General features: G+C 59.2%; 52 protein-coding genes and 1 other RNA gene (1 of these 53 cut by a window edge). 25 read left to right on the plus strand and 28 right to left on the minus strand.

Annotated features, from left to right (window positions below; all coding sequences use genetic code 11):
- Window positions 1-57: 57 nt before the first annotated feature.
- Window positions 58-477: an arsenate reductase ArsC gene (locus tag DBAC_RS09575; RefSeq protein WP_015774093.1), complete on the plus strand. Its 420-nt coding sequence runs from the start codon at window positions 58-60 to the stop codon at window positions 475-477.
- Window positions 478-543: 66 nt separating this feature from the next.
- Here DBAC_RS09575 and DBAC_RS09580 read toward each other — a convergent pair whose 3' ends face one another.
- Complete coding sequence (locus tag DBAC_RS09580) at window positions 544-993, minus strand: DUF2325 domain-containing protein (RefSeq protein WP_015774094.1); 450 nt, start codon at window positions 991-993, stop codon at window positions 544-546.
- A gap of 423 nt (window positions 994-1,416) precedes the next feature.
- On the opposite strand from DBAC_RS09580, the gene DBAC_RS19435 reads away from it, so the two are divergent.
- Window positions 1,417-1,671 (plus strand): RpnC/YadD family protein, encoded by a 255-nt coding sequence (locus DBAC_RS19435; protein ID WP_043810796.1) that lies wholly within the window; start codon window positions 1,417-1,419, stop codon window positions 1,669-1,671.
- Window positions 1,672-1,774: 103 nt separating this feature from the next.
- On the opposite strand, the gene DBAC_RS09590 is transcribed toward DBAC_RS19435, so the two are convergent.
- The 3 genes from DBAC_RS09590 to DBAC_RS09600 are packed head-to-tail and all read right to left on the minus strand — an operon-like array spanning window position 1,775 to window position 7,722.
- Window positions 1,775-3,370, minus strand: coding sequence for an efflux transporter outer membrane subunit (locus DBAC_RS09590; RefSeq protein ID WP_015774095.1), 1,596 nt, complete (start codon window positions 3,368-3,370; stop codon window positions 1,775-1,777).
- Window positions 3,371-3,374: 4 nt separating this feature from the next.
- On the minus strand, window positions 3,375-6,551 hold the full coding sequence (locus tag DBAC_RS19850) for an efflux RND transporter permease subunit (RefSeq protein ID WP_228644869.1): 3,177 nt from the start codon (window positions 6,549-6,551) through the stop codon (window positions 3,375-3,377).
- A 13-nt stretch (window positions 6,552-6,564) separates the two neighbouring features.
- Complete coding sequence (locus tag DBAC_RS09600) at window positions 6,565-7,722, minus strand: efflux RND transporter periplasmic adaptor subunit (protein WP_043810798.1); 1,158 nt, start codon at window positions 7,720-7,722, stop codon at window positions 6,565-6,567.
- A 613-nt stretch (window positions 7,723-8,335) separates the two neighbouring features.
- Between DBAC_RS09600 and DBAC_RS09605 the strand changes: the two genes are divergently transcribed.
- Window positions 8,336-10,369: a methyl-accepting chemotaxis protein gene (locus tag DBAC_RS09605; RefSeq protein ID WP_015774098.1), complete on the plus strand. Its 2,034-nt coding sequence runs from the start codon at window positions 8,336-8,338 to the stop codon at window positions 10,367-10,369.
- A 19-nt stretch (window positions 10,370-10,388) separates the two neighbouring features.
- The gene (locus DBAC_RS09610) at window positions 10,389-10,874 is read left to right on the plus strand and encodes a chemotaxis protein CheW (protein ID WP_015774099.1); all 486 of its coding nucleotides are present in this window, start codon (window positions 10,389-10,391) and stop codon (window positions 10,872-10,874) included.
- A gap of 105 nt (window positions 10,875-10,979) precedes the next feature.
- Here DBAC_RS09610 and hcp read toward each other — a convergent pair whose 3' ends face one another.
- The 8 genes from hcp to DBAC_RS09650 form a co-directional block, all read right to left on the minus strand.
- Window positions 10,980-12,641, minus strand: a complete 1,662-nt coding sequence (gene hcp / locus DBAC_RS09615) for a hydroxylamine reductase (RefSeq protein WP_015774100.1) — start codon at window positions 12,639-12,641, stop codon at window positions 10,980-10,982.
- Between the two features lie 58 nt (window positions 12,642-12,699).
- Entirely contained in the window at window positions 12,700-13,881 is a 1,182-nt protein-coding gene (locus DBAC_RS09620; RefSeq protein WP_015774101.1) for an FprA family A-type flavoprotein, read from the minus strand.
- Between the two features lie 72 nt (window positions 13,882-13,953).
- Entirely contained in the window at window positions 13,954-14,490 is a 537-nt protein-coding gene (locus tag DBAC_RS09625) for an HPP family protein (RefSeq protein ID WP_015774102.1), read from the minus strand.
- Between the two features lie 3 nt (window positions 14,491-14,493).
- A complete protein-coding gene (locus tag DBAC_RS09630) occupies window positions 14,494-15,084 on the minus strand; it encodes a CBS domain-containing protein (RefSeq protein ID WP_015774103.1) in 591 nt (196 codons plus the stop codon).
- A 17-nt stretch (window positions 15,085-15,101) separates the two neighbouring features.
- On the minus strand, window positions 15,102-15,809 hold the full coding sequence (locus DBAC_RS09635; RefSeq protein WP_043810799.1) for an ABC transporter ATP-binding protein: 708 nt from the start codon (window positions 15,807-15,809) through the stop codon (window positions 15,102-15,104).
- A complete protein-coding gene (locus tag DBAC_RS09640; RefSeq protein WP_015774105.1) occupies window positions 15,809-17,008 on the minus strand; it encodes an ABC transporter permease in 1,200 nt (399 codons plus the stop codon). Before DBAC_RS09640 ends, DBAC_RS09635 begins: the two co-directional genes overlap by 1 nt.
- Window positions 17,005-18,195: an efflux RND transporter periplasmic adaptor subunit gene (locus DBAC_RS09645; protein WP_015774106.1), complete on the minus strand. Its 1,191-nt coding sequence runs from the start codon at window positions 18,193-18,195 to the stop codon at window positions 17,005-17,007. Before DBAC_RS09645 ends, DBAC_RS09640 begins: the two co-directional genes overlap by 4 nt.
- On the minus strand, window positions 18,192-18,800 hold the full coding sequence (locus tag DBAC_RS09650; protein WP_015774107.1) for a TetR/AcrR family transcriptional regulator: 609 nt from the start codon (window positions 18,798-18,800) through the stop codon (window positions 18,192-18,194). Before DBAC_RS09650 ends, DBAC_RS09645 begins: the two co-directional genes overlap by 4 nt.
- A gap of 235 nt (window positions 18,801-19,035) precedes the next feature.
- Between DBAC_RS09650 and DBAC_RS09655 the strand changes: the two genes are divergently transcribed.
- The 3 genes from DBAC_RS09655 to DBAC_RS09665 all read left to right on the plus strand — a co-directional run bounded on the left by DBAC_RS09655 (window position 19,036) and on the right by DBAC_RS09665 (window position 22,066).
- The gene (locus DBAC_RS09655) at window positions 19,036-20,313 is read left to right on the plus strand and encodes a double-cubane-cluster-containing anaerobic reductase (RefSeq protein WP_015774108.1); all 1,278 of its coding nucleotides are present in this window, start codon (window positions 19,036-19,038) and stop codon (window positions 20,311-20,313) included.
- Window positions 20,310-21,086 (plus strand): acyl-CoA dehydratase activase, encoded by a 777-nt coding sequence (locus DBAC_RS09660; RefSeq protein WP_015774109.1) that lies wholly within the window; start codon window positions 20,310-20,312, stop codon window positions 21,084-21,086. Before DBAC_RS09655 ends, DBAC_RS09660 begins: the two co-directional genes overlap by 4 nt.
- Before the next feature lie 182 nt (window positions 21,087-21,268).
- Window positions 21,269-22,066 (plus strand): protein phosphatase 2C domain-containing protein, encoded by a 798-nt coding sequence (locus tag DBAC_RS09665; RefSeq protein WP_143890881.1) that lies wholly within the window; start codon window positions 21,269-21,271, stop codon window positions 22,064-22,066.
- A gap of 3 nt (window positions 22,067-22,069) precedes the next feature.
- Here DBAC_RS09665 and DBAC_RS09670 read toward each other — a convergent pair whose 3' ends face one another.
- Window positions 22,070-23,374, minus strand: a complete 1,305-nt coding sequence (locus tag DBAC_RS09670) for a sensor histidine kinase (RefSeq protein WP_015774111.1) — start codon at window positions 23,372-23,374, stop codon at window positions 22,070-22,072.
- Window positions 23,364-24,047 (minus strand): response regulator transcription factor, encoded by a 684-nt coding sequence (locus DBAC_RS09675; protein ID WP_015774112.1) that lies wholly within the window; start codon window positions 24,045-24,047, stop codon window positions 23,364-23,366. The genes DBAC_RS09670 and DBAC_RS09675 overlap by 11 nt, the downstream gene beginning before the upstream one ends.
- Window positions 24,048-24,152: 105 nt before the next feature.
- Between DBAC_RS09675 and DBAC_RS09680 the strand changes: the two genes are divergently transcribed.
- Together DBAC_RS09680 and DBAC_RS19045 are read left to right on the plus strand one after the other, a co-directional pair.
- Window positions 24,153-26,153, plus strand: a complete 2,001-nt coding sequence (locus tag DBAC_RS09680; RefSeq protein WP_015774113.1) for an LTA synthase family protein — start codon at window positions 24,153-24,155, stop codon at window positions 26,151-26,153.
- Complete coding sequence (locus DBAC_RS19045; protein ID WP_143890883.1) at window positions 26,086-26,718, plus strand: hypothetical protein; 633 nt, start codon at window positions 26,086-26,088, stop codon at window positions 26,716-26,718. Before DBAC_RS09680 ends, DBAC_RS19045 begins: the two co-directional genes overlap by 68 nt.
- Before the next feature lie 98 nt (window positions 26,719-26,816).
- On the opposite strand, the gene DBAC_RS09695 is transcribed toward DBAC_RS19045, so the two are convergent.
- Together DBAC_RS09695 and DBAC_RS09700 are read right to left on the minus strand one after the other, a co-directional pair.
- On the minus strand, window positions 26,817-28,043 hold the full coding sequence (locus tag DBAC_RS09695; RefSeq protein ID WP_015774114.1) for a glycosyltransferase family 4 protein: 1,227 nt from the start codon (window positions 28,041-28,043) through the stop codon (window positions 26,817-26,819).
- A gap of 274 nt (window positions 28,044-28,317) precedes the next feature.
- On the minus strand, window positions 28,318-28,503 hold the full coding sequence (locus DBAC_RS09700; protein WP_015774115.1) for a hypothetical protein: 186 nt from the start codon (window positions 28,501-28,503) through the stop codon (window positions 28,318-28,320).
- A 477-nt stretch (window positions 28,504-28,980) separates the two neighbouring features.
- Here DBAC_RS09700 and tsoR point away from each other — a divergent pair, with 477 nt between their 5' ends.
- The 7 genes from tsoR (at window position 28,981) to DBAC_RS09730 (ending at window position 34,196) form a co-directional block, all read left to right on the plus strand.
- Window positions 28,981-29,310 (plus strand): ArsR/SmtB-type metalloregulator TsoR, encoded by a 330-nt coding sequence (gene tsoR, locus DBAC_RS09705; RefSeq protein ID WP_015774116.1) that lies wholly within the window; start codon window positions 28,981-28,983, stop codon window positions 29,308-29,310.
- 18 nt (window positions 29,311-29,328) lie between these two features.
- Window positions 29,329-29,778: an LULAXC motif selenoprotein TsoA gene (gene tsoA, locus DBAC_RS19990; RefSeq protein ID WP_332113307.1), complete on the plus strand. Its 450-nt coding sequence runs from the start codon at window positions 29,329-29,331 to the stop codon at window positions 29,776-29,778.
- 153 nt (window positions 29,779-29,931) lie between these two features.
- Window positions 29,932-30,156, plus strand: coding sequence for an NEPxGxxU motif selenoprotein TsoC (gene tsoC, locus DBAC_RS09710; protein ID WP_337833178.1), 225 nt, complete (start codon window positions 29,932-29,934; stop codon window positions 30,154-30,156).
- A gap of 22 nt (window positions 30,157-30,178) precedes the next feature.
- On the plus strand, window positions 30,179-30,985 hold the full coding sequence (locus DBAC_RS09715) for a sterol desaturase family protein (RefSeq protein WP_015774121.1): 807 nt from the start codon (window positions 30,179-30,181) through the stop codon (window positions 30,983-30,985).
- 428 nt (window positions 30,986-31,413) lie between these two features.
- Window positions 31,414-32,691, plus strand: a complete 1,278-nt coding sequence (locus tag DBAC_RS09720; RefSeq protein WP_015774122.1) for an ammonia-forming cytochrome c nitrite reductase subunit c552 — start codon at window positions 31,414-31,416, stop codon at window positions 32,689-32,691.
- 18 nt (window positions 32,692-32,709) lie between these two features.
- Window positions 32,710-33,390 (plus strand): cytochrome c3 family protein, encoded by a 681-nt coding sequence (locus DBAC_RS09725; RefSeq protein ID WP_043810805.1) that lies wholly within the window; start codon window positions 32,710-32,712, stop codon window positions 33,388-33,390.
- Window positions 33,387-34,196 (plus strand): formate dehydrogenase subunit gamma, encoded by an 810-nt coding sequence (locus DBAC_RS09730; protein ID WP_043810806.1) that lies wholly within the window; start codon window positions 33,387-33,389, stop codon window positions 34,194-34,196. Before DBAC_RS09725 ends, DBAC_RS09730 begins: the two co-directional genes overlap by 4 nt.
- A 180-nt stretch (window positions 34,197-34,376) precedes the next feature.
- On the opposite strand, the gene DBAC_RS09735 is transcribed toward DBAC_RS09730, so the two are convergent.
- A complete protein-coding gene (locus DBAC_RS09735) occupies window positions 34,377-35,204 on the minus strand; it encodes a sulfite exporter TauE/SafE family protein (RefSeq protein ID WP_015774123.1) in 828 nt (275 codons plus the stop codon).
- Between the two features lie 289 nt (window positions 35,205-35,493).
- Between DBAC_RS09735 and DBAC_RS09740 the strand changes: the two genes are divergently transcribed.
- Together DBAC_RS09740 and DBAC_RS09745 are read left to right on the plus strand one after the other, a co-directional pair.
- On the plus strand, window positions 35,494-37,830 hold the full coding sequence (locus tag DBAC_RS09740; RefSeq protein ID WP_015774124.1) for an SLC13 family permease: 2,337 nt from the start codon (window positions 35,494-35,496) through the stop codon (window positions 37,828-37,830).
- A gap of 471 nt (window positions 37,831-38,301) precedes the next feature.
- Window positions 38,302-39,315 carry a TerC family protein gene (locus DBAC_RS09745; RefSeq protein ID WP_015774125.1) on the plus strand — a complete coding sequence of 338 codons (1,014 nt, stop codon included), beginning with the start codon at window positions 38,302-38,304 and terminating at the stop codon, window positions 39,313-39,315.
- 67 nt (window positions 39,316-39,382) lie between these two features.
- Here DBAC_RS09745 and DBAC_RS09750 read toward each other — a convergent pair whose 3' ends face one another.
- Window positions 39,383-39,739: a hypothetical protein gene (locus tag DBAC_RS09750; RefSeq protein ID WP_015774126.1), complete on the minus strand. Its 357-nt coding sequence runs from the start codon at window positions 39,737-39,739 to the stop codon at window positions 39,383-39,385.
- Window positions 39,740-40,231: 492 nt separating this feature from the next.
- On the opposite strand from DBAC_RS09750, the gene DBAC_RS09755 reads away from it, so the two are divergent.
- The 6 genes from DBAC_RS09755 (at window position 40,232) to cysS (ending at window position 46,459) form a co-directional block, all read left to right on the plus strand.
- Complete coding sequence (locus tag DBAC_RS09755) at window positions 40,232-41,191, plus strand: Nif3-like dinuclear metal center hexameric protein (protein WP_015774127.1); 960 nt, start codon at window positions 40,232-40,234, stop codon at window positions 41,189-41,191.
- Between the two features lie 54 nt (window positions 41,192-41,245).
- Window positions 41,246-41,977, plus strand: a complete 732-nt coding sequence (locus DBAC_RS09760; protein ID WP_015774128.1) for a zinc ribbon domain-containing protein — start codon at window positions 41,246-41,248, stop codon at window positions 41,975-41,977.
- An 8-nt stretch (window positions 41,978-41,985) separates the two neighbouring features.
- Window positions 41,986-42,342, plus strand: an RNA gene (rnpB, locus tag DBAC_RS18200) — RNase P RNA component class A.
- Between the two features lie 9 nt (window positions 42,343-42,351).
- On the plus strand, window positions 42,352-43,542 hold the full coding sequence (gene ispD / locus DBAC_RS09765; protein WP_015774129.1) for a 2-C-methyl-D-erythritol 4-phosphate cytidylyltransferase: 1,191 nt from the start codon (window positions 42,352-42,354) through the stop codon (window positions 43,540-43,542).
- Complete coding sequence (gene gltX, locus DBAC_RS09770; protein WP_015774130.1) at window positions 43,539-44,999, plus strand: glutamate--tRNA ligase; 1,461 nt, start codon at window positions 43,539-43,541, stop codon at window positions 44,997-44,999. Before ispD ends, gltX begins: the two co-directional genes overlap by 4 nt.
- Window positions 45,000-45,001: 2 nt before the next feature.
- On the plus strand, window positions 45,002-46,459 hold the full coding sequence (gene cysS, locus DBAC_RS09775; RefSeq protein WP_015774131.1) for a cysteine--tRNA ligase: 1,458 nt from the start codon (window positions 45,002-45,004) through the stop codon (window positions 46,457-46,459).
- 84 nt (window positions 46,460-46,543) lie between these two features.
- Here cysS and DBAC_RS09780 read toward each other — a convergent pair whose 3' ends face one another.
- The 9 genes from DBAC_RS09780 to DBAC_RS18405 all read right to left on the minus strand — a co-directional run bounded on the left by DBAC_RS09780 (window position 46,544) and on the right by DBAC_RS18405 (window position 55,644).
- Window positions 46,544-48,592 carry an AsmA family protein gene (locus tag DBAC_RS09780; protein ID WP_015774132.1) on the minus strand — a complete coding sequence of 683 codons (2,049 nt, stop codon included), beginning with the start codon at window positions 48,590-48,592 and terminating at the stop codon, window positions 46,544-46,546.
- 219 nt (window positions 48,593-48,811) lie between these two features.
- Entirely contained in the window at window positions 48,812-49,825 is a 1,014-nt protein-coding gene (locus DBAC_RS09785) for an FAD:protein FMN transferase (protein WP_015774133.1), read from the minus strand.
- 27 nt (window positions 49,826-49,852) lie between these two features.
- The gene (gene rnfB, locus DBAC_RS09790) at window positions 49,853-50,734 is read right to left on the minus strand and encodes an RnfABCDGE type electron transport complex subunit B (protein WP_015774134.1); all 882 of its coding nucleotides are present in this window, start codon (window positions 50,732-50,734) and stop codon (window positions 49,853-49,855) included.
- Between the two features lie 15 nt (window positions 50,735-50,749).
- Window positions 50,750-51,325 carry an electron transport complex protein RnfA gene (locus tag DBAC_RS09795; RefSeq protein ID WP_015774135.1) on the minus strand — a complete coding sequence of 192 codons (576 nt, stop codon included), beginning with the start codon at window positions 51,323-51,325 and terminating at the stop codon, window positions 50,750-50,752.
- An 18-nt stretch (window positions 51,326-51,343) separates the two neighbouring features.
- Window positions 51,344-52,063, minus strand: a complete 720-nt coding sequence (gene rsxE / locus DBAC_RS09800; RefSeq protein ID WP_015774136.1) for an electron transport complex subunit RsxE — start codon at window positions 52,061-52,063, stop codon at window positions 51,344-51,346.
- A gap of 32 nt (window positions 52,064-52,095) precedes the next feature.
- Window positions 52,096-52,677 (minus strand): RnfABCDGE type electron transport complex subunit G, encoded by a 582-nt coding sequence (gene rnfG, locus DBAC_RS09805; protein WP_015774137.1) that lies wholly within the window; start codon window positions 52,675-52,677, stop codon window positions 52,096-52,098.
- A 6-nt stretch (window positions 52,678-52,683) separates the two neighbouring features.
- Entirely contained in the window at window positions 52,684-53,640 is a 957-nt protein-coding gene (locus DBAC_RS09810; RefSeq protein ID WP_015774138.1) for an RnfABCDGE type electron transport complex subunit D, read from the minus strand.
- 50 nt (window positions 53,641-53,690) lie between these two features.
- On the minus strand, window positions 53,691-54,887 hold the full coding sequence (locus DBAC_RS09815; protein WP_015774139.1) for a 4Fe-4S dicluster domain-containing protein: 1,197 nt from the start codon (window positions 54,885-54,887) through the stop codon (window positions 53,691-53,693).
- A gap of 7 nt (window positions 54,888-54,894) precedes the next feature.
- The gene (locus tag DBAC_RS18405; RefSeq protein WP_167320932.1) at window positions 54,895-55,644 is read right to left on the minus strand and encodes a cytochrome c3 family protein; all 750 of its coding nucleotides are present in this window, start codon (window positions 55,642-55,644) and stop codon (window positions 54,895-54,897) included.
- 378 nt (window positions 55,645-56,022) lie between these two features.
- Here DBAC_RS18405 and DBAC_RS09830 point away from each other — a divergent pair, with 378 nt between their 5' ends.
- The gene (locus tag DBAC_RS09830; RefSeq protein WP_015774141.1) at window positions 56,023-56,994 is read left to right on the plus strand and encodes a calcium/sodium antiporter; all 972 of its coding nucleotides are present in this window, start codon (window positions 56,023-56,025) and stop codon (window positions 56,992-56,994) included.
- Between the two features lie 60 nt (window positions 56,995-57,054).
- Here DBAC_RS09830 and DBAC_RS09835 read toward each other — a convergent pair whose 3' ends face one another.
- Window positions 57,055-57,104, minus strand: partial view of a hypothetical protein gene (locus tag DBAC_RS09835; RefSeq protein ID WP_015774142.1) — the 3' portion only. The gene runs 328 nt beyond the window's last position; 50 of the gene's 378 nt are visible here — the last part of the coding sequence; its start codon lies beyond the right edge, outside the window; the stop codon is at window positions 57,055-57,057.

Genomic DNA, 57,104 nt, shown 5'->3' on the forward strand with positions numbered 1-57,104 from the left:
CGGAATGGACTAAGGGCTTTGATCGTTAAAGCAGTATCGAAGCATCAGGAGATCATCATGAAAATACTCTTTCTCTGCACAGGAAATTCCTGCCGCAGCCAGATGGCTGAAGGCTGGGCCAGGCATCTGAAAAAAGGCGAAATCGAGGCAGCGTCCGCCGGCATCGTCCGGCACGGCATGAATCCTTACGCGGTCAAGGTCATGCAGGAGGCAGGGGTGGACATGAGTGCCCACGTCTCCAAGACTCTCGATGATCTGCCGAGCCTGGAATTTGACGCCGTGGTTACGCTGTGCGGACACGCCAGCGAAACCTGCCCGTTTTTTCCCGGGCCGGTTCGTAGAGTGCACCATGGCTTCGACGATCCGCCGAGCCTGTGCGCCGGGATGACGGATGAAGAAGAAATACTGGCCGTCTATCGCCGGGTCCGCGATGAAATCCTCACATTCATTGAAGGCTTGCCCAAAAATCTGGAATAATCCGCTCACCCGGCAGGGTCCGCACCAAGACCGCCGCTCGAATTCGCAACTCGCGCACCACGCATCTCAATTTGCGGCATGAAGCCGCTCCATGGTGCGGGCCACGGCGCTCAGGCTGAAGTTGCTGAGCATGTGCACGGGCTTCTTGAACTTCTTGCCCAGACTTTTGACCTTCAGGCACGCGCCGTGGCTGTTGCAGTTGACTGGGCAAAGGACCAGATCCGCCCGCTGCACGCTGTTTTCGAGGCCCTTGCCACCGGATTTCATGTGCCCGGCGTGGTACTCGAAAATTCCTCCGCGCTCTTCCACCAGCTTCCGATAAGCCTTTTCCATGCGCTCGATGCCGCCGACGATGAGCACCCGCTTCCTGCACAGGTCATAAGACGGACACTGCGCGCAATCGCCGCTGCGACATGGCACGTATGACGACTCATCCGCATTCGGTTGCGCTGAAAATCCTTTACGCGAATGCCGCCGGTGCTTTCCCAGGTCGTGCTGTTCAACAGATTTGTTCATCCTCGTCCTCCAGTCTGACCGATTGTGTTACCAACTCCATTTCAAACAATTTCCTTCAACTCGGGCATCGGCAACAAAATCCCAGTGCTTCATAAAATTTTATAATTCTAAAATTGAGAGAACTGAAAATTATTTTTTCTGATTTTATTCTGAGTATTTATTTAATTATTGAGAACACAATTATTAGTCACGCCTAATAAATAACCCGCATAAACGCCCCCTGTCAACACACTCCGTTCCTGATCGTTCAACGGCCAACATCCTGCGCCGTCTTTTCCGGGCGGATCACATACACAACACCGCGTATCCGGTTGGAACAACAAGGGGAGTTGTTACCCAGCAGCGGTTTGTCTTACTGCGTTTCCATAATTCAGGCGAACAATCGCCACCCTGCAACTGGATGCGAGCAAGGAGGAAACGATCATGACTCTGGCTGAACGACTCCGCAAGGAAGCCCGAATGGAAGGCAAACTGGAAGGCAAACTGGAAGGCAAGCTGGAAGGGGAAGTCCTGGGCCGCCACGCTGTTCTGAGGCGTCAGCTTGGCAAGCGCTTCGGAAAGGATATTCTTGACATCCGCATGCAGGAACGCCTGCGCTGCGCCACCGCCGAACAGCTGGACCTCTGGGCCGAGCGTATCCTCGACGCTCACACACTGGAGGATGTTTTCAGGGAATAACCCCCTTTTGCGGGCCCGTGCCGTCATTTCTCCCGGCTCGATGCCCCATGCACGGCATCGTTCACGTCATTCTTCGCCGCCAAGCCATCCCCGATAAACACTCTTATTCTCGCGAGCCGCCATCTGTCTCGCCTGAAACGGACGACTCCAGCAACGCGCCCCAGTCCGTGCGCCCGCTCATTTCCCGCAGGATCTCTTGCGGCAGAAAATCCTTGCCGAACCTGAATTCCCAGCCGCCGCCAAGGGCCTTGTACGTAGCGATCAGATTGGTAAGCACCGAGCCCTGCGTGGCGGTCAGCTGATCCTGAACCTGGACTTTGGAGCGCTGCGTGTCCAGGACGCGCTGAAAATCGGCCAGGCCCTCGCGGTACTGGATCATGGAAATTTCCACCGAGCGCGTGGCGGCGGCCACCCCCTGCTCCAGAAACGCCACTTCCTCACGGGAGCGCGAAAAGGCGGTCAAGGCGTCCTCGGTCTCGCGGGCCGCGGTCAGTACTATGTTCTTGTACTGTTCCACAAGCTGCTGGAAACGGGCATCCTGAACGCGCACATTGTTCGTGATGCGCCCATAATTGAAGATGTCCCAGCCAAAACCCAAGCCGCCTGAATACTGCAGGCTCTCACCGCTCCAAAGGTCGCCCAGGCTGCTCCCCCCCGGATACCCGGCAAAGGTCAGGGCCGCGTTGCTGGCCGAGAGGCCGATGGTGCCGAAAAGCGAAAAGCGCGGATAGAGGTCCGCTTGGGCCACCCCGATCAGGGCGCACTGGGCGGCCATCTGCGCCTCGGCGAGGCGAATGTCCGGCCGCCGCCGGAGCAGCTCGGCGGGAACCCCCACGGCCACCTCGGACGGCACTTGCGGAACAGGTCCCGGCCCGCCGAGAATCCGGTCCGCTTCGCCGGGCAGCATCCCGAGCAGGGCCGAGAGCCCGTTCTTGGACTGCCGCAGCTGCGCCTCAAGGCGCGGGATGGAGGCCTGCGTCCCAGCCAGCAGCGCTGCAGCCTGGGTCACATCCAGTTCGGTCACGTCCCCGCCCTGGTGCAGCACCCGGGCGATCTGCAGGGACCGCTCCTGCAACGCCACGTTTTCATGCGCAATGAAGAGCCTCTGCTCCAGGGTGCGCAGGGTCACGTAGACCCGCGCCACCTCCGCCGTGAGCGTGACCAGCAGGTCGTCGTATCCGGCCATGGCCGCGTCCACGCTCCACGCCCCGGATTCCACGGCCCGCCGGAACCTGCCCCAGAAATCCAGCTCCCAGGCCGCGTCCAGGGCCACGGAGGCCGTGGCGTAATACCTGTCGATGGCCGGCGTGGTGTTGGCGTTGTGCCTGCTCAGGCCCGTGTCGGAAACACTGCCTTGAAGCTGCTGCAACTGCGGGAACTGGTTCCCGGTGGCGATGCCGAGCCGGGCCCGCGACTCCAGGATACGCAAGGCCGCCACATGCAGGGACGGGTTGCGCTCGGCGGCCAGCGCGACCAGGCGGTCCAGAACGGGGTCATTCAGACGCTTCCACCAGGCCGCAAGCTCGGCCGGACCGTGCTTCAGCCCCGCGTCATCTTTTTCAAGCCACTCCTGCATCTGCGGAGCCTGGGGCCGCACGTAGTCCGGCCCCACGGCGCAACCGGCGATGACGGCCAAAGCAAGGCTGAAAATCGCGAGCCGAAACGCCCTGCCGCCCAACGTCCGTCGTATATCCTTCATGACGCTATTCCTCGCACTTCACGTTGAAAAAGATGGCATAGAGCACCGGCACGACAATCAGGGTCAGGACCGTGGCGAACCCGAGGCCGAACATGATGGTCACCGCCATGGACACGAAGAAGGCATCCTGGACCAGGGGGAGCATGCCAAGAATCGTGGTCAGGGCGGCCATGGACACGGGAATGAGGCGACTGACGCCGGAATCGAGGACTGCCTTGAAGGGAGGTTTGCCGCTCCCGGTTTCCACATCGATCTGATCGATCAGCACGATGGCGTTCTTGATGAGCATGCCCGAGAGGCTCATGAGACCAAGCAGGGACATGAACCCGAAAGGCTGGTTGAAGAGCAAGAGGCCCGCGGTCACGCCGATGACGGAGAGGGGCACGGTAAGCCAGATGACCAGGGTCTTCTTGATGGAGTTGAAGAGCACGATGACAATGAGCACCATGAGGCCGAAGAACACCGGGATGGTGCCCGCGAGGCGCGCATTGGCCTTGGCCGAGTCTTCGGACTCACCGCCCCAGGCCATGTAGTAGCCGGGCATATCCTTTATGGGCCATTTGTCTGAGTAACCGACCTTGAGCGTCGAGGCGTCATAGTCCTTTTGAAAGGGATCCTCTCCGGGCGGAAGGGTTTTTCCGAGCACCTGCGCCACATCCACGTTCAGAACCTGCTCGATCCTGGGCTTCACGCGCTGCATCAGCTCGCTCGGCAGGCCCTCGCTGGGATCGGCATGAATGCGCAGCATCTTGAAACGATCCCGCCGCCACAGATAGGCGTCCTCGAACTCCATGGTTATGCCGGAAAGCACCTGACCAATGGGAATCATGGATTGCGCGGCCGGACTCCAGATGGGCATGCCCTCCATGCTGTCCAGGTCGGCGCGCTCCTCTTCCGGAGCACGCGTGATGATCGGAAGCAGTTCGTCGCGCTCCTTGAACACGCCCACCCGGGTACCCTCGAAGACAGACTCGAAAGCCGTGGCGATCTGCGGCCTCTCGATGCCGGCCTTGAGCGCCGGAACTTCGGCCATCCGGGGCCGCATGACCTTGGCCTTCTGCCGCCACTCGTTGCGCACGGACTTGGCGTGCGGGTCATCCAGCAGCACCTGCTCCGCCTTGGCGGCGAGTTCCCTGAGGACCGTCGAATCGGGACCGTACAGCCGCAGCTGGAGCTTGCCGCCCACGGAGGGTCCAAGCACAAAGAGCCGCACGCTGACCAGAGCCTCAGGGAACAAGCGGTCGAGATCCCGCTGAATCTCCTTGGTCAGGCCCGGGATGCGCTTGTAATCGTCAACGTCGACAAGGATCTGGCCAAAGGCGTCGTAACTCTTCTCCGTCGGATAGGTCAGCAGGAAACGGACCTGCCCTCCCCCGATCATGGTCGTCATGTGGGTCACGCCTTCGCGCCTGCCGATATCCGCTTCGGCCCGCTCCAGTTGCCGCTGGGTTTCGCGGATGTCAGTGCCCTCGGCGAACCAGAAGTCCACGTAGAACTGTGCTCTGGTCGAGTCCGGGAAGAAGCTGTTCTTGAGGGTTCCAAAGCCGACCATGGACGCGATGAACAGGGCGACCACGACCGCCACAGTGACCCAGCGCCAGCGGATGCACCACGCCAGAAAGACGCGATATGCGCAGTAGAATCTCCCGCCATAAGGATCGGGGGAGGCGCTTGAGCCGTCCGCGTTTTGCGGCCTGACCTTCAGAAACGTCTTGCAAAAGAGCGGGGTGGTGTTCACGGCCGTGACCCAGCTCATGAGCAGGGAAATGAGAATGACATAAAAGAGGGAACGGCAATATTCTCCCGTGCTGTCCTGGGAAGTGCCGATGGCGGCAAAGGCGGCCACGGCCACGAAGGTCGCGCCCAGGAGCGGCACCCCGACCTGTCCCACGACATCACGGGCAGCGGTCAGAGCGTCGACGCCCCGGTTCATCTTCTCCTTCATCCCGTCCGTGACCACGATGGCATTGTCGACCAGCATGCCCAGCGCGATGACCAGCGCGCCGAGCGAGATCCTCTCCAGAGTGATGTCGCCCAGGTCCATGACGATAAAAGTCGCCATGATGGTGATCACAAGGACCGCCCCGATGATCAGCCCGCTGCGCAGCCCCATGAATATGAGCAGCACCACCACGACGATGGCCACGGCCTCCAGCAGGTTGATCAGAAAACCGTTGATGGCCTCGGTCACGGCCCGGCTCTGGTGCGAGATGACGTGCAGCTCCATGCCCACCGGACGCATGGATTCAAGCTCGCGGAAACGCTGATCCAGAGACTCGCCCATGTCGACCACGTTGCCGCCCAGAACGGTGGACACGGCCAGCCCGATGGCGGGCTTGCCGTCGTAACGCAGGATCGCATCCGGCGGAGCGATGTAGTCGCGCTTGATGTCGGCCACGTCACGCAGATAGACCGTGCTGTCCGACCCCATGCCCTTGATGAGCAGCCCGCCGATGTCCTGCTCGGATTTGAATTCGCCCGTGGGGCTGATGGGGATGTATTCGCCCCCCAGCGGCAGATGCCCACCGCTGGCCGGAATGTTCTTGGCCTTCAGGGCGCCTGCGATATCGGACGGAGCAACGCCGAATTGGGACATTTTTTCGCGGCGCATCTCGATGAAGATGGCCTCCTTCTGCACGCCGTAAAGCATGATCCGCTTCACGTCCTTGGCCTTCAAGAGCTCGCGCTGCAGAAACTTGGCGTACTCGTGAAGTTCGCGCGGCGTATAGCCCTCTCCGGTGATGGCCAGAAAGACGCCGTAAACATCGCCAAAATCGTCATTGACGATGGATGGCCCGGCGCCGGGCGGCAGACTGCGCTGCGCGTCGGAAACCTTGCGCCGCAGCTCGTCCCAGACCTGAGGCAAGGAGGACTTGTCAAAGTTGTCCTTCATCGTGACCTGCACGATGGACAAGTCCCGCGAGGATCTCGACTCCACCCGCTCCAATTGGCCCATCTCCTGGCAGGCCTTCTCGATCACGTTGGTGACCTCTTCCTCCACCTGCTCCGCCGAGGCCCCCGCATACGGGGTGATGATGACCGCCTCCTTGATGGTGAACTCCGGGTCTTCCAGCCTGCTCAGATTATTGAAGGAGTACCATCCGACCACCAGAAAAAGGATGGTCATGACCCAGCTGATGACGCTCTTGCGTATGCTCCACTCCGCGATATTCATCATCATTCTCCCGGCCGGATCAGAAGGTTCCATCAAACGGCTTGACCCGCATCCCGTCACGCAGCTGACTGGCTCCGCTCACCGCCACAATCTCTCCGGCCTGCAGGCCTTCGGTTATGCGGATGCCCGCATCCCCGGCCACCTCGCCGATGCCGACCTTGCGGCGCTGCACGGCCATGGATTTCGGCTCCACCACCCAGACATGGGAGACGCCCTGCTCGTCGCCGAAAACAGCCACTGCGGGAATGACGTACCGGCCGTCTCCGTTCACGCCTTGCTGCGCGGAGCCGACGATCATGGCGGTCATGCCCGGCAGGATGGCGACATCGTCCGGCTTTTCCATCTGGAAGACGACCTGGAAGGTCTGGGTTTTGGGGTCCGCCCTGGTGGAGAATTCCTTGACGATGAGAGAAAATTCCCGACCCGGCAGGGCCGCGAACTCCGCATGCACCGGAGCCTGCTTCCCTGTTCTTTCAGAAGGCTCGTTTATGCGCGCAACCACGCTCTCTGGCAGGTCGACCAGAATTTCAAGGGACGAGATGTCGTCCAGGCTGACGACGGGCTCCTTGGCCTGCACCTCCTGAAAATTTTCCACATGCCGCCTGGAGACGATGCCGGAAAAAGGAGCGTGCAGGCGGGTGTAGCCAAGCTTGTCCCTGGCCGCGTCCACCGCTGCCTGGACGGACTCCAGCTCGGCCGTGGCCCGGTCCATGGCTTCGCGCCTTTTCACGATCATGCTCTCGCTGGTCGCGCCGGGATCCTGTTTGCGGATCCGCAGAATCCGCTCGTACTCGCTTTTGGCGCTCTCCAAAGCGGCGCGGACATTGCCGTACTGCCCCTGGGCGCTGCGCAGACCGGTCTCGAAATCGCGTTGCTCCAGCTGTGCCAGAACGTCCCCTTCCCGCACCTCCTGCCCCTCCCCAACGGGAAGCCGGATGAGGGTGCCGGAAACCTGAAAGGCCAACTCCGCCCGCCTGGCCGCCCGCACCGTGCCCGGAAACGAGCGTTGCGTGGCTTGCGAAGCCTGTCCGACGGTCATCATCTTCACGGGCCGGGGCTCCGCGGACGCCTCCTGCACCTCCTTTTGACCCTCGCACGAGGCCAGAAGGGTCAGACAGACAACCACAACGGCCGCGCCGGGAAAGAAAAACCCGAGACTGCGAGAATTTCCGTTCATCCTGCTCATGCGGACACCATATCCTTGTTTTGCTACTGCGAGTGGACAATCCCGGACGGACTGCCGGCTTCTAGTTCCGGCATGCCTGCCCAGGCTAAATTTTCCGTACTGACCTTGGCACCGTCTTTCAGACGACACACCTGTAGCAGATTCCGCACCCACAGTTCCAGTCATGATTTACCGATAATCACCCCGCGCCCCTGGCTCTACCCCACGCCACGACCATGTTCTCCAAGCACTTCGTTACAATCCCAAGAATAAACTCCTGATCGAATATTCTACCTTCTATATTATTCCAATAAATAAATTATTGAAGCATATAATACAACAAATTTTTAATTTATTCATTTTTGCACTCATTATCATCATAACAATAAAATAGTTATAATTTAATTTTATACTATTTTATTGTTATGATTTAAGAAAAATAAATTAATTATTATTTTAAATTTATATTTTTAAATTCTTGTACTACAAAAACTAGTAACACAAGTAAAAAAATGTTTACTTTTAGACAAAACGATCAATCTGTATGACATATTGCACTTTCAACACCCTTGTGACAAAAGGCGCAAAATTAGCACTATTGACACCTCACCTTGCGGAGATTCTCATGAAAAATATCAAACTCGGCACCAAGCTCATTGGCGGGTTCACTCTTACCGCTCTCATCGCCCTTGTCATCGGACTGGTCAGCATTCTGACCATGCGCGACCTGTCCGAAGACATTGAATCCATGGGCACCGAATCCCTGCCCTCGGTGGAGCTTCTGCTGCGCGTCAAGGGCGGCATCGCGGACCTGACCACAAGCCTGCGCGGCCTGCTCAGCACGGAACTGACCGTCCAGGATCGCAAGGAAATCCCGACGCAGATCAGCTCCATCCGCGATGCGTACCGCAAATCGGCGGACGCCTATGCCGCTTTGCCCCACGGCGAGGAAGAGGCGGCGTTGTGGCGGGACATCCAGACCGTTGTCACCAATATAGCCGGAACCAACAACAAGGTCCTGGGGCTTAACGAACGTCTCATCGAACTCGACATCATGAATCCCGACAACCTCATGGGCAGGTTGCAGCAGTTTCGCGGTGACCACTACAGCCTGATGACCAACGTCGGGCAGCTCTTGGCTACCGGCGAGAGTTTCGAAGGCGGAACGGATCACCACGCCTGCAATTACGGCAAGTGGTCAGGGGAGCTGACCACCACGAATTCCAAAATGAAGAGCATCCTGGATACCGTCTACCCCGTGCACCAGTCGTTCCACCAGACCATCGCCAAGATCAAGGAGCTGGCCGCCGCAGGACGAGGTGAAGAATCGCTGGAATTGTACAAACAACTCCTGCCCATCGCCACGGAAGTGTTCAAGCACTTCGGTGACATGCGCGGCCAGGCCCAGGAGGCGCAGGAATCTTTCCAGGAAATGGGTCGGCTGCTCATGGTCGAATCAAGGGTGGACCAGGAAAAACTCGACCAAACCATGCTTGAGGCCGTGGACCTGACCACCCGCAACAGCGCGCAGGCCGCCACCACCGCCGGGGAAGAAGCGACCCGCGCCATGACCGTGGCCAGCGTCGGCGTCGTGCTCGGTGTGATCATCGCCCTGGCCCTGGGCGTCATCCTGACCAGATCCATCACCGGGCCAGTGTACAAGGGCGTGGATTTCGCCAAGAAGATCGCCCAGGGAGACCTGACCGCCGAGGTGGACGTGCACCAGAAGGACGAACTGGGCATCCTGGCCCAGGCCTTGCGCGACATGGTCGCCAAGTTGCGCGAGATTGTCGGCGAGGTGCAGTCGGCCTCGGACAACGTGGCTTCCGGTTCCGAGGAACTGAGCGCCTCCTCCGAGCAGCTCTCGCAGGGCGCCACCGAGCAGGCCGCTTCCGTGGAAGAGGTCTCGTCGAGCATGGAAGAAATGGGTGCCAACATCCGTCAGAATTCCGAGAACGCCACCCAGACCGAGAAAATCGCGCTCAAGGCCGCCCAGGACGCCGAGGCCGGCGGCAAGGCCGTGGTCCAGGCCGTGAGCGCCATGAAAAACATCGCCGAGAAAATTTCCATCGTCGAGGAAATCGCACGGCAAACCAACCTGCTGGCCCTCAATGCCGCCATCGAAGCCGCGCGCGCCGGTGAACACGGCAAAGGCTTTGCCGTGGTCGCGGCCGAGGTGCGCAAGCTGGCCGAACGCAGCGGCACTGCCGCAGCCGAGATCAGCCAGCTGTCCTCCTCCACCGTCAGCGTGGCCGACCAGGCCGGGCAGATGCTGGTCAAGTTGGTCCCGGACATCCAGCGCACGGCCGAGCTGGTGCAGGAGATCTCCGCCGCATCGAACGAACAGAACGCCGGTGCCGAACAGATCAACAAGGCCCTGCAGCAGCTTGATCAGGTCATTCAGCAGAACGCCTCGGCCTCCGAGGAAATGGCCTCCACCTCCGAGGAACTGTCCAGCCAAGCCGAACAGCTGCAGTCGTCCATCTCCTTCTTCCATCTGGGCGCAACGGCGGCCCGCATCACCCGTCAGAGTGTCCACCGGGGCAGGCCGCAACAATCCAGAAAAGCCCCAAAGGCTCTGGCCGCCAAGGCTCCAATCGGCGGACTGGCCCTTGATATGGGACGCGATGATGAAGACGATGAATTCGAACGCTTCTAACCAAAGATCGAGATAACCCATGAGTGACATCACTACCCTGCAGTACCTGACCTTCGCCCTGGGCGAGGAGGTCTTTGCCCTGGAGACGGGCTGTGTGCGCGAGGTCATCGAACTCGTGCCCGTGACCCGCATCCCCAAGACGCCGCCTTTCATGCGCGGAGTCATCAACCTGCGCGGCCACGCCGTGCCGGTGGTCGACCTGCGCATCAAATTCGACATGCCCACCGCCCACGACACGGTGAACACCTGCATCATCATTGTGGACGTGGAAGTCGAGGGAGAAAACTGCTACATGGGCGCCATCGTCGACTCGGTGCGGGAAGTATTCGAGATGACCAGCGACCAGATCAACCCGCCGCCGCGCATGGGCACGTCCATAAGGGCGGACTTCATCCGGGGCATGGGCAAGCAGAACGAGGAGTTCATCATGATTCTCGACATCGGCAAGGTCTTCTCCCAGGAGGAACTGGCACTGGTGCTCGAAAAGGAAGGGACGGAAGCGTAACACTTCCTTTTTGCCCGGAAAGCCTGCTCCAGCAGCCTGCCGCACATACAAAAAGCCCCCGCTTGGAAGATTCCAGCAGGGGCTTTTTCAGTTCTACTATGAGTTCTAGTTTCCGGCCATCATGGCTGCGATGTCGTCCTGTACCGTTCCGATGGGCCTTATGTTGAAGTTCTCAACCAGCACCTTGGCCACATTCGGGGACAAAAAGCCCGGCAGCGTCGGCCCGAGGCGGATGCCCTTCACGCCGAGAGCCAGGAGGGCCAGGAGCACGGCCACGGCCTTCTGCTCGTACCAGGCGATGTCGTAGGACACGGGCAGGTCGTTGATGTCATCAAGGCCGAAGACCTCTTTGAGCTTCAGGGCGATGACGGCCAGGGAATAGGAATCGTTGCACTGCCCGGCGTCCAGCACGCGGGGAATGCCGCCAATGTCGCCGAGGTTCAGCTTGTTGTAGCGATACTTGGCGCATCCGGCCGTCAGGATAACCGTGTCCTTCGGCAGGGCCTCGGCCACCTGGGTGAAGTACTCGCGTGACTTCTGACGCCCGTCGCAGCCGGCCATGACCACAAAGCGCTTGATGGCGCCGGATTTGACCGCCTCCACCACCTTGTCGGCCAGGGCCATGACCTGATGGTGGGCGAATCCGCCGACGATGCTGCCGGTCTCGATCTCGACTGGCGGCGGACATTTCTTGGCCTGGGCGATCAGCGCCGAGAAATCCTTGGCTCCGCCCGCCGGACGGTCAGCGATGTGCGTGGCGCCCTCGTAACCGACCACGCCCGTGGTGTAGAGACGATCCAGATAGGTGTTGTCTTTTTTGAGCGGCACCAGACAGTTGGTGGTCAGCAGGATGGGGCCGTTGAAGGATTCGAATTCAGGATTCTGCTGCCACCAGGAGCCGCCGTAGTTACCCACGAAATGCGAATACTTTTTGAATGCCGGATAGTAGTTGGCCGGAAGCATCTCGCCGTGGGTGTAAACGTCCACGCCCGTGCCCTCGGTTTGTTTCAGCAGTTCGGCCATATCTTTGAGGTCATGGCCGCTGATGAGGATGCCGGGATTCTTGCCCACGCCGATGTTGACCGTGGTGATTTCCGGGTTGCCGTAAGTGGTCGTATTGGCCTCGTCCAAAAGGGCCATGGTCGTCACGGCCATGTTGCCCGCCTTCATGACCAGAGCGACCATTTCGTCCACGGACAGATTTTTGGTGGTGGAAGCCAGGGCTTCAAGCATGAAGTCATCGATCTCGGGCTTGCGGAAACCCAGCACCGCCGCATGGTCGGCATAGGCGGCAACGCCTTTGAGGCCGATGATCAAAAGTTCCCGCAGGGAGCGAACATCCTCGTTCTCCGTGGCCAGAATACCCACGCTTTTGGCCTTTTCGGCAAAGGCGGACGAGTTCCCGGTCCAGGTCGCGGCCTCGGGCAGCGGATCGGCGAAATCCTTGCCGTGCTTGGCCTTGTAGGCAGACAGGAAGGAATTTTTGAGTTTGTCGCGACGGGCAAGAGCTTCCTGGATCAGGGTCACAAAGCGACCGTCGTCCCAGTTGGCATTGGTGATGGTGGCGAAAAGCGCCTGCAGCACGAAATCGTCATTGGAGCGATCCGGATGCCCGAGTTCTTTGAGTCTTTCGCCATACACGGCGATGCCGCGCAGCACGAAAATGAGCAGATCCTGCAGGTTGGCGGTCTCTTCCGGCTTGCCGCACATGCCTTTGACCGTGCAGCCCGTATTCTTCGCCGTTTCCTGACACTGGAAGCAGAACATAGTGACCTCCTTTTTTTGTTGTTGATCGCGTGACAACGCACGCACCTCAAGTCAAAAACTACCCTTGAAAGCCGCTCTCCTTGTGCTTGGCGGCAATGGCATCCGCCAGACGATCCAGGGCGCCGTAGGTATCGTCCGTCGGCAAGCCCTTGCACAGCACAGGCTCCAGCACCTCGACCTTCAGATTGGGAATCATGCCAGCCAGGGTCTCCACCGTCTTGCCGCCCCATCCGTAGGAGCCGATGATGGACAGGTATTTGGCCTTGGGACGCAGGGCATTGGCCAAAAATGCCGCGTAGGCGGCCATGGGATGCGGACCGGCAAGCACTGTGGGGGTGCCGAGCACGATGGTGCCCGCATCCACCAGGGACATGGCCAGCTTGCCGATGTCGGTCACGGTGAGATTGAAAAGCTCCACCCGCACCTCGCGCTCGGACAGGGCCGCCGCCAGGTGATCGACCATGAGCCGGGTGCTGCCGTGCATGGAGACAAAGGGTAAGGCCACCAGATTGTGCGCCGTGCCCGAAACCCAATCCTTGTAGGCGTCCACGATCCAGCCGGGACTGTCGTAGATCTGGCCGTGGCTGGGGGCGATCATGGCGATGTCGTAGGGGCCGAGTTTTTCGAGGTTTTTGGCGATGATGGCCCGAAACGGCATCATGATCTCGCCGAAATAGCGCTTGGCGGCTTCATGCACCCGGCCCTGGTCGCGCACGAAAAGGTCGCTCGTGGCGATGTGCGAACCGAAAAAGTCGCAACTGAACAGGATCTTGTCCTCAGCAAGATAGGTGGACATGGTTTCCGGCCAGTGCACCCAGGGCGTGAGAATGAAGGTCAGCGTCTTGTCGCCAAGGGAGAGGGTTTCGCCGTCTGCGACAACGATGAATTTGTCATCGGGGATGAGCAAAAGATCCATGAGCATGGACTTGGCCTTGGCGTTGGTGACGACCTTGGCCTCGGGGTACAGGTCCAGTACCAGGGCTATTGTTCCGGAATGATCCTGCTCGGCATGCTGGCAAATGACATAGTCGAGTTTTTCCACTCCATCCAGGTGCCCAAGCAGGGTGTCGACCATGTCGGGGTCCACGGCGTCGATGAGCGCGGTCTTCTCGCTGCCTTCCACGAGGTAGGCGTTGTAGGTCGTCCCGTCGGGGAGCGGAACCAGGGAGTCGAACAGCCGCCTGTCCCAATCCACCGCACCCATCCAGAAGACGCCGTCTTTTATTTTCTTCGTATGCATCGCTGAGTCCTTGTTTTCGTGTTGCGGATGTCTTGTTTTACGCTTCAGCCAGTGCGGCAGGGCGCGTCCGAACTAGAGCCAAAACTCCGGATAACGCCTGCCTTTTGGAATGTTGTTGACCACCAGGGCAACCAGAAGCAGGATCACCGCCCCCAGTCCCGCCGGAACCAGGGCGTACATGTAGCCCAGGCTGTGCACCGAATCCCCGCCGATGACCGCGATCAAGGCCGTGGCCCCGCCCGGAGGGTGCAGTGTCTTGGTCAGATGCATGACCGCGATGGCCGTGGCCACGGCCACCGCAGCGGCCAGCCAGGGAGTCGCGCCAAGAATCTCTTGTGCGCATACACCAATTAAAGCGGAAAGAACATGCCCCCCGAGCACATTTCTTGGTTGGGCCAAGGGGCTGCGGATAGCGCCGTAGACAAGGACCGCCGTGGCCCCGAAGGAGCCGATGAGCAGGGCCTGACCGGCCTGGTCCACCATCCGCGCGTGCAGAAGCCCGACCAGGGCGATGCCGATCACAGCGCCGGTCCAGGACCAGAGCACCTCCGAAAGGGCTACCCGGGGCGGGCTTTGCGTCGTGCCGCGCATTTTCTTGAAATAGTCCACGGGCTACCTCCCGCACATGGAGCCGACAAGGTCGGTCCGGGTCACGATGCCGACAGGGCGGCCCTCTTCGTCGCAGATGGGCAGGCGGTTGATGGAATGCCTGGCCAGCATCTCCGAAAGCTCGGCCACCGGCGTTTCGCGGGAAGCGACCACGGGCGGGGAACTCATGATGTCGTCCACCAGCAGCTTGCGCACATCCGTGACCATGCACCCCGGGGTGCTCAGGCAGGTGGAGACCACGGTCATGAATGAGGCCGTACCGGGCAGGCCCATCTTGCGCAGATAGTCCTTTTCCGAGACCACCCCGCAGATCCGGCCCTCCACGTCGAGCACGGGCGCGCCGCTGATGCCGAGCCCGGCCATGAGCGCTGCGGCTTCCGAGGCGCTCATGCCCTTCTGCAGGCAGTGCACGGGCGCGGTCATGATGTCCTCGGCCGTGCCCAGGGAGCGCACGCGCTTCAGGGCCAGGTCATATGCCAGCGCATAAATCTCCCGAAACGTCCCCGGCGTTATGTCCACGTAGCCCTGCATGGAACGCATGGCGTCGAGGACATCCTCTTCAGTCAAATCCGTAAATCCGCATTGATCGTTCATCTCATCTCCTTTCCGGTTCACTCCACGGACCGCCCTTCACCGGCCTGTTCCTCGGTGCGCCCGTCCCGAATCTGGTACAGGCGCTTGAAGGTCGGAATGATTTTTTCATCATGGGTCACGACAATGATCGCGGTTTCATACTGGCTGGCCATCTGGTTCAGAATCCGGATCACGGCCATGGCCCTTTCGCTGTCCAGGGGCGCGGTCGGCTCGTCGGCCAGAATGACTGGCGGCCGATTGACGAGGGCGCGGGCAATGGACACACGCTGCTGCTCCCCTCCCGAAAGCTGGGCAGGCATAGCCCCCGCCCTGTGCCCGACGTCCAGAGCTTCGAGAAATTCCAGAGCCAAGGCCCTGGCCTTGGAATTCGGCATGCCGGACAGCATCGGCAGCAAGGCCACGTTGTCCGTAACGTCCAAAAAAGGAATGAGGTAGGGCGCTTGAAAGATAAACCCAATCTTGTCGCGCCGAAGCGCCCGCAAATCGGAAATCTTCCAGCCCTGATCGAAAATGATGTCATCCCCCAGCGTCATCCTCCCGCCGCTCGGCTCGATGACCGCTCCCAGGCACTTGAGCAGCGTGCTCTTGCCTGAACCTGACGGGCCGATGAGACCGACCACTTCTCCCGGCCCCACGACCATGTCCACCCCCTTCAGGGCGTCCACCGCCGTGTCGCCTTGGCCATAGCGCTTGCGCACGTCTTCGATGAGTATTCCAGGCATCATCACCCTCCAATGGCTTCGGCCGGATCGACCTTGAGGGCCGCACGGATTGCCATGACGCTGGCCAGTGCACAAATGACCATGACGGCCACCAACCCGCGCGCCGCGTCTTCGGGCAGCAGCAGGACGTATTTCGGGAAAATGGGAGCCCACAGCGTGGCCGCGATCTTGCCGACCACGAAGCCGATCAGCCCCAGCCCCAGGGCCTGTTGCAGGATCATGGCGGCAATGGTCCTGTTGCGCGTGCCGATGAGTTTCAGGACCGCGATCTCCCGGATCTTGCCCATGGTCAGCGTGTAAATGATGAAGGCGACGATGGCCGCGCTGACCACGGACAGAATGACCAGAAACATGCCGATCTGACGGGCCGACGTGGCCACGAGCTTTTCGATCAGGATTTCCTCCATCTGCGCCCGCGTATAGACCTGATACCTGCTCCAGCGCTGAATGGATTTCGCCACTTCGCCCGGCACATGGCCGGGAGCAAGGCGGACCAGCACGGCGTTGACGTTGGTGTTGGTGGACTGGGACGCGATGACGGCGTCCAGAAGACCCGGAATCGGACGGTTGAATGCCGGATTCTGCGCTGCCCGCTGGCGGGAACGGACGATGGCGTCGTTGTCTTTCAAAAACTGCGCCTCCTGGGCGTCCTTGAGCGGAATGAAGACCATGGGGTCACCGCCCGAGGAAACCGTTCGCCGAGTCAGCCCGACCACCGTGTAGACATTTCTGCGGATGACGATCTCTTGCCCCAGCCTGAAGCCGGTTTTGACATCGGCCACGGCCTCGTAATGGCTTCGGGTGATATGGCGTCCGGCCACCAGAAAAATGGGCTGTCCCGGCTCTCCGGGCCCACCCGGAACCACGCCGACGACCATGGCCCGCACGTCGCCGCCGTCGTGCCGGACCTGCATGGTCAGATAGGTCACGTTCGCAGCCCTCTCAACGCCCTCCATGCCGAGAATCGAGCGATAGACATCGTCGGGGATGGTCGAGGATTCGGCGTAAGGACCCAGGGTATCCTGCTGCACGACCCACAAGTCCGCCCCGCTGTTGTCCAGAAGCACCTTGGCGTCCTCGACCATGCCGCGATAGATCCCGGCCATGGACAGCGTCACCCCGATGAGCAGGCCAAGCCCCACCCCGGTAAAGACGAACTTTCCCCAGGAATGCAGGATATCGCGCCCGGCCAGGCTGATCATTTGGGCACCCCCGGAAGATGGTCCACAATCGTGATGCCGCTTCTGGCCGTCAGCGTGGACGCGCTGTGCGAGACGACGGTCTGTCCCGCACTCAGCCCCTTGCGGACCTGCACCAGCCCGTCCAGATCTCCCTGGCCAAGTTCGACGGGAACGAATTCGATGTTCCCGTCTTCAACAACCCAGACTCCAAGCGTGTCTTTGTCCCGCAGCACGCTGCTGCCGGGAATGGCCGGAGCAGGCGGCAGGGCAGGCAGATCCACGGTCACCTCGGCCAGTTCGCCCATGGCAGGCAGAGGGTCTGGCAGGGATTCGAAGGTCACCTTTGCCAGCAGTTCCTCAGTCACGGCGTCCGCAACCGGCTCGACACGGTACACGTGCGCGCGAAGGGATTCCGACGAACGGGAACGCAGCACGACTCGCGCCGGCAAGCCGGCCGCAAGCCCGGAAGCCCGGAGCTGATCGAAGCGGGCATTGACCCAGATATGATCCGGGTCGATGATCTCCACCACGGCCTGCCCGGCCACGGCAGTCGTGCCGGGCTCGATCAGCCGCCTGGTGACCAGCCCGGCAACAGGCGAAACCAGCCTGACGGTCTCCCGCTGGCGAGATATGCCGGCCCCTTCGGACGTGAGGCGGTCGTATTCGTGCTTGGCCGAAGCCACGGTGGCCAGGGCGGCCTCAAGCCCGCTCCGCGCGACCTGCAACTCCTGTCTGCTTGCCTCGAAGGTATCCCTGCTCACCGCTCCGCTCTGCACCAGGGTGTCAAAGCGGCGGGCCTGGGACTCGGCGTAGGTTGTTTTCGCCCGCAGTTCCGAAACCTGGGCTTCGGCGGCCCGCACCGTCGCAGCGGCGCGCATCATGGCGGCATCCTGGGCGTCGAGCCTGTCATCAAGGTCCACGGGGTCCATTTCACCAATGACCTGCCCCGGTTCGACCCGGTCCCCCACATCCACCAAAATCTCAAGAACCCGGCCGGAGCCTATCGGTCCAATGTTCTGCGTGTACCGTGCCTCCACCGTGCCGATGCCGAAAAGCGACGGCTCCACCGGCATCTCCCTGACCTCGAACACGACCACCGCAACGGGAGCCAACGGCCCGGAACGCAGCGCCACATACAGGAAGGCCCCTGCCAAGAGACCAAGGATGACCAGCATCAGAAATTTCTTGCGGGACATGAGACTCATCATAAGGATCTCCTTATGGCGCGACGAAACAGGGCAAACGTTTGCGCAGCACCGCGAGTCATGCACTCCATATCGCCAAGCAAGAGCGCCTTGATGACCAGTCCCTGGACTGCGCCCACAAAAAGGGAGACCGCGACATCCGTGGGAATCGTGCTGTCCACCTCGCCACAGGCTTTGCCCTGCGCAAGCGTCCCGGCCAGGAGCTTTCCGTACTGCTCGATCAGGGCAGCCACGACGATTTTAGCCGGAGTGGATTCGGTTTTCTGGAGCTCTCCGAAGAGCATACGCGGAATCCCGGGATATTCAACGGCAAAGGCGATGTGGGCCATGAACATGGCCTCAAGAGCGGCAAGCGGACTAGCGGCGGTTTGGGCCGCCGTTGAAACACGCGCATACAATTCCGTGGCAACCCACTCCATGACCGCGCGCCAGATTTCGTCTTTACTGGAAAAATGCCGGAAGATACCGCCCTGGGACAAGCCCATGCGCGCCGCAATGGCCGTGGTCGTTATGTCCGCCGGATTCTGGACGGCGGCCAATTCAAGCACCGCCTTGACGGCCATGCCCCGCCTTTCCTCCGCCGAGAGATATTTTGCTGCCTGATTCATGATGTCTCCAAAGAAAGCGATTGATAACTTTCTTTTGGTTCCTTGTTCGAAGTTGTCAAGGGTCCAATTTTTCCGTTTGACCCATTACGAAGCACGGCAAGCACTGTTTTCCCGTAACGACGGTGACCGCCAATAGAAACATCCGATCCATAATTCGCGAATCCATCAATTATCACGATTTGCATCCACTCCATGTTTCCAGCATATAAGGAAAAATTATTCTCCGGAGGTAATGATGACGCAGGAAGCTTATCGTGAAATGTGGGAAAATCTGAATCTGGACATCGCGGCCCATGACGGGCTCCTGGGCGTGCTCGGAAAATTTTACGGCGACATCTACATGAGCCAGCAGGGACGGCTCAAAGGAATGGAATACCTGGATTTCGTGCTTTCGGAAGTGCACGGCCTGCGCATCAAGGAACTGCAGGATGCCAAGGCCCAGGGACGCAAGATCATCGGCACTTTCTGCGTGTTCGTGCCCGAAGAGCTGGCCCTGGCCCTGGACGCCGTTCAGGTCGGCCTGTGCGCAGGAGCCGATGCGGGCAAGGAAGCGGCCGAAACCCTGGTACCGCGCAACACCTGCGCATTGATCAAGTCCTTCATCGGCTTCAAACTGGCCCGGCTGTGCCCCTACACCGAATCCTGCGACCTGATCGTCGGGGAAACCACCTGTGACGGCAAGAAAAAGGCCTATGAGGCCTTTGCCGAGCACGCGCCCATGTTCGTCATGGAAGTGCCGCAGACCAAGTCCCCCGCCGCCCGCGCCCTGTGGAAAGAGGAGATGCTGCGCTACATGGCCAGGCTTGAGGACCTGACCGGCAAGAAAGTCACCGCCGAAAAACTGGCCGAAGCCATCAAGACGGTCAACGCCCGCCGACGTGCCCTGCAGCGCCTGAACAGGCTGCGCGCCGCCGTGCCCACGCCCATCTCCGGCCGCGACGTGCTGCTCATCAATCAGGTCAGCTTCTACGATGATCCGGTCCGTTTCACCGCGTCCGTAAACACCCTGTGCGACCAGCTCGAAGAACGGATCAAGGCCGGCGAAGGCGTGGCTCCGAAAGACGCGCCCCGGCTCATGCTCTCCGGCTGTCCCATGGCCGTGCCGAACTGGAAGCTGCCCTATGTCATCGAAAGCTCCGGGGCGGTCATCGTCGGCGAGGAGTCGTGCATCGGCACCCGCAACACCCGGGACCTGGTGGACGAGTCCGCCGGGACCCTGGAAGAGATGCTCGACGCCCTGGCCGACCGCTACATGAAAATCGACTGCGCCTGTTTCACGCCCAATGACGAGCGTCTGGAAAACGTCGAAGCCATGGCCTCGGACCTGAAAGTCGACGGGGTCATCCAGTACGCCCTCATGTTCTGCCAGCCCTACGCCCATGAAGGCATCAAGGTGGAGAAGCGGCTGACTGCGGCCGGCATCCCGAGCATGTCCCTGGAGACGGACTATTCCATGGAGGATGTGGAGCAATTGAAGACCCGCGTCGAAGCCTTCCTGGAAACCGTGAAATGACGGTTCTGGGCATCGACATCGGCTCCCGCTCCATCGAAGTGGTGGCCATGCGGCAGGGCAAGGTGGTGGAAAAGCGTCAGGCTCCCACCACCTTCAATCCCGTTAAGCAGGTAATGGACCTTCTGAGCGGCCTTGACGCCCACCTAGCGGTGGCCACGGGCTACGGGCGCAAGCTGGTGCAGGAACTGGACCTGGGCTTTCCGGTTGAGACCATCACCGAAATAAAGGCCCACGGCCTGGGCGCGCACCATCTTTTCCCGGCGGGCCGGACCGTGCTCGACATCGGCGGCCAGGACACCAAAGCCCTGTCCCTTTTGCCCAGCGGCCGGGTCGGCAAATTCGAAATGAACGATCGCTGCGCGGCAGGCACGGGAAAATTCCTGGAATACACGGCCCAGATCTTCCAGATTCCGGTCCAGGACTTCGGGAATTACGCCCTTGGCGGCGACAAGCCGCCCATCATCAATTCCATGTGCACGGTCTTCGCCGAGACCGAGGCCACGTCCCTCATGGCCCAGGGCGTACGTCCCGAAAACATCGCCCTCGGCCTGCACCTGTCCATCGCACGGCGCACGGCCAACATGCTCGGCCGCGTGGGTCTTGTCCTCCCGCTCATCTTCGTCGGCGGCGTGGCCCACAACCCCTGCATGCGCCGCCTGCTTGCCGAGCAGACAGGCACCGCGCCCGGCGAAACCCTGTTCATCCCCGACGAACCGGACATGACCGGAGCCCTAGGCGCGGCGCTGTGGTCCGAGACACTGGCTTCCGGCTGACCGCGTCTGCGCAGGGATCATCATGAACGACCGGGACCGGACTGCGGCCCCGCTTTAGTGCTCGGAACAGCTGGATATTGCCGGAGGCCTGAGACATCAATCGAGCGATTCGATTGCAATGCACCAAACGCATAGAATTTTTCATTTTGACAGCCGGATTCGAAAACGATCACTGTGTCCGCATGGGTATGAAAGTTGAACAGATTCTTGAGCAGGGTTCCGGAGCCCAGAATGAAGACTATCTGATCTCGGAACACGATGTCTTTGGCGTGTTTGACGGCTCGACGAGCCTGGACGGAGCCTTTTTTGGCGACGGCCGGAGCGGCGGAGCCATGGCGTCATCCATCGCGGGCCGGGCGTTTCTGGGAGGTTCGGAGCCACTGACCGGACTCGGGGCCTTGGCCAACGACTCCATCAGGGCGCAGATGGAACTTTGCGGGGTTGATTTTTCCAGACGGTGCGGCCTGTGGAGCACCAGTGCCGCCGTCGTGCGCCTGAGAAACGGCGTCATCGAATGGTTCCAGACAGGGGATTCGCAAGTCGTCTTCATCGGCCAGGATGGTAACCACAGGGTCGCGACCAGACGCGAAGACCACGACTTCCCCACCTTGAGCCTGATCAGGGAGAAAGGGCGCCATCACCCAGAGGTGCGAAAACTCGTGGAAACGATCCGGCAGGACATGAACCGCAGCTATGGAGTGCTGAACGGGGAGCGAGAGGCGGTGGATTTTTTCCGCACGGGAATGGAAGATGCCCGTAACATAAAGACCGTGCTGATCTTCACGGACGGACTGGATGTCCCCTGCCCGGCCCCCAAAAAATACAAGGACTTTTCATGCCTTGTCGACATGGCCTGCGAACTGGGGCTCGAAGGTCTGCGCGATCATGTGCGCAGTCAGGAGGCAGCCGACCCCGACATGAAACGGTATCCGCGCTTCAAGAAACATGACGACATCGCAGCCATCGCCATTCATCTCTAGCCGTCACTTGTCTTCCAGAGCCTGCCTGTAAACAACCGCGCGGGAGGGCGTGAACGAAACCTTGAAACACGTTCCAGTCTCCTGATCGCTCGTCGAGGAAATATTCCAGCCATTGTGCTCGCAAATGCGCTTCACCAGCGACAGTCCGAGCCCCAAACCCTCACCCCTTGCGGCTGACCCGCGCACGAAAGGCTGGAAAATGCGTTCCTGTTCATGGGCGGGAATCCCCATGCCCGTGTCCTCGATGCGAAATCCATCATGTTCCAGGACGAGACGCACCGTGCCCTGGGCCGTATAGTGCAACGCGTTCCGCAGCAGGTTTGCCATTACCGTGCGCAGGAAGGTCGGGTTGTGACCTGCCTTGTCCGTCCCCTCGTCGATGAGTTCAAAATCAAGTCCCTTGGCGTGGATCGCCGCTTCCCAGAGTTCCGCTTGTTCCCGTGCGACATCCGCCAAAGTGACCGTTTCCGCCTCCGTGCCATCGACCGGGCCTGATCGGGCGAGCATGAGAAATGTCCGGACCAGGTCGTTCATGTCCCGTGCAGCCCGAGCGATGCGTTTAATCTGCTCGCGTTGACCATCATGCAGCTGGTTTTCGAGCAGCAGCTCGCACGATGTCGAGATGACCATCAGCGGCGTACGCAGTTCATGACTGACGTCGCTGGTGAAGAGGCGCTCGCGTTCGATGGACCGCCGGAGTTGCCCGAGGGTGCTGTCGAAGGCGGCCGCCAAGTGCCCGATCTCGTCATCCGCATAGTCCAGGGCCAGAGGGGCCGTGCGGGTGGCAAGCTGGTCGCGGTGCCGGACTTGTCCGGCGAGCCGGGCGACCGGCTCCATAACCTGCCTGGCCATGATCGCGCCCAGCCCCCAGGCACAGACGATGGATAACAGAAAACCCGCCAGGACTACCGAGAAGAGAATCTCCTCCCGGTCCTCGAATTCCTGCTGCTCCTGCAGGAGCACGTATCGAACCCCGTTTATCTCTGTCAGATAGACGTAGGCCGCTTCGTTCTCATCCTCGATCTCCGTGAGTCCCTCGGAAAATTCCGCGAAGCGTTCCGGGATCGGGTGCACGGCTGAGTTCGATGCAAAGAAACGGGTTCGGGCGTCGAGCCGTGGAGCCCTGCCCGCCTTGATATCCTCATGGAGCACCAGGCTCAGTTTGCCGTGCAGCTCCTTTGTGATGAGCTGGTCTTCGACAAAATGGACGACACCTACAATCCCGAGGGAAAAAGAGCCGCTGACGAGCACCGTCATGAGCACGAAGGCGGTGACTATGCGCTGGGAGAAGGGAAGCCTAGAGGTCATCGGTATTCTCCGCCAGACGGTATCCGATGCCATGCACCGTGTGCAGCAGCGGCGAGTCGAAGGACTTGTCCACGACCTGGCGCAACTGATGAATATGGCTACGCAGGCTGTCGCTATCAGGACAGTTATCCCCCCAAAGCTCCCGCTCCAGTTCCTCGCGACGGACCACGGCGGGGCTTTTTTTCATCAGAATCTCCAGAAGCCTCAGCCCGAAGGGATGCGGCCTGAGCGTCCGCCCCGCGCGTCGCACCTGGAGGGTCTCCACGTCGAAGGCGAGGTCGCCGACCCGCAGCTCATGGACCCTGCTCCCCTTGGCCCGGCGCAGCACGGCCTGGATGCGCGCGTGGAGTTCGGACAGGGCGAAAGGCTTGACGAGATAGTCGTCGGTGCCGGTGTTGAACCCCTGGATGCGATCGTCCAGCGTGTCGCGGGCAGTGAGCATGATGACCGGAATATCAAGCTTGGCGTCCTCGCGCAGCCGCTTGCAGATCTGGTAGCCGTCGATGCCGGGCAGCATGACGTCCAGCACGATCAGGTCGTAGGCGTGGGTGACGGCCAGGTGCAAACCTCCGAGCCCATCCTGCGCGCAATCGACAGTGTAACCCTTGAGCTGGAGATAATCGAGCACGTTGGCGAGGATGTCGGAATTGTCTTCAACGATCAGGATGCGCATGCGGCGAGCCTTGTTTTGGGGGTTTCACGAATTTTTCACGCCAACGCGACAATCGATTCACGTCCTGGCGGGTAGAGAGGGGACCGACAACATGGAGGAATGCACATGTCCCTTTCACGATATGCCCAGGTGCGCTGTTTGGCCATCATCTTGGGCGCCTGGTTGATCATTTTTTTTCTGACCCGCCTCGTCTTGCTGGCAAGTCACTTTGGAGATGTCAATACGACTTTGTTCGGTGTTCTGAGCATCTTCGGGCTCGGTCTGGTCCATGATCTGAGTTTCCTCAGCTATGCGGCGCTACCCGTGGTCTTGTATCTTGTCCTTTGTCCCGCAACAATCTGGCGACGCCGATGGCACCAAAGACTGTTGCGCAGCCTGGTCGGGTTCAGTCTCTTCGTCATGCTCTTCACGGCCGTTTCGGAATGGATGTTCTGGGACGAGTTTGGGGTGCGCTTCAATTTCATCGCCGTCGATTATCTTGTTTATTCCACCGAGGTCATCAACAATATATTGGAATCGTATCCCGTCTATCCCCTTTTGGCGGTGCTGGTCGTAATCTCGGCGGTCGGGGTTGTCGTGTCGGGCCAGGTGGTCGATCAGGCTCTCGGGGCACCCCTCTTGTCGCGGCGCGGGCGCGGGCTTCTGTTCGCAGCGGTCGCCGGAGTATGTCTGCTCGTGACCGCCGCCGTGGGGCAGGACTTCACCAGCGACGGAAACACCGTACGGCGCGAACTTGCAGGCAATGGTCCTTTTCAGTTTTTCGCAGCGTTCCGCAATAACGAACTGGACTACTCTCAACTCTACGCCACATTGCCCGATGAGGATCTCGGCGGTTTGCTCCGCCAGGAAGTGGCCGAACCCAATGCCCGCTTCATGAGTGCGGACCCCCTTGATATCCGCCGCGACATCGACAACTCAGGGTCGTTCAGACGGCTCAACGTCATTCTGGTCACGGTCGAGAGCTTGAGCGCGAAATACCTCGGGTGTTTCGGCGACTCCCGAAACTTGACACCGAATCTGGACCGCTTGCGCCAGGATAGCCTGTTTTTCAGCAATTTCTACGCAACCGGCACGCGTACGGACCGAGGCTTGGAGGCCATCACCCTGTCCATGCCTCCGACCCCGGGACGATCCATCGTCAAACGCCTCGGCCGGGAAAGCGGATACGCCAGCCTGGGCAGGCAACTGGAGGCGCAGGGCTACGACAGCGTCTTTCTGTACGGCGGACGCGGCTATTTCGACAACATGAACGCGTTCTTCGGCGGCAACGGATACCGTATCATCGACCAGAGCAGCGTCCCCGAGGAGGAGATAACTTTCAAAAACGCCTGGGGCATGTGCGACGAGGACCTGTACAGCCAGGCGCTGCGGCAGGCGGACATCGACCACGCCGTGGGCAAACCGTTTTACTTCCAGCTCATGACCACATCGAATCACCGTCCCTTCACCTATCCCGAGGGCCGCATCGACATTCCTTCGGGATATGGCCGGGAAGGCGCTGTCAAATACACGGACTACTCCATCGGAGAATTCATGGAACAGGCGCGGCGAAGACCCTGGTTTGAAAAAACGATTTTCGTCTTTGTCGCCGACCATACGGCGGGGAGCGCAGGCAAGGAAGACCTGCCGGTTGCCAAGTATCATATTCCCTTGTTCATCTTCTCGCCCAACTTACTCAAAGCGCAGGAGGTTTCGGTGCTCGCCAGCCAGATCGACCTGGCCCCGACCCTGCTTGGCCTCTTGAATCTGGATTACACATCGACTTTTTTTGGACGCAACGTATTGCGCGACGATGTTGCTTCAGGACGGGCGCTGATCGGAAACTACCAGCATCTTGGTCTGTTTGATGGTCAGAACCTTGCGATTTTGAGCCCTCGTCAGGGCATGCGACGCCATGACGACGCGCTGGGGCTGAGCGACGAATCCGGCGACAGTGTCGCCGATCCGCTGATGCGGCGCGATATTGCGTATTACCAAGGTGCCAGCCACGCATTCAAGGCAGGTCTGCTCCGTTGGCAAAGCAATGGTTTGAAAGAGATTGGCGAAAAAAATTCAAATCTATCTCACTCCGTTCCAGTATCACCCCGAACCCGTCCGGAGAGTTGATGTCTGCACCCTGTCTTCGTTCGACGGCCTTGTTGGGCGGCTTGCTTGGCCTATTGATTCTGCTTTATGCTGGGATATTCGCCCATCGGGCCGTGCTGGGCGTGGATATAATGGAGGCCCGCAACCTCATCACGGCAAGGAACACATCCCGCCATGGGTTTCGCCGGACATCCCGGAACGCCATACGGCTGATGAAAAGGAGCTCATGCAAATTTTTGAAGATCTGAACATAGATTACGCTATGGCCGCAGACTTTCATGGCTATAACCGGACGCGTCTGCGCGGGGTGGAATATATCATCACTGGCGGTGGAGGGGAACGGTTGCACGAATCTCAAGGGCGACAATTTCATCATGCCATAGCCTTGACTGTTGGAATGAACATGGTTTCGGAACGAATTCTGCCAGCATCTGCGCATTTTGATTTTAAAGAATGGATAGATATGAATTCCATTGCTTATATCGGTCCATTTTTGCTTGACCATTCTTTTTTTATTGTAATAGGAAATATTAGTATAATTATATTTTTGATAATCTTATATAAAAAAAAAAAAAATAAATGCTGAAATTGGCTAAATGATATGGATCTACACATCACATTAAACGCTAACCTCAACTCAAGCAACAAACGACATCGAGGCCATCGCCATACAGTTCTGAGGTTCTACCTCTCTTGAACGGCCCGATTATAGGCGGCCTCGATTCTCAAAAAAATCTTCTCCCAGGTGAACGGCTCCGTAATCCTGCGGATGTATTCCTCATCGGGCCGCACCCCGTTCATCACATCCGAGATGCTCATCTCCAGCGCCTTGGCCAGCCGGGCTTCCAGTACCGGCTCGTCGGCAGTGTACGGCCTGTCCACGGTTTCAAGCCGGGGAAGTTCCACCATGCGCACCATGTGCGGATGCGGCTCGGCGAAAAGCCCCCTGGCTCCAGACAGGTCCGTGGTGACTATGCGGCAGCCGCAGGCCATGGCCTCCAGCAGGACCAGGGGAAGGCCCTCGAAAAACGACGGCAGCACGAAAATGTCGCATCTGCGCATCAGTCCGCCCAACTTCTCGTGGGAGAGCACGCCATGAACCGTGACCCGGTCGCCATGGCTCGCGGCCAACTCCAGGCACAGGTCTCTTTCCGGCCCACTGCCCGCGCCCACGAGATGGAGGTTCCAGGGAGCCTCTATCCTGTTGAGGCTTCGTAGCAGCCAGGGAACACCCTTGGAGGAATCGAGCTTGCCCGCGTAGAGAAGCTGCACGACATCCGAATCCGGCTCGTCCTCCTCGGCATAGAAGCACAGCTCGTTGAATCCGCCGCTGATGACGTCCACCCTGCCGGGATCAATGCCCAGCAATTCGACGATGTCGGCCTTCTGCTGCTCGAAAAGGGCGATGACCCGATCGATGCCGCGCAACGACTCTTTGAGCGAATCGCCCAGTTCCAAACACAGGCGGTGCTGGCGCAGACACGAACCGTGACAGGTAGTGACCAGGGGCAGATGCGGAGCGACCTCGCGGGCCACGGCCGTGGCCATCCACAGATGGTTGGAATGGATGACGTCGGGCGCGAAATCCACCACGGCGGCACCGATGACCCTGAAAAAGACCGTCTTGTACTCGATGATCTGCAGTCTGGTCAGGGAGGAACAGACCGTGCTTTCGTAAGGCATGACATCGCTCATACCCATGACGGGAAACCCCAGGTCATGGCCGTCAAAGCGGATGACCCGGAGCCTGCCCGGCTGCACCAGATCTTCCGGCACCGCGAAGTCAGCACAGACGCCCGCGATGAGAAACGGCTCATGCCCTCTGTTTCGGCCCTGACGGATCATCTCCTGAACGTATTTCCCGCTACCCGTGTAGTCCGGTTTCTGGCTGATGAGATGGAGGACTCGCATGCCGGTCGGCTAGCATTTTCTTTTTTGGATATCCATAATAGTCGCGCTGTTCAGACGGGACCAATCGCTCATTTCACGGCGCGTCGACAACATTACATGGCGGACGCCGATACGAGGCACCCAAAAAAAACGCCCCGCAAGGGCGAGGCGTCCCCCTTCATTTCGGCGCAGGAGGTCCTCCATGGAAATCAGTAAATTCCAGACCTGTAGGAAGGATGAAGGGTGTGTTCCCGATTGTTTATTCCAGGGGTCAATACTAAACTAATATTTGTATTTAATCAAAAATAGTATAGTAGTCTTCAGCATAATAATTCAAATCATCATCTTCTTGCAACAGGTCAGACATTTTTTCTAGTTTTTCTTCGAACTCTTCATTTTCATCGTTTGCCATTGCGCTCCACTGCTCTTTAATTTTGTTTTTAAACCAATCAGAATTTCCTTTCCAAATATTTTCATTCATATGAGCTCTCCTTTCAACCAGCTCTCACTGGAAGTAGTTATATGTCCATATTCTTCTCATCACCAATTCTAATTAAAATTAAATGCATTCACTGTAACAACTGCAATGGAAACTCTGCGCCAATATGTTGAAACTGGGCATTTGAGCGATAAAAAGCACACGGCCCAGCCTCCCGAGCTCTTGGCAACATCCATGCCAAAAGAAGTTAACAGCCATTTATGATCACAACATATCTATTATACGAGACTAAACGAAATGAGGGAGTGGCTTGAACAGAGGGATACATCAAATCAACTCGTCAGATCCAACATAACCGCCATATATGACGAGGCAGCTCGCGCATCAGCTTCATGGCTTGCAGCGCGGCCATATGGATTCCGGCATCTTCCAGCTTCATCCCCATCTTGACGAAGAGGTCTGGTCAATGACATATTAATATTTGTTTATATGCTTATTTACAATGTGCCCGGAGGGCTCATGGACCACGAAGACGATCTCAAGGGGGTGGGACGATCCCTGGCCGACCTGGCCTTTCTGGCCCGGGCGCTGTCCGATGAGAACAGGCTGCGCATCCTGATGCATGTCGGGACCGGCAGACTGTCCGTCACGCAGATCGCCGAGGAGCTGGGGTTGTCCCAGCCGCTTGTTTCGCATCACTTGAAGGAGTTGAAACGCGCCCTGCTGGTCGACGTCGAACGCCGGGGGCCATTCATTCACTACGGAATCAGCCGACCGGAGGTACTTGACGTCCTTCGATCCATCGGCACCCTGGCCAGACAGCTCATTGCGGACAGGTCAAGCTTCTAAAATCGCATGGAGAGTACAATGTCTGAACTCGAAAAATTCCTCGACCGCATGGAGCCGGAACAGGCTGCCGTTTCCTTGGCCCTGGCGGCGCGTGGCCTTTTTGCGCTCTTGAACGAGGAGCAGCGACGTGAATTCATCGAGCGCATGCTCGGAGAACCCGGCGAGGACAAGGTTGTCGGGATGGTCCATCTCTGACTGGCCGAATGCATGGACGAAGGTGTCGATCCAACAAAGATGTGTCAGAGTTTAGTGGATAAAGTGGCCCAGTCGCGGCAGCTGATGGCGCTCGCGCACCCCGAGGTACTCGGTCTCTTCGAGGATTGGCTCGAAGAACTGGAAGAGGAGGTTGTCCGGCTCGCAACCAAGGAAGCTCTCAACCCGCACATCATTGCGGACAAAACAGGGCTCTCACGGGCCGGGGCGGAATTCGTCCTGGCCAAACTGCGTCGTGAACAAAGAATAGAATGAGGCGCGCGTCATGAACGCCGGAGCCGCTTCCGCGCTGACCGCCGCCATGACGGTTTTGCCCAACGGTTGAAAAACCAAAAAAAACAGGAGACTCGCATGATCAAGGTCCATTTGTTCCTGAACGAACCCAACGGCAACGCCTGAAAACATTTCCTGGAAATGCTGCCCAGGTTGGGCGCAAACTACGAAATCGAACTGGAAGTGACCTCCCAGCCCAGAGCCGCGTACCAGACCGACGAGTATTTCGAACTCGAACTACCCCTGGCCCCGGCCGTGATGGTCGGTGACGAGGTGGCGACCGAAGGTTCGGACATTGCCGAGGACAAGCTTGAAGCCTGTATCCGTCGGCATCTCGGACTGTCCGATCCGACGTCCTGAAAAAGAGAACCGGAAAAACGCCATGGATCTCCAAAACATAGTCAGGCTCGGAGCTTTCGTATTGACGGCCGTACTCATGGCCGGCCTGGAAATCGCCCGGCCGCGCAGACGCCCCGATCCGGGCAGGATGGGCCGCTGGGTGGGCAACCTCGGCGTGGTGGCCGTGTCCACAGTGCTCGCGCGCCTCGTCTTTCCCGTTGTGCCCATGGCCCTGGCTGCCACGCTCCGTGGCCAGGGCCTGGGCATCTTCCCCGCCCTCGGCCTGCCCCTGGCCGTGGAAATCGTTCTTGGCATCCTCATCCTGGATCTGGCCATGTACGGCCAGCACCGCCTCTTCCATGCCTGGCGACCCCTGTGGCGGGTGCACCGCATGCACCATGCGGACACCTTCTTCGACTTTTCCACCGGGGTTCGCTTCCATCCCGTGGAAATCCTCATTTCCATGGCCTTCAAGCTCGCCCTGGTGGCCCTGCTGGCCCCGCCGCCCCTGGCCGTTTTGGCCTTCGAGATCATCCTGAACAGCGCGGCGATGTTCAACCACTCCAACCTCTTCCTGCCCCTCCCCCTGGACCGAGCCCTGCGCCTGGCGCTGGTCACGCCGGACATGCACCGCATCCACCACTCCACCGACGGCAAGGAAATGAACAGAAACTTCGGCTTCAGCTTCCCCTGGTGGGACCGGCTCTTCTCGACCTACCAGGACCAGCCCGTCGGCGGCCACGAAACCATGCCGCTGGGACTGAACATCTTCCGTGACGCCAGATACCGCTCCCTGTTTCAGATGCTGGCCATGCCCTTCACGAATCCCGGCTCAGTACGCAAGAAATAAGCACGCCTTCCGACCTGCGACCTCGCTGTTGGAAACGTATTGCCTGACATGGACGAAACGTCCCTTCACCCATGCCAGGCAATACACTGCGGCAACGCTGTTCCACGACAAATAACGAGTTTACCTCGAATCCGATTTTTCCGGACTCCCATAATCCGATTTATTTTCATCCAGACAGCAATTACTGCTTGACTCTTGCACAGGATAGTGTGTTAAGTAACTCGCAATATTCCCCGCACATTTTCAATATATTGATTTTTATATATTTTCCAATTTCACCCGCCTTTAATGCATCAGTGCATTGAAATATTGGCAGCAACATGGTCACGCGCATGTGTCGACGCACCACTGCTATACCTCTCGGCGCATGCCGTGCTGTTCGCCAAGCCCGATAACCCTCTCACGTTCAACATCTTGAGGAGTGCGGTATGGAGCGGAAGAAAAGAAATCTGATTCTTCTGGCGTTGGCGGCCTGGATCGCCCAGCTGGGATGCATGGCGACAGAGCCGGAGGTGAACGTCGCCCAGCTCACCTCGAAACCCAAGGCTTACGTAGGTTCGGAGCAGTGTAAGACGTGCCACCTCGAACACTACGACTCCTGGAAGATGACCCTGCACAGCCGCATGCTGCTGGACGCGAAGGCCAACCAGGACGCCATCGTGACCGAACTCGACCCCGCGGCCATCCGGGCCGACCTGGAAAAAATCAAGGACTCCCTCAAAATCCCCCCGGACCAGTTCTACATCCCCAAACCCGAAGAGGTCCTCTTCACCATCGGCAGCCAGTGGAAGCAGCGCTACCTCGTCCAGAAGGACGGCATGCTCGTCATGGCCCCCATCCAGTACAACACCGACACCGGCCGCTGGGTGAACTACAATGAGGACAAATGGGACAAAAACTCCTGGATCTTGAAGTGCGGCGGCTGCCATGCGACCGGCGTGGACCTGGAGAAAGGCACCTTCGAACCGTCCGTAGGCTGCGAGGCCTGCCACGGTCCCGGCTCCTGGCATGTGGCCTTGCCCAAGAGCGCCCTGTTCGAGAAGCGCCAGACCGTGGTCAACCCAGCCAAGCTGACGCCAGGAGTGGCCGTCCAGATCTGCGGTTCCTGCCACAACCGCGGCAAGGCCACCAAAAACGATAAGGCTGCGTGGCCCGTCGGCTACATGCCCGGCAAGGCCCTGGAGACCTACTTCAAGTCGACGTCTTTCGCCGCAGGCGACAAGCAGCACATGTACGGCAACGAGTTCTCCAAGGCCCACCACCAGCAGTACATCGACTGGAAGCTGTCCAAGCACTACATGGAAGGCGTCGCGTGCACCTCATGCCACTATGTGCACAAGCTCGGAATTTCAGACACCAGGCTGCAGACCAAGGAAGCCGGCTCCAACCAGTGCCTGTCCTGCCACACCCAGCTCAATCAGAACCTGGCGCATTCCATCCACTCGCACGCCAACTGCGTGGGATGCCACATGCCCAGGGTAGTCAAGAGCGCCGAGTCCGGCGACCTGCACAGCCATGTCTTCAAGCCGCTGCTGCCCAAGGAAACCCTGGCCAATCCCGCCATCCCGAATTCCTGCCAGACCTGCCACAAGCACAAGGACGCGGATCTGGCCCAACTGCAGAAGCAGTATGACGCCCTGGCGAGACTCCCAAAGCCCATGGGTCAGTCCATCGGGTTCATCAGTGAAGCCGGAGGGGCGCAGTAACCCCGAGGGAGGTGGATCATGATGCGACTCATCGTCCGACTCGGGCTCGGGATCCTTCTCGCTCTGGCCGCGTGGATCACAGCCGGAGCTCAAGAGGAGCTCTCCCGCGTGACTCACGGGCGCTACGGCGAAATGGAGTCGAGCACCGGGCGCTACGGCGATCACGAAGTCAGCAGCGGCCGGGCCGGAGCCATGGGGAGGCTGCGCGGCGCCGCCAGACCGGAACTGCGCTATAACCCCGCCGCCGGGCCGCGCAACTGGCAGGCCATATTCGCCTGGGACGCCCACGCAGGCGTGCGCAACTACTCCCCGAGCCTGGCTTGCGCGCGCTGCCATGCCGAGCATGCCGTCAACAACAAGCACGTGCTGCGCGGAGCAGTGCAATGCCGACAGTGCCACGGAGGGGAACCCATCGCAGCCGTCAGTTCGGCCGCAAGCCCCCTCAACCCCATGCGCAGGCACGCCTATGCCTGCGCCAAATGCCATCAAGGAGCCAGCGCGTCCTTCGCTTTGTACGTCATCCACGAACCGCCGCCCATGAAAGCGGCGACCCTGGTCACCTTTCCGGAGCTGGCCTGGGCTTTCTGGATCATGACGGGCATCGCGGCGCTGACCTTTGCCCTGTTCCTGCCGCACACCGTCCTCTGGGGACTGCGGGAACTGTTCTCCAAAGCCCCGGCCAAGGAGGGTACGCCATGAGAATACGACGGTTCACACCTGCGCAGCGCGCCTTTCACGCGCTGCTTCTCATTACGTTCCTGTGGCAATCGGCCACCGGCCTGGCCCGGATGTACCACGAGACGGCCTTCGGACAGACCCTGACCGGCCTCCTGGGCGGCCAGGAGAGGGCCCTGGCCCTGCATATCTGGGGAGGGATCGCCATGCTGGCCCTCTTCGCCGCGCACCTGATCTATCTGGCCGCCGTAGCCGTCACGGCGAGACGCGCCATGACCGGGCCGGATTCCCTGCTGCCCCGGTTGCGGGACGCGGGCGACTTCCTCAGGCACTTGGGATGGATGCTCGGCCTGACCAAAGCTCCGCACTTCGAGCGTTGGGGATACTGGGAGAAGTTCGACTACTGGGCCGTCTTCTGGGGCATGGTCATCATCGGCGGGACAGGCCTCATGCTCATCTCGCCCTTGGCGACGAGCCGCTGGCTGCCGGGGTGGTCCCTGAACGTGGCCTTCTGGGTGCACCGCATCGAGGCGGTGCTGGCCATGGGGCACGTCTTTATCATCCACTTCTTCGTGGCACACCTCAGACGGCACAACTTCCCCATGGACCGCGCCATGTTCGCGGGGGGAACCGATCTGAAGGCGCAGACCGAGGAGAGACCGGCCTGGGTGGAACGGCTCGGGAAAGAGGGCCGGCTGACGACAATGACCATGCAGGACGCCCCCGTCCTGGCCCGGGCCGCGTCCTATGCCCTGGGCCTGTGCGCCGTCGGCGTGGGTTTGTGGCTGATTATCCAGGCCGTGCGCCACGCGCCGCTTGTCACGTGGTAGCGATCCGGAAAGAACGGACGAATCCGCGTTCCACAGACTCTGAAGAGCCAATGGAACTGACGACCGCCAAGCCGGCCGTCACCGTCAAAGCGAAAGGCCGCCTGCTTCGAGAGGCGGCCTTTCGCTTTGACGATTTCAAGTGATCGGGATGTTGCCAGACGCGCTCCGTGCCCGCCCCGCCTAGATCAATCCCGCCGCCAGCCCCCCTCCCAGCAGCAGGAGCATCGCGCCGACCAGCAGCCGCACCGTCTGGATGGTGATTTTTTGGAGCACCTTGCGGCTGTAGTGCACGCCCAGGAAGGCCGACAAGGTGGCGGCGACCACAAGGCCCGCATTATCAGTGATCATGTGCGAACCGGACATGCCCGCGTAGACGCCAAGGCGCGTCACGTCGACCACGCAGGCCAGGACCACGCCCGTGGCGATGAAGGCATCCTTGCCCAGGCCCGCGCCCAGCAGGAAGGCGCTGCGGAAGGCCCCCTGGTTGCCCGACAGCCCGCCGAAAAACCCGCTGACGATCCCGCCAAGGGGCAACCAGACTGGTGAAATGGCCTGTCTCTTCCCGCCGCGCAGTTCCTGGGCGGCGAAAAAGACGATGAGCACGCCGACCAAGAGCTTGACCGGAGTGATGAAAAACTCGCCCCCGGCCAGGGTGTAGAAAAAGAGCGGCTCTAGGTCCGAGACGCTGACCAACACACAGGCTCCGGCGAAGCTCGCGACCAGGGCGGGCAGGCCGAAGCGCAGGCTCACGCCCCAGTCGGCCTGCCGGCCGAACAGGGCAAGCTTGAAGAGGTTGTTGGCGAAGTGCACCACAGCGGTCACTGCCACGGCCGTCTCGATAGGAAAGAAGATGGCCATGACCGGGGTCAGCACCGTGCCGAGACCAAAACCGGAGAAAAGGGTCAGGCCGGAAACGGCCAGGCTGGCCAGACAAATGACGAGGTATTCCACTCGGTGCTCCGTGAGTTCGGGGATCTGACGGCCCAAAGCCGACAGTGTGGCCTGCATTCAGACCGGACATCCATAAAAAAATGCAATCGATGTTACTTCATAATCGCAGCGAGGTTGCAAGTCATCCTTGATGGCAACCGGCAATACCGACGGTGCAAAACGCATGCGCACCTCCCTTGACCGCAAATCCGGAAACCCGAGCGCTTTTTCCTTCTTGACCCGATCCGGCGTACCGCGCCATGCTTAGTGCTTTGAGCGGGAACTGGCCCTGCCCATCTTTCCGCGACCAGGGCACGGCACTGCCGGCATCATTGATCCCAACAGTTTCACGGAGTTCTCACAGACCATGCTGTCCCTCTTCATTCTCCTGTTCATCGTGCTTTGCGCCCTGGTCCTTTTTATCGGCGGCTGGGTGCCTGCGGATGTGGTCGGGATCATGGTCCTTGCCGCCCTGGCCCTGACCGGCCTCGTTTCCCCGGAAGAAGCCGTGGCCGGATTCAGCAGTCCGGCGGTCATCACGGTGCTGGCCATGTTCGTGCTCTCGGCCGGGCTGACCCGTACGGGCGTGGCCTACCGCATCGGCCAGCCGCTGCAGCTCTTCGCGCGCAAGGGCGAAGCCGTGCTGATCGTGGTGCTCATGGCGGCGGCCGGCATCCTCTCCGCCCTCATCAACACCACCACCGTTGCCGTCATCCTGCTGCCCGCGACCATGGATCTGGCCCGCCGCAGCGGTCTGCCGCCCGCGCGTCTGCTCATGCCCATGGCCCTGGGCTGCCTGCTCGGCGGACCGTTCACGGGCATCTCCACGCCGCCCAACATCCTGGCCACGGACGCCTTGCGTGCCGCCGGACTGACGACCTTCAAGATCTTCGACTTCACCCCCATCACCGGTGCCTTGGTCGTGGCCGGCATCGCTTTCATGGTCCTCCTCGGCAAGCGTCTGCTGCCCAAGGGCGGAACGTCGGGGACTCGCAAAAACGGCATCGAGTCGGCCTACGAGATCGGCGCGCACATCTTCACCATCGAACTTCCGCCGGCGTCCCCCCTCATCGGGCGCAATCTGGCAGAAAGCCGCCTGGGCTCGGCCCTGTACCTGACGGTAGTGGGCCTGCACCGCGCAGGCGAGCTCATCCTCTCCCCCCGGGCCCAGGAAACCCTGCAAGCCGCCGATATCATCATTGTCCACGGCCAGGCGGACCAGGTCAGCCACTTCCACGGCAGCAGGCACCTGCAGGTCGAACCAGGCGGACCCGAGACCGCCGAGATCACCCGCCGCCTTGGCGCGGCATCGGTCCGCATCGGCAAAGGATCGCCCCTCATCGCACGCACCCTGGCCGAAAGCGGGCTGCGCCGGGACCATCATGTGCATGTGCTGGCCCTCAATTCGCCGACAGGAGAATGCCTGGGAGACTTCCGGCGCCACCGTTTCGAGGAAGGGGACGGCCTGGTGCTCCAGGGCGAGCATCAGGTCCTGGAGAATCTGGCCGAAAAGGGTCTGGTCGAGCTCGGAACGCCGCTGGCGGATGGTTCGGCCGATGCGCCGGGCTGCGAGCTGCTCAGCCTCTGCTCCGTGCGGGTGCCGGAAGGATCGGTGCTGGCCGGGCGCAACCTGGTGGAAAGCCGCCTGGGCAACGCCTTCGGTTTGACGGTGGTGGGTCTGGCGCGGGACGGAAAGGTGGACTGCCTGCCCGCCCCGGAGGAGACGATCCAGGCCGGAGACCTGCTCGTGGTCCAGGGTCTGGCGCGGGACATCGACGTGTTCGAGGGCCTGCAGGACCTGGAAATTTCGGAACAGTCCTCGCGGCTGGCCGCCGAACTGGAGTCCCAACAAATCGGCATGACCGAGGTGCTGCTCTCGCCCCGGACAACCCTGGCCGGCAAGACCTTGAGCGACCTGCTCTTCCGCGACCATTATGGTCTGAGCGTCCTGGCCGTGCTCCGCAAGGGGCGCGCCTGCCGCACGGGCCTGCAGGACATGCCCCTGCAGTTCGGAGACGCGTTGCTGGTCTACGGCCCGCGCCAGAGCCTGGAGGCCGTGGCCCGGGACGAGGACTTCCTGGTGCTGGACCAGGCCGCGGCCAAGGCCCCGCGCCTGCACAAGGCGCCCCTGGCCACCATGATCATGGTGGCCGTGCTGCTGAGCGCCATCCTGGGCTTCGTGCCCATCGCCATCGCGGCCCTGACCGGAATGGCGGCCATGGTCGTCGGAGGCTGCCTGACCATGGAGGAGGCCTACCACTCCATCGAATGGAAAGTGATCTTTCTCATCGCCGGCATGCTCCCGCTTGGCATGGCCATCGAGAACACCGGGGCGGCGCAGATGGGGGCCGAGGCGCTCATCGGCCTGGTTGGCGACCTCGGCCCGCGCTGGGTGGTGGCCGCGCTGTTCGGAGTGACGGTGCTCGGCACGCAGGTCATCCCCACTGCTGCCCTGGTGGTGCTCATGGCACCCGTGGCCCTCGGCGCGGCCTCGGCGCTGGGCATCTCGCCGCAACTCCTGATGATGACCGTGGCCATGGCCGCTTCCGCGAGCTTCGCGAGCCCCCTGTCACACCCGGCGCATCTTTTGGTCATGGGCCCCGGCGGATACAAGTTCATGGACTACGTCAAGGTCGGTGCCCCGCTGACGCTTGTGGTCATGGCCGTGTCGGTCTGGCTGCTGCCCATGCTCTGGCCGGCATGAGACCGCGCGGCATTTGCCGGACAGCGCCCTGCCGCATCACGATCCGGCACTTCATATCGGCAACACGCCTAAAATTACGGCTTGACGATTATGGAGGACACTCTGTATTTATATCCTTTGAAGGGGAGTAGCTCCTCGAGACAAGGTCAACATCACTGGCGCCCACGCGCTTGGCCTTGTCGTCGGATCAAACCGATGAGCAAGACCTTCAGCATGACAACCATGCTGGAGGTCTTTTTTTATTGACCTCCGGCCAACTTTCGGAGGTTCCATGAAGGTTTTTTCTCCCCCCGCCCACGCCATCGGTCGCCAGCCATGGCCGAACCACCCTCGTTTCTCAGCCAGCGATCCGCCCCGCCCTCCCGGCGGCGCCAGACGTTGTTTCACTGAACCGCTTTTCCCAATCCCGAATACCGCAACCACGGGAGTCTGCGGGCTTCCCTTGGCTATGAATAAACTTTGGAGAAATATATGAGCACGTTATTGCTGTGGGTCGGATTTCATGTTTTCATTTTCGCGCTCTTGCTCTTCGATCTTGGCGTGGTGCAGCGCAAAAACAAGGATATGAGCGTCGGCACGGCCCTTTGGGTCAGTCTGGGCTACGTGCTGCTGGCGCTCATGTTCGGGGCGGGGGTGTATTATTTCAAGGGTTCGCAGGCCGGACTCGAGTTTCTGACGGGGTATTTCATCGAGAAAAGCCTGAGCGTGGACAACATCTTTGTCTTCCTGCTCATCTTTCTGCATTTTTCAGTGTCCAAAGCCAATCAGCGCCGGATTCTCTTCTGGGGCATCCTCGGCGCCCTGGCCATGCGCGCCACGCTGATCATCGCCGGGGCCAGCGCCATCGCGACCTTCCACTGGCTGCTCTATGTGTTCGGCGTCTTGCTCATCGCCTCCGGCATCAAGATGCTCATCACCATCAACCAGGAACCGGATCTCTCGCGCAACCGCATCGCCCGGTTCATGCGCAGCCACTTCCGGGTCACCGAAGACTTCGAGGGCGAGAAATTCTGGGTCCGGCGCGACGGCCTCTTGTTCATGACGCCCCTGTTCATGGTCCTCGTCATCGTCGAGGTCTCGGACGTCATCTTCGCCATCGACTCCATCCCTGCAATCCTGGCCATCAGCAAGGACACGTTCATCGTCTATTCCTCCAACGTGTTCGCGATCCTGGGCCTGCGGGCCCTGTATTTCGCCCTGGCCGGAGTGATCCACCGCTTCCACTACCTCAAATACGGTCTCTCCTTCGTGCTCATCCTGGTGGGGGCCAAGATGACCGTGAACACGTATTTCGGGACCAAGGTCATCTCGACGGAAATGGCGCTCATGGCCACGGCCGCCCTGATCGGAAGCTCCATGCTCTACTCCATGTACCGCACGCGGCAGGTCACGGCCTCGGAAACGAAGAAAACCCTGCGCTGGTGGATTCCGGGAACTCCGGCGCGCAAAGAAGAAAGAACCGATCACAGGCAGGATGTGAACTGAGCATTGGGCGCGCATCCAAAAAGCCACGCGGCAATGGATGCGCGCCCAATTCCGACAAAGAAGCCCTCTATTGCACGACCACCCAGCCATCGGGCCCCTTCACGAAGCGCACCGTGGTCATTTCCTTGGAACGCCCTGCAATCGGGACGGTCATATCGACCTCGACGTCACAAACGAATCCGGGGGCTTCCTTGGCCTCCGCGCAGCCGATCTTCTTGACGGCGTGCAGCTCCGTCTTGCCCAAGGAATCCGTAAACGACTTGCCCACTCCGCCAAACAGCTTTCCGGCCTCGTCGAGACTTTGAGCGGTCCTCGCCATGTCTTTCTCAAAGGCGGCCCGGATGTCGGCCTCGGACGGTTCGCCGGAGCAGCCCACTGCCAAAAGCGACATGGCCAATAAGGCTCCTGTCAGCATGAATTTCATTTTTCCCTCCTGCGGTTACGGATACTCGGATCTTTCGATCGTAGTGAAATCGAATAGTGGCTGTAAACGCGGCAGTTGTACAATTCCTGCCTCTTCATAAAAAAAGGAGGACTGCATCATTTTTGATTCCCGTTCGATCACGGGCGAATCCCCGCCATGCCTGCGATATTCTCCCAAGAAACGTTGACTTCCACGCCTCCCTATGCTCAAGGTTCCGCTCCCGGGCGCGCTTCTTCCCGAGATCGGACCAGGCATGTTATTGGTAACAGGAACACGCGCAAGGTCCGGCTGTTTTTCAAGCCTTTGCCCTGGAAACAGAATTCCTAATGACTGAAGGGCTCCGGCCACGCAAGGCCTGAGCCTTTTTCGTTGTGCCTCGCATTGACATCACGGGGTCTGGTTACTAAGTTTGCAACTTTCCCTGTCCACCGGACGTGTCCATCGGGCGTAGCGGCAGGACGGCACAACGACCCGATTTTTTTACGGAGCTCCATGCACCCCTCGACCCTGATCTCCCGCATTGAATCCACGGCCCCGCCACAGCTGGCAGCGTCCTGGGACAAATGCGGCGTGCAGATCGCCTCTGCCGCTTCGGAGGTCAAGACGTTGTGCGTGGCCCTGGACCCCAGTGCCGAAACTGTACGCCAGGCGGTGGATCACGAGGCGGATTTTCTGCTCTGCCACCACCCGCTCAGTCTCTCGCCCCGGCTGCCGAGCCGCCTGGACGACTTTCATGAGGTCCTGCGGCTGACCCTGGGCACCTCTTTGTGGCTTTACAGCGCACACACCTCCCTGGACGCCAACCCGGACGGGCCGGTCAACTGGCTGGGCCGCGCCCTGCGGATGCAGGACATGCGCATCCTTGAAGTGACCCGCCGCGAAACGCCGGTGGTCGTGCGCCTGACGGACCCGGCCGTGCAGGAAAAAGTCCGGGATTTCGGAGGCAACCTCGCCCGCCGCGACGGACACATGGAAGAATATCTCCTCTGGCCGGATGAAAGCGCCGCTTTCAAAGCCAGGCTGGAACCCGGATCATCCTTCCAGGAGATCGCCCTGGCCGCGCCGATTCGTGAATACGGTTTCGGATGCATCGGAACGTTGCCGGTTGCCCTGGCCTGGGATGAATTCGCAGCCCATCTGAGCGCCCTAGGCCTGCCGCTGTCGCGCATGGTCGGGCAGGCTCCGCAGAGCGTCATCCGAGTGGCCTATTGCCCCGGATCGGGAGCCGAGCTGGGACCGGCCGCCTTCGCGGGAGGCGCGGACGTCTATCTGACCGGCGACGTCAAATATCACCAGGCCCAGGCCGTGCAGGACCTCGGCCTGACCATCGATGTCGGACATTTTTGTCTTGAAGAGACCATGATGCGCATCTGGAGCGAAGGCCTGGACCGCGACCTGTCCCCCGAGGGAGTTCGGGTCGTCTTTCTGTCGGGCCGCAATCCTTTTGTTTGAATCTTCCCGGGGAACATCCCGGAAAATTGATACGTTTTTGAGGAGGATGCTACCTTGAGTATTTATATGGAACAGATCGAGCAGCTGGTCGTGCTGCAAAAAGTGGATTCGGAGATGATCACCCTGCAGCGCATCCTCGAAGACGCGCCCAAGCAGCTGCAGAGCCTGCAGGAAAAACAGGCCTACCTCAAGCAGCAGCAGGCCGTGATCCAGGAAAAGGTCGACGTGCTTATGGAGCAGAAGAACCGTCTGGAAAGCGAGATCGAAAACGACACCCAGAAGGTCAAGAAGAGCAAGAACAAGCTCATGATGGTCGAAAACACCAAGGAATATCACGCCATGATGCGTGAGATGGACACCATGGAGAAGATGAACCGCTCCCGCGAGGAAGAGAAGGCCAATCTTCTTGCGGATCTTTCCGACCTCGAGGGTCGCAAGGATGCCCTGCAGGGCGACATCGACAGCCTGGAAGCAACCATCACCGCCCAGCAGTCCACCCTGGACCAGGAACTGGCCGAAAAGCGCGCCCGTATCGAAATCCTGGACAAGGAAAAGAAAAAGGCCTCCGAGGCCGTTCCCGCGCCGATCCTAACCCGCTACAATTTCATTCGCGACCGCATCCCGAATCCGGTCATCGTGCCGGTCAGCGAAGGCGTTTGCCTGGGCTGTCATGTGGTCATCCCGCCCCAGGCCTTCATCGACCTGCAGAAGGGCGAGCAGATCTTAAGCTGTCCCAACTGCCTGCGCATCATTTTCTGGGAGCGTCATTTCTCGGGTAATGATTGATTTTTTGCGGAGCCGGACAGGCTGTCGCTGCCGATCGCAAGATTGGGAGAGGAAAGTCCGGACACCACAGGGCAGGATGCTGGATAACGTCCAGCGGGGGCGACCCCGGGACAGTGCCACAGAAACAAACCGCCCGGGCTTCATGTCCGGGTAAGGGTGAAAAGGTGGGGTAAGAGCCCACCAGTTGTCGCGGTGACGCGGCAAGCTAGGTAAACCCCATCCGGTGCAAGACCAAATAGGAAGGTGGCCGGCCCGGTCACGACCCTTCGGGTAGGTTGCTGGAGACGGCGGGTAACCGCCGCCCTAGAGGAATGACAGCCGCCCGGCAACGGGCACAGAATCCGGCTTATCGTCCGGCTCCGTATTTTTTGATAATGACACACTCACTTTGGACCATAATCCTGGCTGCGGGCCAGGGTTCGCGTCTGGCTCCGGCAACGGGCGGCACACGCAAACAGTTTCTGCACCATGAGGGACATCCCCTCTATTGGCGCAGCGTCCTGACCATGTCCGCAGTGCCTGCACTTGCGGGCGTGGTCCTTGTTTTTCCGGCCCAAGAGCTGGACCTGCGCAGCGCTGAACTCGAAACCCTCAAAAACATCGCGGACCCGGGCGTTCGCATCCTGGCTGTCTGTGGCGGAGACAGAAGACAGGACTCCGTGCGCTTGGGCCTGGCAGCCCTGCCCCGGGATTGCACCCGGGTGCTTGTGCACGACAGCGCGCGCCCCTTTTTCACGCCCGCCCTCGTACAGGCCCTCCTTGCAGGCCTGACGGATGAGGACTGCGGCGTCATTCCCGTCATCCCCGTCACGGACACGATCAAACAGGTCGAAAACAACCTGGTCCTGTCCACGCTCGCGCGCGAAACCCTGCGTGCGGTCCAGACACCGCAGCTTTTTCCGGTCGACCTGCTGCGCCGGGTACACGAACAGGCCCTGGCGGAAGACTGGACGGTCACGGACGACGCCAGCATGTTCGAACGCGCCGGCCTCACCATCCGGACCGTGCCCGGCGAGACCGCCAATCTGAAGATCACAACCCCGGAGGACCTGCGCGTGCTCGCCACCCACCCCCCACTGCCCGTGCCCTGTACCGGATTCGGCTACGACGTGCATGCCTACGGCGGCAACCGGCCCATGGTCCTGGGCGGCATGCCCATCGCCGGGGCCCCTTTCGTCAAGGCGCACTCAGACGGCGACGTGCTCCTGCACGCCCTCTGCGACGCCATCCTCGGCTGCCTCGGCCTGGGGGACATCGGCGAACATTTTCCGGACAGCGACGAGCGCTTCGAGAACATCTCCTCCGCCATCCTGCTGTCGGAGGTCATGGACAAAGCTCGCGCGTTGGGACTTTGCATCACCCATGTCGACCTGACCGTTATCGCCCAGACCCCGCGCCTGGCTCCGCACAAGGCGGCCATCCGCGGCAACGTGGCGCGCCTGCTTGAGCTTTGTGACCAGCAGGTCAATGTCAAGGCGACCACGGAAGAACACCTGGGCTTCACCGGCCGCAAGGAAGGAATCAAGGCCGTGGCCGTCGTCACGGGGGCAAGGACGCGTCCATGACCAATTTCAAGACCGGCGGCCCCTGGATCACCCGCTTCGCCCCCAGCCCCACCGGAGCACTGCATCTGGGCAACGTGCGCACGGCTATCCTGAACCACCTTCTGGCAAAGCAAAGCGGCGGGAAATTTCTGCTGCGCCTTGAGGATACGGATCAGGAACGCTCCACCTTCGCCGCCGAAGCCGCCATCCTGTGGTCCATGTCCTGGCTCGGGCTTGTTCCCGATGAACCGGTGCGCCACCAGAGCCTGCGCCTTGATCTTTACCGCAGGGCCGTGGACAGACTCATGGCGGAAGGCCGGGCCTACCCGTGCTTCTGCACCGATGCCGAGCTGGAACAGGACCGCAAGGACGCCGCAGCCAAGAACCTCCCCCCCCGCTACAGCGGTCGCTGCGCACGCATGTCGGCCGATGAGCGTGCCGAAAAACTGAACCGTGGTGATGCCCACGCCATCCGCTTCCGTCTGCCCGAAAAGACGGAAGTCGGCTTCACGGACCTCATCAAGGGGCAAGTGTCCATTCCGGCGGGGGCGTTCGGAGATTTCGTGCTGCTGCGCTCAAACGGCTGGCCAAGCTACAATCTGGCCGTGGTCGTCGATGACGCTGACATGGGCGTCAATCTGGTGCTGCGCGGCGAGGACCACCTGACCAACACGGCCCGCCAGATCCTGCTCTATGATGCCCTGCGCCTCACGGCTCCATCGTTTGCCCATCACGGCCTGCTCATGGACGCGGACGGCAAGAAGCTCTCCAAGCGCAGCGGGGCGTTAAGCATCCCCGAGTGCATGGAAATGGGCCTTGAACCCCTGGCCGTGGTCCAGTACCTGGCATCCCTGTCCGGGGCTTTGCCGACAAAGAATATTTTTGCGTCCCGTGACGAGATGGCCCGGGCGTTCAACCCCTTTGCGCTTGGCCGTGGCAACGCGGTCATGAGTCTGGATGAACTCAACGCCTTGAGCGCGCGCGTTTTCCGGGCAGCGGACCTCGCGGATCAGGTCCGTGAACTTGACGAATTCCTGCCCGCAGGTAACGCTTGGCACGACATCGACCCGCAAACCCGCCGGCACCTGCTGGCCAGCCTGCGCGAAAACGCGGCGAACATGCAGGAGCTGCGCGCCCTGCTGCCTCTTTTCACGGAAAAGGAAACCCGCTTTACCCCCAGCGCGCTGACCGAATTGGCCGCCAGCCTGCCGGTTCTTGACGCGCTTGACCACGCCATGTCCGAGCATAACCCGGACGCAAGCCTGCAAAAGGACGACGCAAGCGCCGTGCTGCGCCGCATAAGCCAGGAAGCCGGGGTCAAGGGCCGTCAGCTTTACCACCCCATACGTCTGGCCCTGACCGGCAGCGACAGCGGACCGGAGCTGGCGACTCTGCTTTCGCTTTTGCCGGCAGCTCTGATCAGAGAACGCACCCAAACGGTGCTGAACATATTTTCCCATCGCAACCACAAGGAATGAGCATGCAGATCTACAATAGCCTTACCAGGAAAAAAGAAGAATTCATCCCGCTCAAACCCGGCCATGTGTCCATGTATGTCTGCGGCATCACGGCCTACGACTACTGTCACATCGGACACGCACGCTCCGCCGTGGTCTTCGACGTCCTGGTCCGTTACCTGCGCTACATCGGCATGCAGGTCACTTTTGTGCGCAACTTCACCGACGTGGACGACAAGATCATAAATCGCGCCAACCGCGAGGGCACGGATTTCGAAAGCATCGCCCGCTCCTACATCGACGCCTTCTACACCGACATGGATCGCCTTGGCATCCTGCGGGCCGACATCGAGCCCAAGGCCACCGAGCACATCAAAGAGATGATCGAACTCTGCGAAAATCTCATCGCCAAGAAGCACGCCTACTCCACTCCCAGCGGCGACGTCTATTTTCGGGTCCGCTCCTACGCCGACTATGGCAAGCTTTCCGGCCGCAACATCGAAGACCTCATGTCCGGGGCACGCATCGAACCCGGCGAGGAAAAAGAAGATCCGCTCGACTTCGCTCTCTGGAAAGGAGCAAAACCCGGCGAACCTTCCTGGCCCAGTCCCTGGGGACCGGGTCGCCCGGGCTGGCACATTGAATGCTCGGCCATGAGCGAACGCTACCTGCCCCTGCCTTTCGACATCCACGGCGGCGGACAGGACCTGGCCTTCCCGCACCACGAAAACGAGCGGGCCCAGACCGAGGCGGCCACGGACAAGCAGTTTGTGCGCTACTGGGTCCACAATGGTTTCGTGCAGATCAATTCGGAGAAGATGTCCAAGTCTCTCAACAACTTCGTGACCATTCGCGACATCCTGGCCAACTACCTGCCCGAGGTGCTGCGCTTCTTTCTCATCACCAAGCACTACCGCAGCCCCCTGGACTACACCTCCGACGCTCTGGAAGAATCCGAACGCGCATTGAAGCGCATCTACCTGACCAAGACCGCCGCCGAGGCCCACGTAGCCGGCACCAAATGGACCGCCACGCCTCTTCCGGCCGAAATCGTGGTCGAGGCCACCGCTCTGGAAGCCAAGTGGGACGATTCCATGGCCGACGACATGAACACGGCCGCGGCCCTGGGGCATGTTTTTGTGCTAATGAAGATCGTCAACCGCATCCTGGAAGACAAGACCCTCAAGAAATCTGAACAGGGTCGGGACATGATTCGCCACGCCCTCAAGCTGTTCGAACGCTGGGGAGAGGTGCTGGGCCTTTTTCTCATGCCCAGCAGCGATTTTTTAACCCAACTCAAAGAAAGCCGGGTCCTGCGCAGGAAAATCGACACGGATCTGGTGCAGACCAAGCTGCAGGAACGAAAAGAAGCGCGCGCGGCCAAGGACTTTGCCCGTTCCGACGCCATCCGTGATGAACTTCTTGCGCTGGGAGTGACCATCCAGGACACGGCCCAAGGCGTTCAGTGGGACGTTGAGTAAAATACTGCACGGGCCACCTGCCCCGGAAGGTAACCGACAAAAAGGCCGCGCAGTGCGGCCTTTTTGATTTTGATCAAAAAGCTGTTATTTGAAGAGGTTCTTCAAGCCCTCCACGCCCTTGTTCAGGCCCGAGCCCACGCCTTTCAAAACATCCTGCACGGCCTGACCGCCGCGCAAACCCAAGGCCCGCAAAACAGCTTCCATGTCGGGGCTGATGGTCGGCTCGCGCACCGGACCGCTGATCCGCACCGGAATGCTGTTCAAGCCAAGCGCGCCTTCATCGAATTGACCCTGACTCCCGGCAAGCTCGATCAGCAGACTGAAATCCATGACCTCGCGCACCAGATCCGTCTGACCGTTTCCGGTGACGCGGAAGCGTGGCGCAAGAAGGAAAAGATCGGGCGTCGTCTCCACCCCGTTGCTGATGCTCCCGCTGGCTGAAAGGACGGAAAAGACCGTGCGAGGCGATTCTTGCGGTCCCGGGGAGAGGCCTTTCACTTTGCGGATTCCATCACGCAGCAACTGCGAAACGTTCACCCCGCTTATGGCACCGTCAGTCACTTTGAAATCCACTTTCCCCTTCAGATTGCGCCGCAAATCCATTGTGCTCCACCCGCTCGTATCGATGGCGGCGCTGCTTTGCATCGAACCCGAAAGGCTTTCCTGGCCATGCAGATCACGCAGCAACGGCCCAATCTGCAAACCTGAGACGAGATGGGACCACGTATACACAAGTGTCTGCCCACGCACATCCAGGGATCCCTCGCCCTTCAACTGCCCGCCGTAAAGACCTGATTCGATTTCCTGCATGTCGAACAGACCGTCTTTGGCCGTCAGGCGAATGCGTGCGTCGGATACACGCAGATTGTACACGGTAAGTGAATCCACTGCCAACGTCGCGTTCAGATTCAGTTTGCGCATCATCTTGACCGGCAATTCGATGTTTTCGTCCGAAGATCCGGAGGAAGCCTGTGCCTCGCCGGGATCGGAATGCATGCGGTAACGGTCCAGATTCAAGGTATCGAGGTGCAGATCGAGGTCAACCTGCGGATTTGTGCGGCCATGGACGGCGACACGGCCTCTAAGCGCTTGATCGTCGATCACGAGCCGCAAATTCGTCGCCGCAAAACCATCCTGTCCTTTGGTCAATGTACATGAAAAGGCCACCTCTTCCAGAGCGGATGGGTCCTTAAAATCAGGAAAGGCCAACCCAAGCCGGGTAAATGCATCCTTTGGATTGAAGCGTGCCACATCAAGAACGCCATTGATGTCGGTACCGCTCGATGCCTGTGCCGAAAAACCGACATCAAGCCCCAAGCCCTGCATTCGTCCATTGTCGATCCGGCCGTCAGTAGAAAAAAAATCTGCCGAAAGAGATATGGTCTCAGGGCTGCCCGGCAGAGAATCTCCGGACAAAATGGCCTTCATGGCCAGATCCTCGACGCCCAAACGATCAAGGTCCAGAGTCGCTTTGGCGGAAAAATCAAGTTCTGCGGTGATCTCACCCCGCTTTGCCCGTGCATAGGTATCCACCACAAAAGGCACGCCGAAAGCAAAATCGGACACGTCCAGACGAATGCCGGCGACCTCGAAATTCTCACCACTGCGCTGGTCGTCCCAGACAATCCGGGCATCCGAAACGTGCAGTCCGTCCACAATCAGCCCCGCCAGAAACGGTACTCGTTTATCCCGGGCCAAAACAGGTTTATCTGGAGCACTTGCATCATCCGAAGGAGGAGTGGCAAGATCCATCCAATTACCGCGTCCACTCTCATCTCGCGAAAGAAACAGGGAAAGTCCCTCAATATCGATAGCCACGACGTCCAACCGTGAAGAGAGAAGAGGCAAGAGGCGGGTTTTTAAGTGCGCTCCGCTCAGGGTCAAAAAGGGCCCGCTGAAACCTTGGCAGTTCCCAAGCTCAAGATCACTGATGGAAACGGACAGGTACGGGAAAAATTCCAGGCCGATATCCCCGGAAATGAGCAACTCGCGCCCGGTGTTATCGCGCACGGATTTGACGATCTGGGATTTGTAATCGTTGGGATCGAAGTTCAGCAGCAGCACTCCGGCCAGAATTCCGCAAACCACGACCAACCCCAGCAAAACGCGCACAGTCCAGATCCGTATATTCATCACAGTATCCCCTTACAGGTGGTAAAGCGAAAGGCTGATATGACCACCAGCCATGACGAAAGCGTATAGCTCACAAACACCATAAGGGCAAAACATGTCGGAATAAAGGGAGGAAATATGCAGAAACGGAAAAACTGGATAAACTGGAGTATCATTTTCTAAAAAGAAAAGCCGGCTTTTGGCCGGCTTTTCTGCTCGTTAGAATAATAATTCAGTGTGTTAGCTCCATAAAGGAGAAGCAAGGCGCGCACCGGAGGAGGTCACCAGCAGACAGGAATGACCGGGCAGCGATGAGGTCAGACGCAAAGCCTCGCGCGGTGACATGAGACTCAGCGACGTGGCCAGGCCGTCAGCCTGCATAACCGTGGGAGCCTGGACGCTCACGCTTCTGATGTACTGCGGGGAAGCGCCGGTCTCGGGGTTGATCAGGTGAGTCGATTTGCGGGAAGAATCAAAAAAGACTTCATAACCGCCGGATGTTGCCACGGCGCCCGAACGCATTTCGATGACGGCAGGATAATCGCCCTGCTTGTTTGGATCTTCGATGGCAATGCGCCACGGACGACCGTCACCTTTGGGCGAGCCCTGGACGCGAATGTCTCCGCCGGCATCGACCATGTAATGAGCAACTCCGAGCGCGCCCAGCATTTCTGCCGCTTTGTCGGCAATGTATCCTTTGGCTATTCCGTCAAGAGTCGCGCTCATCCCGGATGTGGTGAACTTCAAATCCGATCCGCTCTGCCGCACTTGGGTGGAATCAACCAGAGCCAGGGCCTCTTGAAGTTCCTTTGCGTCAGGCTGCCCCTTGGTGCGTTCCATGAGGTTGACAACAGGTGCCACAGTCATGTCGAAGCGTCCACCGGATTGACGGTGCAGCGTGCTTCCGTGAGCCAGGACGTCCAGCAGTTCCCGCGGAGATCCGGAAAGGCGTCCGTGAACATTCAGGGCGGACAAGGCGGTATTGGAATCAAATCGGCTCAAAATGCCGATCAAACGATTCATTTCATCAAAAGCGCGGCCAATGGCTTCTTGACCCTGATTCTTACTTGGGGCCATGACGGTCATGCCGACAATCGTTCCCATGAGCATGCGCTTTTCGGTGGTCATGACCAAGCCGCTCGCAGCCATGGCCGGAAGCACGCGCAACGCAGGAGCCAGTGCTGCTCCACCGGCGAGCACAGCCAGTTTTTTCAGAAAATCACGGCGGTCTTGAGTGTGGGTCCCATGCTTCATATTTATGCTCCGATTCTGTGGCGTGGGTTAGGCGTTCAGGTCCGCGACATGTGATTCTTCGGGATAACGCGCGGGCTCCATGTCGGGCGCGGCCGACATCAACTCGGGATTCAGGCAGCGCAGAATATTGCGAGGACATATCTCCACGCAAATCTCCTTGCAGGAGGGACCGTAAGCCAGACACGCCTTGTGATCGATGGAAATGCGATCATCGACCATGGAAATGCACTTGGCCGGACACTTCTTGATGCAGGCGCCGCAGCTGATGCAGCCAACTTCACAGACATCCTTAACAGCCTTGCCCTTGTCCTGGGATGAACAAAAAACCATGACGCGTGAGCGCCTGGGAATAAGCTCAAGAATCGAGTTCGGGCAGGTGCGCACGCACGTGCCACAGCTGGTGCATTTATCCGGCGCGATGTGGACCAAATCATTCTCGATCCACATGGCGTCAAAGGGACAGGCACGCACGCAGTCGCCAAAGCCGAGACAGGAGTACTTGCAGGCATCGGGGCCGTCCTGAACCAGTTTGGCGGCGGCACAACTCTCAATGCCAAAGTAATCAAACTTTTTGGCGACATTGCCTTCGACTTTGATACAGCGCCTAAACGCCACCTCAGGATCGGAATCACCGGCGGCCTTGCCGGTGAGTTCCGCCACTTTGGTGGCGACATCAGGGCCGCCGGCACAACATTTGTTGGGCGGCATGTCGGGGTCATTGATGACCGCTGCGGCATACGCTTCGCAGCCGGCAAATCCACAACCGCCGCAATTGGCGCCGGGAAGTGCTTCGGTGACAACCTCAATGCGAGGGTCTTCCTCGACATACAACACTTTGGACGCAATGGCCAAAATACCAGCCGAAGCGAATCCCAAGCTGAAAAGGGTCAAAACGGATACAGTAATCATAAAGGATTCTCCACCTTAGGCTATCATACCCTTGAACGCCATGAATGCCAGCGACATGATCCCGGCCATGATCAGGCCGATGGGAACCCCACGCATGGCGCGGGGAATCCTGGTGATCTCGAAACGCTCCCGTATACCTGCCAATACGACAAGCGCGAGCATGAAGCCCGTTCCGGCCGCAACAGCGTAAAGCAACGAAGTGACAAAATCATATTCTTTGCGCTGTACGAGGATCGCCACACCCAACACCGCGCAGTTCGTGGTGATGAGGGGCAAAAAGATGCCCAGCGCCTTGTACAGAGGTGGAACCATCTTTTTAAGGAACATTTCGACGAACTGAACAAGAGCAGCAATAACCAAAATGAAAACGATGGTCTGCAGATATCCAAGATTAAATGGAAGCAGAACATGTTTTTGAATTAGAAAGGTGAACAGAGTGGCCATTATGGTCACGAAAATGACCGCAGCACCCATGCCGATGGAGACGCTCTTCTCTTTTGAACAACCAAGGTACGGACAGTTACCGAGATACTGAGCCAGTACGATATTGTTTACGAAGATGGCCGAGATGAAAAGCAAGAAAATATCCATATGCCGTCGCTCCCTTTTTTAGCCTTTGGCTGCTTCAAGCCGTTCCAGCTTCTTTTGGTTGACGATTTTCTCCAACCCTTTGCAGGCAGCGCAACCAGCACAACCCGCGTCGAAATTGGGATCAAGTTCAACGCCCTTACGCTTGGCCTGCCAGACATTGAGAAAATTCATTCCGGCCAGAATCAAACCCAGACAGACAAAGGCTCCTGGTGCTTGAACCATGAACGTGAAGGGATGAAAATCCGGCCCGAACAGTGACATACCGAACCATGTGCCCGAACCAAAAATTTCACGAAGACTGCCAAGGAAAGTGAGAGACAGAGTAAAACCGATTCCCATCCCAAGCCCGTCAGCCAAAGCGAGGAGAGGGGGATTTTTTGCCGCAAAAGCTTCCGCACGACCAAGAATGATGCAGTTTACGACAATAAGTGGAACAAATATGCCCAACTGCTGATAAAGCGGATAAGCGAAAGCTTGCATAAGCATTTCGACAGTAACAACCAGAGAAGCCGCAATGGCAATAAAACAGACGATGCGGACTTTTTTCGGAATAATGTTTCGCACGAGCGAAATAATGACGTTGGAAAGAGAAAGAACAAAAATAACCGCAGCCCCCATGCCCAGACCGTTGTTGGCAGTGGTCGTCACTGCAAGGACAGGACAAAGGCCCAGCACCAGACGGAACGGTGGAAGTTCATTCCAGAGTCCTTTGGTGAATTCTTTCATCATACTGGCCATGAAAAATCTCCTTGGGATGATTAACCGCCGGGTTACCAGGTGGTCTTGATCGTATCCTTGAGGGCTGCGTACCAACCTGCAGCCTGCTTAACCGCATCCGCAGCGCCAATGGACGAAAACGTCGCTCCGGAAATGGCGTCGATGTCGCCGCCATCCTTTTTCAGCGTAGCTTTCGCGGGATCCTTGGCCTTGAACTGCTTCGTGAAGGCCGGTTCTTCAATACGAGAACCAAGACCCGGCGTTTCTTTATGAGTCGTGACGCTGATGCCGACGAGATTATCCGCGGCAACATCGAACCCCACAAGCACGTTCACATCCCCGCCATACCCTTTGCCGGAAGCCTCTATGGCCACGGCCTGCAATTTGCCACCCTTGAAAGAAGGAAACACAATGATCGTCTCGCCTTCGCTGCCTGGTTTGGGCATATTCTTTCGATCCGCGATGGGATCATTGTCACCCTGCAGAAAAATCTGCTTCAAAGCCGGGCCCTGGACATTGGTCAGGACCTGTTCCTCGATGATTGGCGTGGTCCAGACCTTGAGCCCGGACAGGACGAAACCCGCAAGACCGGTGATGGCGGAAAGCACAACCACCATTCGTACAATTTCCATCATGCCGTGCTACCTCCCGCCGAAGGGTTTGGGTTGGATGAGATCAAAAAGCGGCGTGCAGAGATTCGCCAGCAGGATCGCAAAGGGCACGCCATCGGGATAGACGCCGTAGGTGCGGATGATGATCACCATCACGCCTCCGAAAAAACCGAACAACAGCATGGGTAAGCGCCAGGCCGGAGACGACGAAGGATACGGCATCAGGAAGAAAGCCGCCAAAAGAGTGCTCCCCGAAAGGAGGTGAAAAAGCGGGGAAGCGTAGTGCTGGGGGTCGATGAGGTTATACACCGTCCCGGTCAGGATCACTCCCGCCAGGAAAGAAACCGGAATAAACCAGCGCACCACCCCTCGGGAAAGGAGATAGACGCCTCCGATAAGAACCATCAAAGCCTGTGAGGCGCCCAGGGCGCCAAGGTTCTCGCCCAGCAGAAGACTCATGGGAGTCACGGAGGAGATGGCGTCGAGGCCGAAATACTTGAGGTCGCTCAAGGGCTCGATCAGATCCCATTTGAGAAGCATTCCGTTCAAGTCCATGAAATCCGGCCAGGAGATGGCCAAAACAGCCCAGCCAAGCGCGGGCGCGCAGATCGGACTGCCGCCGTACCCGCCGAAAACCATGCGACCGAGAATGATCATGATCGCACTGCCGATAACCACCATCCATACCGGGGCGGTGGCCGGAAGCAAAAAGGCGAAAAGCAGTCCATCCACCAGGGCGCTGAAGTCATCGGAGGTGGGGGCCTGTTTCATGATCTTTTGCACGAGAGCTTCGGTGACGATGGCTGTAAGCCCTGCCCAGGCCATGACCTCGACCGCATCATATCCGTAGCGGTACACGGCCATGGCGATCACCGGCAAAAGGGCCAGTAGCGTCTGAAGCATGTTCTTTTGAAGCGTTCTTCCGCTATGCCAAAGCGGAGCCGTGGCGACGGAATAGATTTTCTTGGAAATATCCTGGCTTGCCATGTGCTTTTATCCTTCCTTGTTCATGTCTGATTGAAACGATGCGGGAAGCATCAGTCCTGCAATCTGCATGTAGACACTGCTTCGTCCTGGGCAGTCAGCTGCTTCTTGGCCAGAAGCAGGTACTGCATAACCGGACGATTGGCCGGACACACGAAAGTACACATGCCGCATTCAAGGCAGGCTTCGACATGCTGTGAGCGGGTACTTTCAAAGATATTGAATTCGGCATACCGGGAAATCATTCCTGGTTGAATGCGAGCCGGACAAACCAGGACGCACTCGCCGCAGTTGATACAGGGATTGGGCTGAACAGAAGGATAGAGGCCATCCCGAACCAGAGTCACGGCAGTGCAGTTTTCCGGTATGCCCACGCTCAGATCGCTCAACGCCTCACCGCGCATGGGACCATTCAGAGCCAGCTTCCATTCCGGGCCTTGCTCGACGCCCGCGGCATTCAACAAGTCCTGCACCGGCATGCCGGTGGGCACCCGATACACCTTCCCGCCGACAGTGACCGCGGCTTCCATGAGGGGAAGCTTGGTGGTCGCCACAAGACCGACTCTGTAGAGCGCGGAAATGGAAATGACATCGACGTTGTCAGGTCTTTCTGATCCGGTCGCCGCATGAACGACCAAAGGATCGATGGTGGCCGGATAAACGTCGCTGGCGTTGACGGTGGTGCACCCGTGTAATGAGATCTGCTTGCCGCTGGCAACAACCAGCTTCACCGTTCCGGGCTTGATGGCGCGTTCCAGAATCTGCAGACCGGCCTTCAAGGTATCCTGGGCATCCCTAACCAGCTGTTCGCTGACCAGCACGCCGGGCTCGGGATTGAGACCGTTAATGATCAATGCACGTGAGGCATGGAACCTGCTCGTGTCGATGCCAAGTTCCAGCAGCTTGCGGCAAAGTTCTTCGTTGGCGAGCGAGTCCAGCTCCGCGCAGGGTTCCGGCCGAGCGGGAACCACAGCCTCTTCACCCTCTTTGGGTGCGGGGATGGGACCGACGACGATGGCGTCGGGAAGCACATCTTCAACAATGCCGTCGATGGAGGAATGGACAAAGCCGATGCCGTAAGCGCTCGTCGAAGGATTTTCCGCGACGACTTGGCCGCGGCCCACGATTTGTTTCTTCTTGACGATGGGTTTGTGTTTTTTCTGAATCGGAATCCGTACCAACGTGGGCGTCGGCACGTTCTGCAAAACGTCCTTGATTTCGACCGAGGTGTTCAGGCGTAATTTCATCATGATGGTCTTACCTGGTATGACAGCGGGTACACGATTTTTCGCCAAAAGGTCCTTTCCCAGCCTCTTCGTGACACGTCATACACTGATCGTGAAACGAATCCATGCGATGCGGCAAAGGCGTGGCGTCAGTATCGAAATGACACGAATTGCAGGACGGCTGCAGGGTTCCTGCCTTGCCGGGCAGCAATTCATGACACTCGTTACAACCTTCCAATTTCTGTTCGTACATGTCGGCATGACAACTCTCGCACTTGGCGTGAACGGCATCGCGCAAGGCGGGCGTGTCGCCATCGGCTTTCTCGCCATGACACTGGTTGCAGGCACCCGGCTCGGCCTCGATGTCCGTGTCGTGATGGCAATCAGTGCAGCTCGAAGCATACTGCTCCGCATGGTCGTCATGGCTGTAGGTAAGCTTGCCGAGTTCGGCATGATGACAACGCGTACAGGTCTCCTCAGGCAATGTGGTCTGGTGATCCGAGGAGAACTTCGCATCAAATTCCGTCGCATGACATGAGCCACACGGCAGCGGGGTCAAACCAGGATTTTCACTCTCGTGATGGCATTTGGCGCAGTTGCCGCCATCTTTCTCAACGTACTGCACATGACGAGAATGGGTGAAAACTACATCGCCGCCCTTGTTGTCCAACCGAAGACGAACAGGCAGCTCTTCCGAAGGGGCTGGTGCAAACTGACCACCCAGGGCCAGAAGCGCCAACAGACCGCAGACAATGGTGATGGGTACGTAACGTTTTTTCAAAACAGTGTCCTTGTGCTCCGGTTTGACGCAACTAAAGACAGGATGCTTCACTCAAGCATCCATCTCCCACAGAATAATAACGCAAGGCAGCTTTTTCCCGTCAAAAAGCCTGCTCCAACAGGACGCCTATTCAATTATCGATTTTTTGTAAACATAAATCTGAAATGATTTTTAAACTCAACTGTTTTGCTCAGAATATCCCCGTCATACGCCAGTCTTGGAGCGGCCTCGATTCAGCCGAAAATGACGTCTGGACCTCTGCATTTTTTCGCGCCATGATCAAACACGCATGTCGCGCTGCAAGTCAGCGTAATTATCGTCGAACCAGCATCCGGAATACCAAGCGCCCGGATCAAATCTTAGCGGACACGGTGTCATATGCTTATCCCTTTTCTCGCTCTTTGTGCCGGTTTGGCCCTGCTTGTCTGGAGTGCGGACCATTTCATCGACGGCGCGGCCAGCGTCGCGCGCCATTTTTCCATGCCCCCGCTACTCATCGGCATGATCATTGTCGGCTTCGGGACGTCAGCCCCGGAAATGGTCGTCTCCGCGCTGGCCGCCATGAACGGCACACCCGGCATTGCTCTGGGCAATGCTTTCGGTTCGAATATCACTAACATAGCTCTCATCCTCGGCTTCACCGCCCTGCTCAAACCCATCGAGATCCATTCCCAGGTGCTGCGCAAGGAATTGCCGTTGCTCACAGCGGTGACCGCAGTGACGGCATACCTTATTCACGAAGGAACCCTCACCCGCACTGATGCCGTGATCATGCTGGTTCTTTTTGCCGGGCTCATGTTCTGGACCGTGCGACAGGGAATGCAAACCCAGGGAGACCCCTTTGGCGAAGAGATGGGCAACGAATTATGCGCGCAGTGCATGCCCCTCGGCCGCGCCTACTTTTGGCTCGTCACAGGACTTGTTCTTCTCATCGGCAGCTCCCGCCTTTTGGTATGGGGCGCGGTGGAGATCGCGCACGCCCTCGGGGTGAGCGACCTCATCATAGGTCTGACCGTCGTCGCGCTGGGCACCTCGCTTCCGGAGCTGGCGTCCTCGATCATCGCCAGTCGCAAGGGCGAACATGATATCGCGCTGGGCAATGTGCTGGGCTCAAACCTTTTCAACACCTTGGCCGTGGTCGGAATCGCCGGCGTTATCCGCCCCATGGACGTTGAACCCGGAGTCATTTCACGTGACATTCCGGTCATGACCGCCCTTACCCTTTCCCTGTTCCTGATCGGCTTCAGATTCAAACGACCCGGCCGCATCAACCGCTATGCGGGCGCAGCCCTGCTGACGTGCTATATCGGATACACTGCCTTTCTGGTCAGAACGACTCTCTTCCCATAACAACAAAGAGAGGCCCGCAAGCTTTCGCTTCCGGGCCTCTCTTCGACGTATCTTCCAAGTTCACTTCGCGGCGTGAAGATCCTCGCCAATCTCCTGCAACATCAGGCGGA

The organism is Desulfomicrobium baculatum DSM 4028, assembly GCF_000023225.1.
GTDB lineage: Bacteria > Desulfobacterota > Desulfovibrionia > Desulfovibrionales > Desulfomicrobiaceae > Desulfomicrobium > Desulfomicrobium baculatum.

What these genes read in the sequence shown, in the direction of transcription:
- DBAC_RS09575 (WP_015774093.1), top strand. Translation starts at nt 58, where the DNA reads ATGAAAATACTCTTTCTCTGCACAGGAAATTCCTGCCGCAGCCAGATG.
- DBAC_RS09580 (WP_015774094.1), bottom strand. Translation starts at nt 993, where the DNA reads ATGAACAAATCTGTTGAACAGCACGACCTGGGAAAGCACCGGCGGCAT.
- DBAC_RS19435 (WP_043810796.1), top strand. Translation starts at nt 1,417, where the DNA reads ATGACTCTGGCTGAACGACTCCGCAAGGAAGCCCGAATGGAAGGCAAA.
- DBAC_RS09590 (WP_015774095.1), bottom strand. Translation starts at nt 3,370, where the DNA reads ATGAAGGATATACGACGGACGTTGGGCGGCAGGGCGTTTCGGCTCGCG.
- DBAC_RS19850 (WP_228644869.1), bottom strand. Translation starts at nt 6,551, where the DNA reads ATGATGATGAATATCGCGGAGTGGAGCATACGCAAGAGCGTCATCAGC.
- DBAC_RS09600 (WP_043810798.1), bottom strand. Translation starts at nt 7,722, where the DNA reads ATGAACGGAAATTCTCGCAGTCTCGGGTTTTTCTTTCCCGGCGCGGCC.
- DBAC_RS09605 (WP_015774098.1), top strand. Translation starts at nt 8,336, where the DNA reads ATGAAAAATATCAAACTCGGCACCAAGCTCATTGGCGGGTTCACTCTT.
- DBAC_RS09610 (WP_015774099.1), top strand. Translation starts at nt 10,389, where the DNA reads ATGAGTGACATCACTACCCTGCAGTACCTGACCTTCGCCCTGGGCGAG.
- hcp (WP_015774100.1), bottom strand. Translation starts at nt 12,641, where the DNA reads ATGTTCTGCTTCCAGTGTCAGGAAACGGCGAAGAATACGGGCTGCACG.
- DBAC_RS09620 (WP_015774101.1), bottom strand. Translation starts at nt 13,881, where the DNA reads ATGCATACGAAGAAAATAAAAGACGGCGTCTTCTGGATGGGTGCGGTG.
- DBAC_RS09630 (WP_015774103.1), bottom strand. Translation starts at nt 15,084, where the DNA reads ATGAACGATCAATGCGGATTTACGGATTTGACTGAAGAGGATGTCCTC.
- DBAC_RS09635 (WP_043810799.1), bottom strand. Translation starts at nt 15,809, where the DNA reads ATGATGCCTGGAATACTCATCGAAGACGTGCGCAAGCGCTATGGCCAA.
- DBAC_RS09640 (WP_015774105.1), bottom strand. Translation starts at nt 17,008, where the DNA reads ATGATCAGCCTGGCCGGGCGCGATATCCTGCATTCCTGGGGAAAGTTC.
- DBAC_RS09645 (WP_015774106.1), bottom strand. Translation starts at nt 18,195, where the DNA reads ATGATGAGTCTCATGTCCCGCAAGAAATTTCTGATGCTGGTCATCCTT.
- DBAC_RS09650 (WP_015774107.1), bottom strand. Translation starts at nt 18,800, where the DNA reads ATGAATCAGGCAGCAAAATATCTCTCGGCGGAGGAAAGGCGGGGCATG.
- DBAC_RS09655 (WP_015774108.1), top strand. Translation starts at nt 19,036, where the DNA reads ATGACGCAGGAAGCTTATCGTGAAATGTGGGAAAATCTGAATCTGGAC.
- DBAC_RS09660 (WP_015774109.1), top strand. Translation starts at nt 20,310, where the DNA reads ATGACGGTTCTGGGCATCGACATCGGCTCCCGCTCCATCGAAGTGGTG.
- DBAC_RS09665 (WP_143890881.1), top strand. Translation starts at nt 21,269, where the DNA reads ATGGGTATGAAAGTTGAACAGATTCTTGAGCAGGGTTCCGGAGCCCAG.
- DBAC_RS09670 (WP_015774111.1), bottom strand. Translation starts at nt 23,374, where the DNA reads ATGACCTCTAGGCTTCCCTTCTCCCAGCGCATAGTCACCGCCTTCGTG.
- DBAC_RS09675 (WP_015774112.1), bottom strand. Translation starts at nt 24,047, where the DNA reads ATGCGCATCCTGATCGTTGAAGACAATTCCGACATCCTCGCCAACGTG.
- DBAC_RS09680 (WP_015774113.1), top strand. Translation starts at nt 24,153, where the DNA reads ATGTCCCTTTCACGATATGCCCAGGTGCGCTGTTTGGCCATCATCTTG.
- DBAC_RS09695 (WP_015774114.1), bottom strand. Translation starts at nt 28,043, where the DNA reads ATGCGAGTCCTCCATCTCATCAGCCAGAAACCGGACTACACGGGTAGC.
- DBAC_RS09700 (WP_015774115.1), bottom strand. Translation starts at nt 28,503, where the DNA reads ATGAATGAAAATATTTGGAAAGGAAATTCTGATTGGTTTAAAAACAAA.
- tsoR (WP_015774116.1), top strand. Translation starts at nt 28,981, where the DNA reads ATGGACCACGAAGACGATCTCAAGGGGGTGGGACGATCCCTGGCCGAC.
- DBAC_RS09715 (WP_015774121.1), top strand. Translation starts at nt 30,179, where the DNA reads ATGGATCTCCAAAACATAGTCAGGCTCGGAGCTTTCGTATTGACGGCC.
- DBAC_RS09720 (WP_015774122.1), top strand. Translation starts at nt 31,414, where the DNA reads ATGGAGCGGAAGAAAAGAAATCTGATTCTTCTGGCGTTGGCGGCCTGG.
- DBAC_RS09725 (WP_043810805.1), top strand. Translation starts at nt 32,710, where the DNA reads ATGATGCGACTCATCGTCCGACTCGGGCTCGGGATCCTTCTCGCTCTG.
- DBAC_RS09730 (WP_043810806.1), top strand. Translation starts at nt 33,387, where the DNA reads ATGAGAATACGACGGTTCACACCTGCGCAGCGCGCCTTTCACGCGCTG.
- DBAC_RS09735 (WP_015774123.1), bottom strand. Translation starts at nt 35,204, where the DNA reads ATGCAGGCCACACTGTCGGCTTTGGGCCGTCAGATCCCCGAACTCACG.
- DBAC_RS09740 (WP_015774124.1), top strand. Translation starts at nt 35,494, where the DNA reads ATGCTGTCCCTCTTCATTCTCCTGTTCATCGTGCTTTGCGCCCTGGTC.
- DBAC_RS09745 (WP_015774125.1), top strand. Translation starts at nt 38,302, where the DNA reads ATGAGCACGTTATTGCTGTGGGTCGGATTTCATGTTTTCATTTTCGCG.
- DBAC_RS09750 (WP_015774126.1), bottom strand. Translation starts at nt 39,739, where the DNA reads ATGAAATTCATGCTGACAGGAGCCTTATTGGCCATGTCGCTTTTGGCA.
- DBAC_RS09755 (WP_015774127.1), top strand. Translation starts at nt 40,232, where the DNA reads ATGCACCCCTCGACCCTGATCTCCCGCATTGAATCCACGGCCCCGCCA.
- ispD (WP_015774129.1), top strand. Translation starts at nt 42,352, where the DNA reads ATGACACACTCACTTTGGACCATAATCCTGGCTGCGGGCCAGGGTTCG.
- gltX (WP_015774130.1), top strand. Translation starts at nt 43,539, where the DNA reads ATGACCAATTTCAAGACCGGCGGCCCCTGGATCACCCGCTTCGCCCCC.
- cysS (WP_015774131.1), top strand. Translation starts at nt 45,002, where the DNA reads ATGCAGATCTACAATAGCCTTACCAGGAAAAAAGAAGAATTCATCCCG.
- DBAC_RS09780 (WP_015774132.1), bottom strand. Translation starts at nt 48,592, where the DNA reads ATGAATATACGGATCTGGACTGTGCGCGTTTTGCTGGGGTTGGTCGTG.
- DBAC_RS09785 (WP_015774133.1), bottom strand. Translation starts at nt 49,825, where the DNA reads ATGAAGCATGGGACCCACACTCAAGACCGCCGTGATTTTCTGAAAAAA.
- rnfB (WP_015774134.1), bottom strand. Translation starts at nt 50,734, where the DNA reads ATGATTACTGTATCCGTTTTGACCCTTTTCAGCTTGGGATTCGCTTCG.
- DBAC_RS09795 (WP_015774135.1), bottom strand. Translation starts at nt 51,325, where the DNA reads ATGGATATTTTCTTGCTTTTCATCTCGGCCATCTTCGTAAACAATATC.
- rsxE (WP_015774136.1), bottom strand. Translation starts at nt 52,063, where the DNA reads ATGGCCAGTATGATGAAAGAATTCACCAAAGGACTCTGGAATGAACTT.
- rnfG (WP_015774137.1), bottom strand. Translation starts at nt 52,677, where the DNA reads ATGATGGAAATTGTACGAATGGTGGTTGTGCTTTCCGCCATCACCGGT.
- DBAC_RS09810 (WP_015774138.1), bottom strand. Translation starts at nt 53,640, where the DNA reads ATGGCAAGCCAGGATATTTCCAAGAAAATCTATTCCGTCGCCACGGCT.
- DBAC_RS09815 (WP_015774139.1), bottom strand. Translation starts at nt 54,887, where the DNA reads ATGATGAAATTACGCCTGAACACCTCGGTCGAAATCAAGGACGTTTTG.
- DBAC_RS09830 (WP_015774141.1), top strand. Translation starts at nt 56,023, where the DNA reads ATGCTTATCCCTTTTCTCGCTCTTTGTGCCGGTTTGGCCCTGCTTGTC.